Here is a 41,399-nt window from a genome sequence, read left to right on the forward strand (position 1 = left end):
GTCTGCGATAGACGCAGTCACGCCCTCAGAGGCAAGAAACTACTTCGCTGCCGCAGGATATGAGCCGGAGTAAGCGGGAAACGCTCTAGATGTGAAGCATCGGGCGATTAGTCTGCCCCATTTGATGTTGGGAAGCAGGCCATTCGGCAAGGCGCGTCGCGCAGCGCTGCAGACAGGTTCCTTTCCATCACCCGAAGCGCTGGTCTCCTTTGCCTGCTGACATCATTGGATCGCACTTGGGGCGGGAGCCACCACGGCACGCAATCCGCCGCCTCAGCAGACAAAGCAGGTCCGGTCAAATCGTGCAGACTTATCGCCCGAGGCTTCAGGTTTCCCAGTCCTAGCATAAGCCGTCAGTTTGAACCTTTGGAGGGGGCGGACTGGTATGTACCAAATCCAGCCGGACACATATCAGGTGCTCCGAAGCGCGGAGGTCAAGCGGCGCAGACGCCGGACAAGCGGCCAGAGCGTTCCGGAGTTGCGCACGGCCGTTTTGGCCTTCAGGCGCAGCATGCCCATCTGTTTCCTGGCGTGTCCTTTGAAAGACAGGGCCAGAAGGCTGTCTTTCAGCGGTACAGGGGCCGCCCAGGCGGTCTTGTAGCGCTCTTCTCCAAGGCCGAGGTCCATCTGCGTCAGCTCCGGCGCGGCACAGGCCGCTTCGATAATCTCCTTGATCAGCACAAGGCCGGGACTGTTGGGCAGGAAGTCGTCATGGGCGACACTGTTGCTAAAGGCATAAAGCGTGCCACTATGTTCGGCGCACAGATAGGTGGCCCGGATTTTTCCGTCCACTTCAAGCGTCCACAGATCCAGCACGGCCGGACCGGTGCCGTCGCCGGCAAGACCGAGCAGGTGCTTCAGAAACTGCCGGGCAGAAGAGGACGAAAACACGTTCGGGATGCCGGCTTCCTTGGCGCGCAGGGCGCGCTGCTCCAAGAAGGCGTCGAGCCCACGGGCAATTTCGACGTGCTCCGCTGCCCTTGCGGCCCGGTAGCCGCCGGCGGCCTGCAGATGCCGCTGCTTGCGAAGAAGGTTCTTGCGCGAAGACTTGCTGTGAGTGTCCTGAAACAGACGCTCGAACTCAAGGGGCAGGGCACGGGCAAAGTCCGGGCTGGGGCTCGGGGCGGCGCCTTCCAGGATCAGCGGATGCGGCCGCCCGTGCCAGGTTTCGGGCACATTGTGAAGAACAAGCATGTCGGCCTTCACATGCGCGCAAACATCCTTCAGGCAGTGTGTGATCTGGTCCGTGTCAACGGCTGCATAAAAATCCGGGGCCCAGAGGCCCGTGTTCTGGTTGCCGTTCTGGTGCCCGAGGAAGGACAGGCTGGTGCCGGCCGGCGTCTTTTGCAGACCGAATGGCAGGCAGAAGACAGCCTGTCCGCGCATCCGTCCCACGGCAAGAACGGGTGAAACCGCAAGGGCAGTGCCCAAGGTGGCGGACCAGGCCGAGAGCCAGGCCGGGGTCTGGTAAGGCGTGCCGAGAGCGCCAGGCGCAAGGGCCGCCCAGTCACGGTCCAGATCCTCAAATCTTGAAAAGATCTCGATCTCTATCGGTGCCTTGCTGGCGGGCATGGGACGGGCCTTCATTCAAAAAAGTTGAATGGTATTAACGAATTGGTAAGGATGACGAGACCCTGTGCTGGCTCTTCGGAACAACCCTCGATACATCTAGCAATAATTATTAAAGAATACGTGCCTACTCTGTGACTATGGCAGCGGCCGCACCAGAGGAGCGGGCCGGTTCGGATTTGATTGATAAGCGTTGCAGCTGCATGGGGATTCGTCAAAAACTTGTCTCGCGGACGTTCCGGCTTCTGAAAAGAACAGGACTCGGGCGCCTAATGGCACCGCTGACGCAGGGCTGTGGCGCGGTCTTCATGATGCATCATGTCCGCCCGGCGCGGGCAGAGGTGTTTCAGCCCAACAGGCACCTGGAAATCACCCCGGACTTTCTGCGTCTTGCCGTCGAGCGGATCCGGGCAAATGGCTATGAGATCATCTCTCTCGACGAAGCGGTGGATCTTCTGAAGACCGGCTATGGCCGTCAGCGCTATGCTGTGCTGACCTTTGACGACGGCTACAAGGACAATCTGGACACCGCCTATCCCGTGCTGAAGGAGCTGAATGCGCCGTTCACGGTTTTTGTCGCAACAGGCCTGATTGAGCGGAGCACGGAGCTCTGGTGGCTCGCCCTGGAGCGGATCATTGCTGAGAATGACACAGTGACGTTCACCCAGGCCGGGGCCGAGAACGGGGTGTCCTGCCGCACGGCGGTAGAAAAAGAAGCCTGTTTCAGGCGCTTGGCCGACTATCTGACCCTGGATGTCGGCGAATTGGATCAGCGCCGGATCATCCGGGCGCTGGCGGAAAAATACGGCCTGGATCTGGCGGCGCTGGCTGACAGGGAAATGATGAGCTGGGACGAGGTGCGACAGCTGGCTGGCGACCCGCTTGTTACGATCGGCGCCCATACGCACGATCACTTTGCTCTGGCGCGTCTGGACTGTGCCGCCGCCCGGGCCGACATTCTAACCGGCGTACACAAGCTTGAAGAGGAACTTGGGCGGCGGCCTAAGCATTTCGCCTATCCCTATGGCAAATCCCATGCGGTCAGCCTGCGCGATGCGGACCTTTTGCGCGAGACCGGCTTCGCCTCCTCGGTCACGACTTTGCCGGGTGTGCTGCAATCGGCCAATGCGCGCGATCCGATGATGCTGCCGAGAGTATCGCTGAATGGCAGGTTCCAGGACCCGGCCATCGTGGACCAGTATCTGACCGGAGCCCCGTTTGCGCTTCACAAAGCCGCCCGCTGGGCCACGTCCGGCTTCGGCATCAGGTCCGGTTCTTCCCGCTCTTTTCCATCCACCAGATGATCGCCCCGGCCGGGACGACCCACACCAGCCCGGCAATTGCGAAATAGATGAAGCGCACCAGATTGGACGACTTTTGCAAGGTCATGTCGCCGATCACCATGGCGGTGAAGGCGTAGACGACAACGAAGCTGACCAGCAGCACCATTCCAATGAATTTGCGAAATGAGGGCACCATGCTCCGCCGTCCGGTTGATTGGTTTTAAAGCCGGTCCGGCACGGCAAAATGTCTCACATCGCTTGCCGGACTGCCCTTGCACCTATATCTCCGCTGGACAAAGGTCAAATCCACGGCGGGACAATCCGGATCACACCCATGAATGCAGTTGCAGACAATGCCCTGGACGGGCAGGCGAAACCCTTGCCGGCGAAACTGGAGCGGATCAAGCGGAGCCGGGCGATGATCCGCTGGTGGCTCTATACTATCTGCGCGATGATCCTTGTGATGGTCGTTGTCGGCGGAGCGACACGATTGACCGAATCCGGTCTGTCGATCACCGAATGGAAACCGATCCATGGGGTGATCCCGCCGCTTAGCGTTCCGGAATGGGAGCAGGAACTGGAAAAATACCGCCAGATACCCGAATACCAGCTGATCAACAAGGGTATGAGCCTGGAGGAATTCAAGTTTATCTTCTGGTGGGAATGGGGGCACAGGCTGCTGGGCCGTCTCATTGGCGTGGCGTTTTTTGTGCCCATGGCCGGGTTCTGGTTGGCCGGGCGGATCGAACCCTGGCTTAAACCACGGCTTTTGCTCGGTCTGGGGCTTGGCGGGCTGCAGGGAGCCGTCGGCTGGTGGATGGTGAGCTCCGGGCTGGTGGACCGGGTGGATGTCAGCCAATACCGGCTGGCTATTCATCTGACGCTGGCTCTGGTCATTTTCGCCTATCTTTTTTGGCTCGCGCGCAGACTGTCGCCTCTGGACTCTCCGGTTCGCGACGAGGAAAGCCGTCTGTCTTTTCCGGGAAAATGTGTTCTGGGACTTGTGTTCGTGCAGATCTTCCTGGGTGGGCTGGTGGCCGGGCTCAATGCGGGGCTGACCTTCAACACCTGGCCGCTGATGGATGGAAAGATCATTCCGGGCAGCCTGCTGGTAATGGAGCCTGTCTGGCTGAATGTCTTTGAAAATGTCCAGACGGTTCAGTTTCAGCACCGCATGACGGCCTATCTGCTGGTCCTGTGCGGACTTGGGCTGATGGCGTTGACCTTTCACGTCAGCAAGCGAGGGCCTTTACGCCGCGCAGGTGCCCATGTAGGCGGATTTCTTCTGCTGCAGGCTGTGTTTGGCGTTTTAACCCTGATCTGGCACGTGCCCCTGTCTATCGCCTTGGTGCACCAGGGCTTTGCGGTATGTGTGCTGGCGGCGGCTGTCGACTATCTGGCAGTTTTGAAAGGGTCATTCCCGTTACGGGGGTAGGCAATAGATTTTGCAGCTTTTCGATGATCGTTCGAGTTTCCCTCGCTGGAAGACTTGATCGCCGTCCGTCTTGTCCGGTTCCTCTTCACAAAACTGGTATCAATCTGAAGGTGTTGTTTGCCGAAACGGCTCCCTTCAACGGTCTCCTGGCGTGGATCTGCACCCGTGAGGGACGGGGCATGTCCAGAAAACGCAAAATTTTACCGAACAAAATATCTATTGAATCCAGAAGTTTACAGCAATATCTCGTTAGTAGTGACATGGTGTAATTCAATAAATTGCACGCATTTATAAATTTTTGATTCATGAATTTCATTATCTTAGTAGATAACCTTGCGTAATTGGGAGATTTTTTCTGATGATGAAGAACTGGCCGATCAGCCGAAAATTATGGGCCGGATTCGGGTCAATCCTCCTGGTTCTGATCGCGATGGCAACCTTCAGCGTTTTTACAACGCAAGAGTCGTTCAGCCGGTTCGCGGAGTACAGGCAGGCCGCGCACGCAAGTGTTGCGTTTGAAGAGATCGCTCAGAAAATCACGGTACTGCGCCTGGAGACAATGAAGTTCCGGGCAAGTGGCAATCCGCAGGCGCTTGCCAATGTCCGGCAAAGGGTCTCCGATGTTGAAAAGCAAATCACCAGCATTCGGCCTCAGGTCAGGGACGAAGAGCTGGCGCAGCTGGACGCGCTCAAGCGTGATCTGGAAAGCTATCGCAACGGGTTCGAACAGGCTTGGGCGCTTCAGGAGCAGCGCAACGAGCTTGTCAACAAATCCTTCCTCCCGCTTGGCGTTGCTGCCCGGAAGAAACTTTCACAGGTGATGGAAAGTGCTTACAAGGATAAGGATGCAATTGCGGCTTTTTATGCTGGCCGCACACAGCAGCGTGTCCTTCTGGCCCGCTACTATGCGCAGCAATTTCTGCTCGTAAATGCGGAAGAGGCGCTGGCCCGTTTCCAGAAAGAAATGAAAAAAGCCAATGTGCAGACAAAGATCCTGCTGAGTGTTCTGGAGGATCCGACCCGGCGGGATTTGACCAAACAAGTTCAGGACGATCTGAAGGCCATGAAAACCATTTTCGGCCAGATTTTTGAGGCGGTTCAGTCCCGTAACAGCATCTATGCCGAGACGCTTGATGTGGCCGGTCCACGCGCCACAAGCCAATCCGAGGCAATGGTTGCTGCATACGTTTCCAGGCAGAACACCATCGGACCGGACATCAGCGCTGCCTTTGAACGCCAGGAACTGATTGTCGCCCTTGCCGGTGTTGTTGCCTTTGGCTTTGGACTGTTTGTTGCGATTTCCCTCTCGCGCAGCCTGTCCAGCTCCATTTCTTCCATGACCGTCGCCATGCGCAGTCTTGCTGAAAACGATCTGGGGGTTGGCGTACCCTGCCTCGACCGGGGAGATGAAATCGGCGACATGGCCCAGGCGGTCGAGGTGTTCAAGGAAAATGCCATCGCCCGGGAGCGGCTGGAAGCGGAGAACAAGCAGCAGGAGGAGGCCCGTCATGCGACCCACAAAATTACGGAAGAAGCGATCGAGAAATTCAAGGAATCTGCCGATGCGATCATGAAGATTCTGATGCAGGACAGTAAATCCATGCAGCAGTCGGCAAGCGACCTTGGCACTTTGTCGGAACAGGCAAAAGGCAAGGCAAGTGGCGCCGACCAGGCAGCGCATAGCACAAACACGAACATGCAAACTGTTGCCGCTGCCACGGAAGAACTGGCCAGTTCGGTTCAGGAGATTGCCCGCCAGGTGACGACCGCGACCGATGTTGTGCAGCAGACGAGTGAAAAGACCCGGTCTTCCGTTGAGGAAATGAGCAGCCTGGCAGCAGCGGGCGAGAAGGTCGGGGCGGTTGTCAACCTGATCCGGGACATTGCGGAGCAAACCAACCTGCTGGCTCTGAATGCCACCATTGAAGCGGCACGGGCCGGTGAGGCGGGACGAGGGTTTGCCGTCGTGGCCGCCGAGGTCAAGGAACTGGCCGATCAGACTTCCAAAGCCACCGGAGAGATTTCTGATCAGATCTCGGGCATTCAGGGGGCAACCCACCGTGCCGTGGAGAGCATTCGCGACATTGAAAAGATGGGGCAGCAACTGGATGCCGTGACCTCCACAATCGCGGCTGCGGTTGAAGAGCAAGGTGCCTCAACCCGGGAGATCTCACAGACCACGGGCGTGGCGTCCGAAGCGATGCAAACGCTTGCTTCAAATGTCACCGATGTCAGCGATACGATCAATGTGGCCAGCGAAACGGCCAGCACCGTACAGACGGCGTCTGAGCGCTTGTCTCAACAGGCAAGTGCCATGGAAAATGCAGTCAAGGAATTCTACATCGCGCTGCGCACCGGGCCTTTTGACCGCCGGGATCCTGACAGCCCGAGCTATACCGGTGTCGAACGCCGCCAGAACAGCCATCTCAGCCAGACCGCAGCCTGATTAGGGCTGCGCATGTCGCGCACACGCCGTCGCATTGAGTGGCCTGAAAAAAACGCCCTCCGGATCAAGCTCCGGCGGGCGTTTTGTTCTTTGAAGGGCTGGCGCGGCAGCCGTGATCTGCAGCTGGAGAGGGCCGTAGCCTTGTCAGCCGGCCAGAGCCTGGTTCAGGTCGGCGATGATGTCGTCCACATCTTCCAGGCCAATGGAAATACGCACCACATCCGGGCCAGCGCCTGCCGCCACTTTCTGTTCGTCGTTCAACTGGCGGTGGGTGGTCGACGCAGGGTGGATGATCAGGCTGCGCGTGTCGCCGATATTGGCCAGATGCGAGAACAGCTCGACCTTGGAGACCAGCGACACCCCAGCGTCATAGCCGCCCTCAACCCCGAAGGTGAACACGGCGCCTGCGCCGTTGGGCATGTATTTCTGCTGCAGCGCGTGGTGCTTGTCCTCCGGCAGGGCGGCATAGGACACCCAGCTGACCTTGTCATGGCCGGACAGGTGCAAGGCAACTTTTTTGGCGTTGTCAGCATGGCGCTGCATACGCAGGGGCAGGGTCTCGATGCCTGTCAGAATCATGAACGCGTTGAAGGGGGAAATGGCCGGTCCAAGATCGCGCAGCCCAAGCACCCGGCAGGCAATGGCAAAGGCGAAATTGCCGAAGGTCTCGTGCAGCACAACGCCCTGATATTCCGGGCGCGGTTCTGACAGAAGCGGATATTTGCCACCGGCCGACCAGTCGAAGCTGCCGCCATCCACGATGATGCCGCCCATGGAATTGCCGTGACCGCCCATGAATTTTGTCAGTGAGTGCAGAACGATATCCGCGCCATGCTCAATCGGGCGGCACAGATAGGGCGTTGCCATGGTGTTGTCGACCACGAGCGGGATGCCCTTGGCCTTGGCGATCCGCGAAATGGCTTCAATATCAACGACAATGCCGCCGGGATTGGCGAGGCTCTCGATAAAGATCGCCTTTGTATTGGCGTCAATGGCCGCTTCAAACGTGCCGATATTGGCCGGATCTGCCCATTTCACATCCCAGCCGAAACTCTTGAACGAGTGGTTCAGCTGGTTGATGGACCCGCCATAAAGCTTGTTGGCCGCGACAATATTGTCGCCCGGCTGCATTAAAGTGTGGAAACAAAGGAGTTGGGCGGAGTGACCGGACGCAGTCGCCAGGGCCGCCGTACCCCCTTCAAGGGCCGCGACCCGCTCTTCCAGCACCGCAGTCGTTGGGTTGGTGATCCGGGTATAGATGTTACCGAAAGCCTGCAGGCCGAACAGGGACGCAGCATGGTCGACATCGTCAAAGACAAAAGACGTGGTCTGGTAGATGGGGGTTGCGCGCGCGCCGGTGGACGGGTCGGGGGACGCGCCCGCATGGATGGCCAGCGTGGAAAATCCTGGAATAGTGTCGCTCATGAAGAACCTCCCTGTTGAATCTGGCGGCCAGTCTGGCCGAAGGCGGAGGGCCGGTCAAAGCAGGATTTTTCCATTTGAGCGGCCCTATTGGAATATTGATTTCAAGGCAGTGCCGGGAACGGCCTCAAGGGGCGGTCCGGTCTCAGTCAGTCTTGCGGCTGACAAGGCCCCGGTGCTGAAAGCCTGATTTCAAGGCCGGGCGTTTGGAGGACAGGGTTTTGGAATTGACCCCGGCCCAGCCGATCTCGCCGGACAGGCGGCCATACTCGATTTTCGGACAGCGGTTCATGACCACCTTGATCCCGGCCGCTTCTGCCCGCTCCGCCGCGTTCTCATGGCGGACGGTGAGCTGCATCCAGATCACCTTGGGCAGTTTTCCGCTGGCCAGAACCGCATCCACAATGCCTCCGGCCGCCTCCGAATTGCGGAAGATATCGATCATGTCCGGGGTGCCGGGCAGGTCGTCCAGCCCCGCATAGACCTTCTGGCCCAGGATCTCCTTGCCCGCCTGGCCCGGATTGACCGGCCAGACCTCGTAGCCCTTGGCGAGCATGTATTTCAGCACGAAATAGGACGGGCGCACATTGTTGGCGCTGGCGCCGATCATGGCGACGGTCTTCACCTCGTCCAGAATGCCCTTGATATAGGCGTCGGAGTAGCTGTCATGGTTCATGAAGGCAAGATCCCTGGCTGTGCGGCGCTATCCAAGGCGAAATGAAAACCCGTGGCAAGGCCCCAAAACGCGGTTCCCGTTCTTTCTGCCGGAGCCGTCAGCTGTCCGTCCAGTCTGGAGACCGTTTCTGCAGGAAGGCGGAAATCCCTTCTTCCGCGTCCCTTGCCATCATATTCTCGACCATGGTCTGCGCGGCGAAGTCATAGGCCTGCGCAAGGGGCATTTCCAGCTGCCGGTAAAAGGCTTCCTTGCCGATCTGAAGGGTCTTGGAAGACTTTGAGGCGATCACGGCGGCGTATTTCTGGACGACCTGCTCCAGATAGTCGCCAGGCACGATCCGGTTGATCAGGCCGAATTCCTTGGCGGTGGACGCATCGATGCTTTCCCCGGTCAAGAGCATCTCCATGGCCTGTTTCGGCGCCACATTGCGGGAGAGAGCCACCATGGGCGTGGAACAGAACAGGCCGATATTGACGCCCGGAGTGCAGAAGGTGGCCGTATCGGTGGCAATTGCCAGGTCGCAGGAGGCGACCAGCTGACACCCGGCGGCCGTTGCAACACCGGTCACGACCGCAATCACCGGCTTGGGCAGGCGCACGATCTGCTGCATCAGATCGGAGCACTGGCGCATGATACGCTCATAGGCGGCCTTGCCGCCATCCGCATCCGCGCGGGCCGCCGTCAGTTCCTTCAGATCATGTCCGGCGCAGAAGACCTTGCCCTCCGCCCCAAGCAGCACAACCCGCACCGCCGGATCGCCGGCCGCCCTGGTGAGTTCTTCGGACAGTGCGGCCATCATCTGCGTGGAGAGCGCATTCATGCGCTCGGGCCGTTGCATCACGATCCGGTAAACGCCCTCATGCAGAAGCGTGGACAGCATCGGTTTTTCACTCTGGTCGTTGGCGGCGGTGTCGGACATGGTCGCTCCCTGAGATGTGCGGTTTTTCTGCTCTTATAGCGGACCGGACAGGGCGCGCGATAGGAATTGTCGCGGCAAGCCCTGGGACCGTTCACCGAGGGGTGAAGAGAGAAGGGGCTGAAAGCGCTTTAGCGCGGCGGATTTTCAGCTATCCTTTGCCCATGTGGAGGCGTTTCTTTCAGTCTTTGTGTTCTTGCGTTGTGACGATGGTCTGCCTCGCGGCCCTGGCTCTGAGTGCCCGGGCGCAGGAAACGGTGGATGTTGCCCTCGTGCTGGCCGTTGACGTGTCCAGATCCATGTCTCCGGAAGAATTGCAGATCCAGCGGCGCGGTTATGCGGCGGCCATTTCCAGCCCCCAGGTGATGCGCGCAATTGAGCAGGGCGCTCATGGGAGGATTGCCCTGATCATGTTCGAATGGGCCAACGACACCCATGCCCGGGTTATTGCTGATTGGACCCTGATCGAAAAAACCGAAGATGCGCAAGGCTTTGCTGACCGGATCCTGCTCAAGGAGGCCTATAGCCAGCGCCGGACCTCGATCTCCGGCGCGATTGCAACGGCGGCCGGGATGTTGGAGGCAGTGCCGTTCCTTGCCGACCGGCGGGTCATCGACATTTCCGGAGACGGCCCCAACAACCACGGCGCCCCGGTTACCCTGGCCCGGGATGCGGCCGTTGAGCGGGGCATTACCATCAACGGGTTGCCCCTGATGACGACAGGCGGTCCGGGCGCGCAGTTCAACATTGCGGATCTGGATGTCTATTATCGCCACTGTGTGACCGGCGGTCCGGCCAGCTTTGTCCTGCCGGTCACCGACTGGGCCCAGTTTCCCGAGGCGGTCCGGCGCAAGCTCATCCTGGAAATCGGCGGCCGCCAGCCGGCGCCGCCACAGGTGATCCGCGCCCAATTTTCTGAACGGCAGCGTTATGACTGTCTGGTGGGCGAAAAGATCTGGCAGCGCCTGAGGGACCAGTTTTTCTGGGATCAGTAGTTGCGTTTGCATTTGTGGTGGCAAGCCGGGCTGATCCAGCCTGATCCAGCGCTTGATGGAGCTCTGCTTTTGCTGTGAGTGCCAGGGGAAGTCTGGTTCCGGCCCCGGCACGCGGAGAACGCCTGCGGAATGTGCCGACTATCCGCGTCTGCGCCGCCTGCGCCTGCCGCTGCCGGTAGCTTCAGACGGGGCTGAGGTCTTGCGCTCCGGCAGTTGAACAGCCTCCCGCAAATGGGGGAAGGGATCGGTCTTGTTCGGAAGGGCCATGGCGTTGACGAAATGCTCCTGAAACTTCGCCTCCAGAGCCGTTTCGATCTTTTCGATCTCCCGGACCGCCTGTTCGATCTCGCGCCTGTATCCCCGGTTGATCAGGGCCATGCGTGCGCCGGTTCCAGCCGCATTGCCGACACCGGACACCCCGTCCAGAGGACAGTCGGGGAGGAGGCCGAGGATCATGGCGTATTTCGGGTCGATATAGCTGCCGAACGCCCCGGCGAGGCGGATTGAGTCGATCCGGGTGGTGCCGAGCTTGTCCTGGAGCAGCTTGATGCCCGCGTAAAGTGCGCCTTTGGCCAGCTGGATCGCCCGGATATCCGTCTGGCGGATGGAGATTTCAACCCCGTCTTTGGCCACCAGATAGGAAAAGGTGCGCCCATCTGCTTTCAGGCGCGGCGTGCGGGCGGCCAGGGAACCGTCTATGACCCCGTCTTCGGTGATCAGGCCTGCCAGATACATCTCTGCAACCGCCTCGATGATGCCGGACCCGCACAGGCCGGTGACGCCGACGGCCTCAACCTTTTCCGCAAAGCCGTCCTCATCGGACCATTCCTCCACGCCGATGACCTTGAAGCGGGGCTCCAGCGTCTCCTTGTCGATGCGGATGCGCTCAATAGCGCCGGGGGCAGCCCGCTGGCCGGAGGAAATCTCGGCCCCTTCAAAGGCCGGGCCGGTGGGGGAGGAGGCGGCCAGAAGCCGCTCCCGGTTGCCCAGAACAATCTCCGCATTGGTGCCCACATCCACCAGAAGTGTGATCCCGTCCTGCCGGTGCGGGCCTTCGGCAAGGGTCGCTGCCGCAGCATCGGCGCCCACATGGCCTGCGATGCAGGGCAGCATATAGGCCCGCGCGCCCGGATGAAGCTCCAGATCCAGATCCCGGGCCTGAAGCACCATGGCGTCGGAAGCTGCAAGGGCAAAGGGCGCGCCGCCCAGTTCCACCGGGTCGATGCCGAGGAAAAGATGATGCATCACCGGGTTGCCGACAAAGGCGGCGTCAAGGATGTCGCCGCGTTCCGCACCGACGATCCGCACCAGCTTGCCGGTGAGCGCATTCACCGCCTCGCGCACGGATCTGGTGAGATCGGGCAGTCTGGACGGGTTCATCTGCACATAGGAGACCCGGGACATTAGGTCTTCGCCGAAGCGGATCTGCGGGTTGGATGTGCCTGCGGACGACACGGTGCGCCCGGTGCGAAGATCACATAAATGGGCGGCGATGGTGGTGGAGCCGATATCCACCGCAAGCCCGTAAAGGGTCGTTTTTTTACCCGGCCAAAGCGCGGTGACTGCGGGCGGCACGTGACCATCGGCATAAAGGGCGGCGGTCACCGTCCAGTTGCCTGCGCGCAAGGTCTTCTGGACGCCGGGCAGCAAGGCCGGATCGATGGTGAGGGAGGCAAACCCGGTTTTTTTCGCCAAGGCCTCACGCAGACGGTCCACATCGCCGCGCGGGGTCTCCATATCCGGTTCCTCCAGGGTGAGCGTGACCAGCGTGACTGCGCTGTCCGGGGTTATATGCCGGGCCTCGGCCCGTTTGCGCACGATCTGCCGGTTGGTCTGGGCATCGGCCGGGATATCGACCACCAGATCCCCCAGGATCCTGGCCTGGCAGGACAGGCGCCGGCCGCTTTCCAGGCCGCGCAGGCCCGCATATCGGGTCTCGGCGTCTGTGGCAGCGTCCAGATGACCGGCTTCGCTGACCAGGTTTTCCTTGGCAAAAACACCTTCTGACACGGAGACCTGGCAGCGCCCGCAAATGCCCCGTCCGCCACAAACAGATTCCACATAGACCCCAAGCGAGCGGGCTGCATCCAGCAGCGGCGTTCCCACCTCGAAGGTGCCGCGTTTGCCGCTTGGTTGGAAAACGACTTTGGCAATGGACGGAGTGTCGCTCATTCTTGTGGGGTCTGATCCGGTTTGGCTGATCTCTTGGGTGGCGGCGTTACCCGGCCGAACGCCGGGCCGCGCGTCCGCCTCTGCGGCGGGGGCCGGAGGGCGCACCACCTTCTGCAGGGGTGGCGGACGGAACGGCGCCGGGACCGGAAGTGGCCGGACGGTGATCCCGGTAGGTCATGATCCAGCTCTGGCAATTCGGATCCGTGCCGTTCAGAACATTCGCGGCCCGAACCGCTTCCATTTCCTGGGGACGGCAGGGATTCATGATGGCCGATGTCATGCCCGCGCCGATCACCATGGGAATAAAGCCCGCATTGATGCCGTGGCGGTGGGGCAGGCCGAAGGAAATGTTGGAAAGGCCGCAGGTGGTGTTGACCTTCAACTCATCCCGCAAACGCCGGACCAGCTTGAACACCTGCTGTCCGGCCGTGCCCATGGCGCCGATTGGCATGACCAGCGGGTCCACGACAATATCGTGCGCGGGGATTCCGTAATCCGCCGCGCGTTCCACGATCTTCCGGGCCACCTCAAAACGCACATCCGGGTCTTCGGAAATGCCGCTTTCGTCATTGGAAATGGCAACCACCGGCACATCATATTTCTTGATGAGCGGCAGGATCGCTTCCAGTTTTTCCTCTTCGCCCGTCACGGAGTTGACCAGCGGACGGCCCTTGGCCACGTCTAGTCCGGCCTTGATAGCCTCTGTGACGGAGGAGTCGATCGACAGGGGCACATCGGTTAGCTCCTGGACGATTTCCAGTGTCCTGACGAGAAGCGGCGGCTCGGTCTCATTCGGATTGACGGCGGTCACACCTGCGTTCACATCCAGCATGGTGGCACCGGCAGCGACCTGGGCGAGGACGTCGGCCTTGACCGTTTCGAAATTGCCCTCGATCATTTCAGCGGCCAGCTTTTTGCGGCCGGTCGGATTGATCCGTTCCCCAATCACGCAAAAGGGTTGATCGAAGCCGATGACGGCTTCCCGGGTGGCGGAGGCGACAAGGGTACGGGTCATTCAGGCGCTCTCATTCGCAGTCATGGACGGAACAGGGGGGAAGGACCAGCTCCCGCGGGCGTGGAGCCAGTCGGCGGTTTTCTGGACGCCGCCAAACGGATAGACATGGATCTGGTCAAGCTGGCTGCCGCGTTCCAGGGCAACCCGGGATTCCAGCGGCTCGACCATGCTTTCCGGGTCATAGCCCGACAGCATGGAGACCACCGCGCCGCCGCGCTTTTTCAAAAACGCGAGGGAATTCTCGACCCCGGCAAAGGCGGCATATTTCAAGAGCGTGGTCATCTTCGCGGGCCCTGCGACCCCCAGATGCACCGGGAAACGGTTGCCCCAGCTTTCCAGCTCGTCCAGCCAGAGGCTGACCCGGTGGGGATCAAAGCCGAATTGCGTCACGATCCGGAACGCCGCATCGCTGTCTGCGGCCAGCTCGTGTTTGCGCATCAAAAAGCGGCGCAGCACCTCGGGCGGAATGCCTGGGGCGCCTTCCGGGTGCCCGGCAACGGCGATCCCGGTGATGCCCAGCTTGTCGAACAAGCCGGTTTCCAGAAGCGCGACAGAGGAGAGCAGCGGGCCAGGCGCGTCGGTTTCGCCGGCAATGGCCAGCACCTCGCGGGCCCCGCCTTCCTGGGTCAGGCGGAGGATGCGGCGCTCGAAGGCCGCCAGAGAGGGATAGCGCCGTGCGGCCATGTGGGGCACGGCGACCAGGCTATGGTCGCTCAGGCAGCGGGTGGCCGCAACGATCAGATCCTCAGGGGCGTTGCCCAAATCGGTGACATAGACCCGTGTTCCGGCTGGAATGGACGCCAGCAAGCCGGTCTTTTCGACCACTTGCCTGGGGGACATTTCCGTCGAGGCAGGCAGGCGCCCGTGCGCCATGCGCGGCTGGTCACCCATGCTCGGAGCCTCCTTTGGCAAGCAGCTCTTTCAGCCGGTCTTTCGGATAGGCTGTGACAAGGGCCCTCAAGGCCGTGTCGGCTTCCGCCTCCAGATCATCGGAGACGTCGACCGGGTCGGTCCGGCGCCATTCGGTCATATAGGCCTCGCTGTCTTTGGCACCGATGCGCATGGCGCAGGCATCAATCGCCTCCATGAACATGGCCGGAAGTTCCCGGCGCGCGGCTTTGCGCCCTTTCCGGATCAGGATCTGGGCCGGAATATCACGCCAGAACACGATGATCTTCTGTGCCATGCGGTGCCTTTCCTTTCCGCTCATGATCGCCACAAGGGGCAGAAACCGGCCGCCTGATAGCGGCATTGGACCGTGGAAATCCGACCTGACCCAGGGGCTTTTGCCGATGGGTCAGCTCTTGAGGAAGCCGGTTAGCAGGCCATAGCCGGTATGGTGATGCTCGTAGCGCAGGCTTAGCCGGGCGGCAGCGGCGCGGGCAGCTTCTTCCAATGCCGGATCCTCGGTCTGGGACAGATAGACCAGCCGCGTGTAGTGCGCGAAATACATGTCCTTCAAATGGGGGTGCCAGTCGAGGCCGAGCGGCTCAATCACCATGGTCTGGAAATGGCGGGCCAGGAAGTCGGTCAGATAGAAGGTGCCGGGCTCTTCCTCTGCTATCCGGTCAAAGCCGGACAGGCCTGTCAAAAAAGCATAACAATGGGCGCCGTCCAGGCGGCGGCTGCCGGTGTCTGCCAAAACCTTGTCGAGGCGGCCGCCGGTGCCGCAATCGCCATAGCCCACAAGAATGTCGTCATAGGCCTCCTTGTTCTCAAGGATGGCGCGGCGGACTTCACCCGGGATCTTCTCAGGGGTGTTGTGAAGCTGGGCGGGCAGGCAGGTCAGATCGATATGATCCAGTCCGTTGAGATCGCGCACGGCCATGATTTCCCGCGCCAGTGCGCCGCAGGCAATGACCAGCACGCGCCCGGTCTTTTGGGGCGCATCTTTATCGTGCGCGCTCTTGTCGCTCTCAATGGGAAAAAGAGGCTCGCCGTTTTGCATGCCGGGCGCCTCTTCAAACATGGCAGGGTCAGCCCTGGGATGCGAGCTGGTTGTGGCGGCGGGCAATCAGATCCTTGGCCATCTCAACGGCCACGGCCGCATCCCGGCAATAGCCGTCCGCGCCAACGGCTTCGCCGAATTCTTCGTTCAGCGGAGCGCCGCCGACAAGCACGATATAATCGTCCCGGATGCCCTTGGCCTTCATCTCGTCAATGACGACTTTCATATAGGGCATGGTGGTGGTCAAAAGCGCCGACATGCCGAGGATTTCCGGTTGATGCTCTTCCAGCGCAGCCAGATAGTTCTCGACCGGATTGTTGATGCCGATATCGATCACTTCAAAGCCAGCGCCTTCCATCATCATGGACACAAGGTTCTTGCCGATGTCGTGAATGTCGCCCTTGACGGTGCCGATCACCATCTTGCCGACCTTGGGAGCTCCGGTTTCCGCCAGCAGCGGGCGCAGAATGCCCATGCCCGCCTTCATGGCATTGGCCGACAGCAGCACTTCGGGCACAAACAGGATGCCATCACGGAAGTCGATCCCGACGATCCGCATGCCTTCCACAAGTGCCTTGGTCAGGATGTCATATGGGGCCCAGCCCCGCTCCAGCAGAATGTTGACCGCCTCGGCGATTTCATCCTGAAGTCCGTCATAAAGATCATCATGCATCTGCTCGACCAGCTCGTCATCGGACAGGGCGGCGAGATCGATGTCTTCTTCCTCGGACATGGGCAGCTCCAGCAAGGCAAAAGCGCAGAAACGCGATGAAAAAGCTTAAGCTGCAAGCCGGAAATACCGGTATCTTCAAAACGACACGGCCAGTCGTTTACGCGACAGAAGCAGGGGCGGGTGATGGAGATCCGGATGGCAAAAAAGCGGATCAGGACCCGCTCTTTCGCATGCTGGGTCTGGCGCGCCTCAGAACAGGCCTTCGATCTGGCCATTGTCGTCCAGCTTGATGTGGTTGGCTGAAGGCAGGCGCGGCAATCCCGGCATGGTCATGATTTCCCCGCAGATCACCACGATGAAACCGGCCCCTGCCGACAGACGCACTTCGCGGACAGGCAGGCTGTGGCCGGTCGGGGCTCCACGAAGCTGCGGGTCGGTCGTGAAGGAATACTGGGTCTTGGCCATGCAGACGGGCAGATGACCGAAACCGTCGGTTTCCCAGCGCTTGAGCTGATCGCGCACGGATTTGTCCGCCAGGACCTCGTCAGCTCGGTAGATCCGCTTGGCAATGGTCTCGATTTTTTCGAAGAGCGGCAGGCTGTCGTCATAGAGCGGCGCGAACTGAGAGGCTCCGCTTTCGGCAAGGGCCACAACCCGTTCCGCCAGCTCCCGGGTGCCGTTCGAGCCATTGGCCCAGTGGGTGGCCAGGACGGCGTCGGCGCCAAGTTCTGCGCAGTAATCCTTCACGGCCTGCACTTCCGCTTCCGTATCCGCCGTGAAGTGATTGATGGCGACAACAGCCGGAACGCCGAACTGTTTCACATTTTCGATATGGCGGCCGAGGTTGACGCACCCCTTGGCAACGGCGTCAACATTTTCCGTGCCCAGATCTTCCCTGGCAATGCCCCCATTCATTTTGAGGGCCTTGATGGTTGCCACGATCACCACCGCATCAGGGGAGATCCCGGCCTTGCGGCATTTGATGTCGAAGAATTTTTCAGCGCCCAGATCTGCCCCGAACCCGGCTTCAGTCACCACATAGTCCGCCAGTTTGAGCGCGGTACGGGTGGCAACAACCGAATTGCAGCCATGGGCGATGTTGGCAAAGGGCCCTCCGTGAACGAAAGCCGGGTTGTTTTCCAGGGTCTGAACGAGATTTGGCTGCAAGGCCTCTTTCAAAAGAACGGTCATGGCCCCGTCGGCCTCAAGTTCCCGCGCCCGCACAGGTGTTCGGTCATGCCGGTAAGCGACAATGATGTCGCCCAGACGCGTCTGCAGATCGTCAAGATCTGTTGCGAGGCAGAGAATGGCCATGATTTCAGATGCGACCGTGATATCGAAGCCGCCCTCGCGCGGATAGCCGTTGGACACCCCGCCCAACGAACAGACGATGGAGCGCAGGGCCCGGTCATTCATGTCCATGACCCGGCGCCAGGTCACCCGGCGCGGATCGATGCCAAGCGCATTGCCCCAATGGATGTGATTGTCGATCAGGGCAGACAGGAGATTGTGCGCGGACGTGATCGCGTGGAAGTCGCCGGTGAAATGCAGGTTGATATCTTCCATGGGCACGACCTGGGCGTGGCCCCCTCCGGCCGCACCGCCCTTCATGCCGAAGCAGGGGCCGAGAGAGGGTTCCCGCAGGCAGATCATTGCGTTCTTGCCGATCCGGTTCAGCCCGTCTCCCAGACCAACGGTGGTGGTGGTTTTGCCTTCCCCGGCCGGGGTCGGGTTGATTGCGGTGACCAGGATCAGTTTACCGGACCGGCGTCCCTCAAGGCCTTTGATGAACTCCGCCGAAACCTTGGCCTTGGTGCGTCCATAGGGCAACAGCGCCTCTTCGGGAATTTCCAGCCGGGCACCGATCTCCGCAACCGGTTTCATCTTTGCGGCGCGGGCAATTTCGATGTCGCTGGCCATACTGGTCTCCCCGGGCGCTTCCATCCAATCCGGCACCGGGCTTTCCTCAAAGCCTCGGGTATCCGTGCCGAAACGCTAAGGGAGGGCGCACCGCAGCAAATGTTCCAATTGCGACTTCAATGAGGTGAATTGCGACCGCGTCCTGTTGCAACGGGAGGGAGGATGCGGCGCTTGCGGAAGGAAAATTGTTTGAGTTGTTTGTTATTGACCTAAAGTAACTTTTGGTAAAGGCTGTATTGATTGAAATTTATACGATTATTTTTTAGGAGTGAAAAGATGGTCAAGCAGATTGACATATTGTGCATTCACGGTCTTGGAAATCACACAGACGGCACTTGGGAGGGGCGCTGGGAGGCCGCGATCAGAGATGCGTTTCCGCTGCCACCGAATGCGAGGCTGAAATTCAAGTTCGTGAATTACGATCCGATTTTTGAAGAGACAAAACTGTCCTTCCTGGAGACGATGAAAGCGCTGGTCAAACTGGGCTGGAGCGGTATTTCCTCCGGGTTCAGGCGCCGGGGCGGTCTGCTGTCCGGGGTTACGGACAGGATTCGCTGGACGGCTGGCTATGTGGTGGCCTGGTGCGCGGATGATGACTTCAAGACCAAAACCCGCGCCTTCATCCTCTCGGAGGTGGCCAAGCACAAGCCCGACATCATTCTGGCGCATAGCTTGGGGTCGCTGTTGTCCTATGACGCTTTTGCCCATGAGGATGCGCAGGCGGCGGCTGTGAAAAAGGCGCTCAAGGGCGCTGTCTATGTGACGTTCGGGTCCCAGCTCAACAACCCGTTTGTCCTGAAAAACCTGACCAACGGACGGATCGGGGCGCTGGGCGTTGAATTCTGGCACCACCTTTACAACGAGCATGATGATGTCTTCACCCGGCCGATCGTGAATATTGATGCCAGCAACTTCCGCCAAACCCTGACACCGTTCGATATTGACGGCATCGCGGACCATGCGGCTACGGAATATCTGAGCCATGAGCAGACCGTTGCCGATGTCTGGATGCCTTATGTCACGCTGCTGGGCCAGACCAAGACCCTGGTCAAATCCATGCGCGGCATGAAGACATCGCGGGCCAAGGAGCAAAAGGCGCTGCTTGTGGGCATCAACGACTATCCGAGTGCGTCGGATGCGCTGGAAGGCTGCGTCAATGACGTGTTCACAATGAGCGAAGTGCTGCAGCGTGGCGGCATGCCGGCCTCGTCCATCCGCACCTGTCTGGACGGGCGCGCGACCGCAAAGGGGATTCTGGAGCGGCTCGACTGGCTGCTGGATGATCCGAAACCGGGCGATGAACTGGTATTCTATTACAGCGGCCACGGTGCGCGCTATCCGGAATACAATGCTGAAGGGGAGCCGGATCATTTTGTCGAAACCCTGGTGCCGTGGGACTTCGACTGGAGCGCGGAAACCTCCATTGCCGATCGGCAGATCTTCGAGCTCTACAGCCAGCTGCCCTATGACTGCCGGCTGGTGATGATCTTTGACTGCTGCAATTCCGGCGGCTTGCACAAGAATGGCGGCGCCAGGATCCGTGGGGTTTCGCCACCGGATGATATCCGCCACCGGGAATTGAAATGGGATTTGAAAACCGACACCTGGGTTCCACGCGGCTTTCAGCATCTGAACGCTGCCTTCACCGATGACAAACAAGTGGCGGCGGAGTTCTTTGGGCCGGAAGGAGCGACAGAACGGATCGGCCGGGCCTCCATGTTGCGCGGCCTGACAGCCAAACAATATGAGGCGATGAAAAAGAAGGATCCGGACAAGGCCAAGGGGGCCTATCTACCGGTGATCATCGAAGCGTGCCGGGCTGAGCAATTTTCCTATGAATACCGCCACGGGGTGACAAGCCACGGCGCGTTCACGTTCAACATGGCCAAGATCCTGAGAGCGAGGAAGCGGATTTCTTTCGAAGAGCTTGTCCACGACACCCGGGACGAGTTGGCACTTTTGAAGTTTGATCAGGAGCCCTGCATTCTGGGGCCGGGCGACATTCTCAAGAGCCATGTGCCCTGGGCCAGTTGAAGGCTGATTTCTTAAGGACACAACTGCGGTCGAGAGACTGACACGGCTCTGGGCCGGATCTGTCTGTTGCCCGGATTGAAGGCTCCGGTGCGACACGGACCGCAAGAGGGGATCAGAGGCCGGTGCAGGCCTCTCCGGTTTCAGGCAGGACGGGGTCCGGCTCGTGGACATGGCACAGGCCTGCGTGCCTGTGTTATGCGTTCCGTTATGACAGATTCCGAAATCCTTGCCCGTCTTCCGGACCGATTGAAAAAAGCCCGCCGTGCTCAAGGCCTGTCTCTGGAGGCGGTTGAAAAACTGTCCGGCGTCTCCCGGTCGATGGTCAGCCAGATCGAGCGGGGTGAATCGAACCCGACCGTTGCAACGCTTTTGAACCTGACCCGGGCGCTGAATGTGGACTTCGCGGGCCTGCTCGGCGAGGAAGCTGCCGAGGACAGGGTCGAAATCCTCCATGAACATCAGACCCCGGCTCTCGACCGGGCCGGGGATGGCTGCAAGATCCGGATCCTGTCGCCGCCTCAGGACGCGGGCAAGCTGGAAGTCTATGAGCTGATTTTCACCAAAGGCGGCAAGCTGGACAGCAAGCCTCATGAGCGGGGCACCCGTGAACAGCTGATTGCTGGCGCAGGGCGGCTGGAAGTCACCTCCGGTGTTGCCAAAGGGGTGATCAACGAAGGCGATACCGCCCGCTATGCCGCCGATGTGCCCCATTGCATCGAGGCCATTGGCGGCCCGGCCCGGGCCATTCTGATGGTGGTGAAACTATAAAAAGAAAAGATGCGTCAGGCAGGAGGCGCTTTTTGAGAGACGGTGTGCCTTCTCAGGGGGCAGGGTCTATTTCCGTCATATTGGATTTGCTCTCTTTTGCAGCTGCTTAAATTCCGGTATAATGGAAAAAATATCCAGTTTGCCGGAGTGATGGCCGTGTCCCATGCCTTTCTGTCCCAAATTACTGCAACGCTCCAAGAGATTGAGGCCGAGGGCCTTTTCAAGCAGGAGCGGCTGATCACCTCGCCCCAGGGCGGGTGGATCAAGGTTGGCGGGCGCGAGCTCATCAATCTGTGCGCCAACAATTATCTCGGCCTTGCCGATGATCCCGCTCTTGAAGAGGCGGCAAGAAGTGCCCTGTCCCCCAAAGGTTTCGGTATGGCGTCCGTGCGCTTTATCTGCGGCACCCAGGACATTCACCGCCAGCTGGAACAGCGTCTTGCTGGCTTTCTCGGTAAGGATGATGCCATTCTGTTTGCAGCCTGTTTTGATGCCAATGGCGGCCTGTTCGAGCCGCTTTTGGGTCCGGAGGACGCGATCATATCGGACGAGCTCAATCACGCCTCGATCATTGACGGCATCCGCCTGTGCAAGGCCAAGCGGTACCGTTATGCCAATTCCGATATGGCAGATCTGGAGGCCAAGCTGAAAGAGGCGCGGGCGGCTGGCACCCGGCATATCATGATTGCGACAGATGGCGTTTTTTCCATGGATGGCTACCTGGCGAAGCTTCCGGAGATTACCGCCCTGGCCAAAACCTATGACGCGGTTGTGATGGTGGATGACTGCCATGCCACCGGTTTCATGGGACCAAAGGGGGAGGGCACGCCTGCCCATTTCGGCGTTGATGTGGATATTCTCACCGGTACGCTGGGCAAGGCGCTGGGTGGCGGCATTGGCGGTTACATTGCAGGCCCTCAGCCGGTTGTCGATCTGCTGCGCCAGCGGGCGCGGCCCTATCTCTTTTCCAACTCTCTGCCGCCCGCCATTGTCATGAGCGGTCTTGAGGCCATCCGGCTGGTGGAAGAAGGCGATGGGCTGCGACAGCGCCTGTTTGACAATTCCCGCTATTGGCGGGCCGGACTGGAAGCGCTCGGCTTCAGCCTTCTCCCGGGGGAACACCCGATCATCCCCGTCATGCTGGGGGAGGCAAAACTGGCCCAGGCGATGGCAGCAGCCTTGTTTGAAGAGGGGGTCTATGTCTCCGGTTTCTTCTTTCCCGTTGTGCCACGCGGCCAGGCCCGCATCCGCACTCAGATGAATGCAGCATTGAGCCAGGCGGATCTGGACCGGGCGCTCTCCGCTTTTGAAAAAGCAGGCAAGAACACGGGGGTTCTGTCATGAGCAGCAATCAGATGAAGGCCCTTAGCAAGCTGGAGCCCAGGGAGGGCCTTTGGATCACCCGGGCCCCGGTGCCGGAGATCGGGCCGGATGATGTTCTGATCAAGATCCACAAGACCGGCATTTGCGGTACGGATATCCATATCTGGAACTGGGACGAGTGGGCCGCCAGAACGGTTCCGGTGCCGCTGATCACCGGCCATGAATTCGCCGGCGAGATTGTAGAACTTGGCCGCAATGTGAGCGAATTCGCCATCGGCCAACGCTGCTCTGGCGAAGGGCATCTGATTGGCAAACAGTCCCGCCAGTCCCGGGCGGGCAAGTTTCACCTGGACCCGGAAACACGGGGCATTGGCGTGAACGAGCCGGGCGCTTTTGCCGAATATCTGCGCCTGCCCGCCTTCAATGTGGTGCCGCTGCCCGATGACATAGATGACGAAATCGGGACCATTCTCGATCCGCTCGGCAATGCGGTGCACACGGCGCTGAGTTTTGATCTGGTTGGCGAGGATGTGTTGATCACGGGCGCCGGGCCGATTGGAATCATGGCGGCGGCGGTCGCCCGGCATGCTGGGGCCCGCAACGTGGTCATCACCGATATCAACCAGGCCCGCCTGGATTTGGCAACCCGGGTTACCGATGTGGTCCCTGTCAATGTGGCCGAGGCGGATCTGAAAAGCGTTGAGCACAGCCTTGGCATGCGAGAAGGATTTGATGTTGGCCTTGAAATGTCGGGCAATCAGGCCGCGCTGGATCAGATGGTGGAACATCTTGTCATGGGCGGCCGGATCGCACTTCTGGGCATCCCGCCGGGCAAATCGCCCGTCGACTGGTCCCAGATCGTCTTCAAGGCGATCACCTTGAAAGGGGTCTATGGCCGGGAGATTTTCGAAACCTGGTACAAGATGATCGCCATGCTGCAGAACGGTCTCAATGTGCGCAGCGTGATCACCCACCGGTTTGATGTGGAGGATTTCGAGAGCGGGTTTGCCGCGATGAAGTCGGGCGAGGCGGGCAAGGTGGTGCTGACCTGGTCTGGCTGACCGGCAGGGCCGTCTTGTCAGCTAAAGGCAAGCTGGCGGAAGAAATTGCCTTTCGAACTGGCGCGCAGCTCGTGAAAAAACTGTTCAATCACCGGTTCTGAAACCTTGATTGGTGAGGGGCCGTAATCCTTGTATTTGTCTGACAGGGCCTTGTTGACCGCATTTGAGAAATTCACGAAATCAATATGCTCAGTCGGAAACCCGTCCGCTGCCGATTTCACGCGGGTGCGAATTTCCGCATCATTGGCAATCGTCATGGCCGTGATAGCCGTGCCATGCTCCCTGGCCAGCCTGCGATAGGCTTTGGAGAGGTCCTCAATGAAACTGGCGGAGACCGTATCGCAGACATATTTTGTGAGAACCTGCAAAAACTCGATTTCCCAGTCGGAATCCGCACGCTTGATCTGGGGCGCGCAGGTTTTGCGCAGGACATCGAAACACAGGAACCGCAGCACGGACATGGCAAAGAAGTCCTTGTTCGCGCCGACAAAGGGTTGTCTGCGGTGGATCTGGCCGCAGGCTTCATAATTCGAGCGGTAAATGTCGAAGAGATCCTGGGAGACGGCCAGAAAGTCGAACACCGCGGCGATGTCCGTTTGCGTGAGACTGCCGCCCTTCAGCTCCGCCGCATTCAAAAGCCCCTTTCGGGCAAGCTCCATCGCCCGCTGTCCGGCAGCCATGCAAATATGCGGTCCGCTCAGTTTGGGCCAGGACTTCAGAGCAGTAGACGCCATTGGGTTCCTCCAAAAGGGAAGAATAGCCGCATTTGGCGGGCCTGGATTTGATCAAACGCAATATGTCAGTGCAGAAATGTGCGCCCTGGATGACCGGCGGCCTAAGCTTCAGGCGGGACGGATGCCGTCCGGTTCTCCCAAGCTCGCTTGAGATTGCTATGGGCCCGCTGGACGTTGAGGTTCCCGCAGCCAGCCATTTTCAAAGTCAAGGTCTGTGCAGCCGCTGAACCGGGCCACCCGGTCCAGCTCGGCCTGCAGGCGGGCAAGGCGTCCCTTGCCCGGCCGCACCCCTGGTTCGGGCCAGAAGGCGCGCACCTGCAGCCGGTCTGCGCTCCGTTCTGCCTTCATGTCGATGCGCCCGATCAGCCGTTCTCCCTCCAGAATGGGAAAAACGTAATAGCCATATTGCCGCTTGGGTTCGGGCACGAAAACCTCGATCCGGTAGAAAAATCCAAACAGGCGTTCAGCACGCTTGCGGTCGCGCAGGGCCGGATCGAAGGGAGACAAGACCCGCACTCGGGATGTGGCTTCCGGGAGGCTGTCAAGCGCGTCGAGCGTATGCGGATCGCAAAGCACCTTTCGCAGCGCGCCGTTGCTGCATTCAATCTCCGCTTCAATCAGTTCTCTGCTGCGCAGCGCCTGCTGGCACCAGGTCTTGGCCTCCTGCGGGGCAATCAGATCCCAAAAGGCTGCCAGTTCGCCTGACGTGGCAAAGCCGAGCCGGCCGAGAGCGGACCTGGCGGCCCAGTCAATGGTCTCTTGCAGATCGTGCTGCCGTGTGCGGTGCTCGGCCGGAATGACACGCTCGGTCAGGTCATACACCTTGTGAAAGCCATTGCGCCGGCAAACGGACAACGCACCGGTCCGCCACAGATATTCCAGGGCGGTTTTGGACGGATGCCAGTCCCACCAGCCGCCGGAGCTGCGCTTTTCCTCTTTCCCCACCGTGGCAGAGGTTACGGGGCCATGATCACTGACCTGTTGCAGAACCTCATCGAGTTTTTGTTCAAATTCATTCCGGCGCCATTTGCGCCACCGGCCAAGCAGTTTGGCGCGGTCCCGCTCAAACCGCAGGTGCCAGTGGGGAAAGAACCGCGTTGGGATCACGGCCGCATCATGGGTCCAGTGCTCAAACAGCAGCCGGTCCCGCTCCAGTAGGGGTTTCAGGTTCTTCTCCCGGTAGGCCGGGCGCCGGGCGGACAGGATCATGTGATGCGCCCGCGAGACGGTGTTGATGCTGTCAACCTGCACGAAGCCGAGCCGGTCGACAAGGTCTGCAAGATCGGCGCCTTTGCCGCTGCCTTTTGGCGCAGCGCAAAGCCCGTGTCTGTGAAGAAAGAGGCGCCGCGCCAGTGCATTCGACACCCTGGGGGGGGAGGCAGTCATGCGACCACCTTATACCAACCTGAATAGATAGAAACCCATCTGATGGCGCTGGTCCGGATTGGCCGGCAAGGAGCGTTGTGCAGGACGGCCTGGTTGGCCGTTCAAGCGGCGCAACGCAGTCCGGCGGGCCGGAGCAGGCCACCGAGGCCGTGTTTGAGGACTGTTCAGCTGCGTCCCAGGTTTTGAACGATAAACCATATCGCCCTGCAACCTGCTCCTTGCCGAACAGTCCCCAAACACGGTCAGATCGGTTCCTAGCTATTGAGGTTGGTATTAAGGGATTTCCAAGGCTTGTGAAAAGATTGATTGCCCCAGAGGCAAGGGGGGCGCCACGATGATACCCGTTAAAAGAGAGAGTTCCGGCGCTTGCATTCACGATAAGTGAAAAAGACGAAAGTTTAATTGTTTAGCCACAACTTAAACGAAAATCAGATGGATGCACGAATGAAAATCAAGTAAATTATTTGTTGAAAATAATTTTTAATTGTAAAAAATGCCAGTCTTTCACAGAGTTGGCAGAAAAGGTGAAAAACGAACTGGTGCGAAGATGCGTAAGGAAAGCAAAATCTATCTTATCAGGCTGAAATGCATAGCAATTTTTCTTCTCTTCGCGCTGGGAGGTGCCTCTCATGCCGAGGTGAAAGAATGCACCGATGCAACGGTGAATGGGTCGAGCCTCTGGTTTCCTGTCTCCATGCGCGACGGATCTTCAGAGAGCCTGATGGGGGTGTTTCCGGATCTTGCCAGATCCATTTTTCAGGAACTGGATGTTGCCGTGACGGTTGGGCGCAGTGTGCCCTGGAAACGGCTTTTTGTTCTGTTGGACCAGGGGGACATTGACGTGGTGGCAGGAGCCTACCGGACCCGGGAGCGGCTGGAAAAATATGAGCTGTCTTATCCGGTCATGGCGGAAGATGTCGCGGTCTTTGTGCGCGCCAGCCTGGCGCGTGAGCCGTCAGGTCTCAAGGATCTGGAGGGGCTGCATGGCATGGCCCCCTTCGGAGCCTCCTTCGGGGAGGGCTTTGAGCAATATCTGTCAGAGAATCTGACTATCCGGCGGGTGCCATTTGAAGACTTCCTGACCAACATGCGTCTGGTAGCTGAAGACAAGATTGACTATCTGATTGTGGCGCGCCGCGAAGGGCAGCGGATGATCGAGCAGCTTGGGGTGGAAGGTCAGGTTGTCGAAATGCCCTGGGCCGCGACCGTGAACACCTTGCATTTCATGTTCTCCAAAGCCTCACCCTGTGTGGATCTTCTGGACCGGTTCAACGCGGTCCTGAAACAGCGGGTTGAATCTGGTGAGATCCGTGACCTTCTGGAAGCCTATCGCGCCGGCGAAGTCAAAATGGACTGATCCTCAGACATGGCGGCTGCCAGACTCTACTCTTCATGATCAGTCCTTTACCCCGGGCTCTGCCTTTTGCCCTCTGCCATCGGGGCGTCCAGCTGACCACTCAAGCCTTAGGGGTCAGCTTTTATTTCGCAATGAGCCGCATCGGCGAGGCCGGGCTGTGGCCGGTGCCGGATTTGGCATTGGCCCACTGATAGGATTGCCGTTCTTCCGTCGGGGTGCACAGGAACCGCTCCCGGTAGCATTTGGTGAAATGGGAGGTGGAGGCAAAGCCGCAGGCAAGCGCCACATCCAGCACCGGGCGGCTGGTCCGGCGCAACAGGTCGCGTGCGGTTTCCAGGCGCAGGCGCAGATAATATTGCCCCGGTGTGCAGTTGAAATGGCGTCGGAAAAGCCGCTCCAGCTGGCGCGGCGACAGGCTCACTGTCATGGCAAGCTGCTGGCAGCTGAGCGGGTCTTCGATATGCAGGTCCATGATCCGGATCGCGTCAAGGATCTTGGCGTTGGAAATGCCGGTGCGGGCTTCAATATCGTGCCGCTGGGCGGATTCGCCGGAGCGCATATTCTGATAAAGCGCGACTTCCGCCACCTCATGGGCCAGATAGGCACCGTGCTGAATGGCGATCAGGCGCAGCATCATGTCGAGGGATGCCAGCCCGCCTGCGCAGGTGATGCAGTTGCGGTCAATGGCAAAGAGGTCGGAGGTCACGTCCACATTCGGAAATTCCTCGCGCAAGGAGCGCAGGTTCTCCCAATGGATCGTGCAGCGGCGGCCATCAAGCAGGTTGTAGCGCGCCAGAAGATAGGCCCCGGTGCAGATGGCGCCGAAGGTGCGGCCCATCGCATTCAGGCGGCGCAGCTTGTTGCCGAGATCTGCGTCGAGGGGCAGTCTTTCCACGTCGATTCCGGAACACAATAGAGTAATATCGGCGTCATTAAAGTCTTTGATAGATTTATTGACGGACACCGCGCAGCCGTTGCTCGCGGTAACCGAATTTCCATCGAGGGAAAAAGTTGTCCATGTGTAATAGTCGCGGCCAAGCAACCGGTTTGCTAGGCGCAGAGGTTCGATCACGCTCGCAAATGCATTCATGGAAAACCGGTCCATGAGCACAAATGCTATGGATTGGCCTGTTTCTTCGTGTGCGCGTCCGGACATTTACTTTGCCTCATTGGAAGGAAATATTGCACAAATTTTTCTTATTGCAGTAATTGTTCCCGTTTTTATTTGGCTGTCAAATAGAAAACGAGACTAGTACAGATAATTTCCAAAAGTGTCATAAATAGGCAGATGCACGGTCTTTCACCAGTGTGCCAGAATGGGATGTCCGGCCCTGCGGTCTCTCCGCAGACCTGCGGAAGGGCTGTTGTCATCTTGTTGTTTTTAAAAGGCTATTTTGTCTAAGTTTGCAAAATATATTTGGCGATCATTGGCGTGTGGGGCGGTTTGATCCCGAACCCGGAGCGCGCCAGGGATTTGCTCGCCAAGGCCCTTGGGTGCGGGCTGTCTTTGGGGTGATCTCCCAAGGCAGGTCAGGTTCTTTGCCGGTGCAGGGAAATTTGGGATGTTTTTTTGCAAATTCGCGGATTTGTGGGTCTGCGTTGCTTCACCTCAAAGCGCTTGTGGAGTACATCAGGTACTCTTGATCCAAGATTTTAGACCTACGGACCCTGACTGAGATGAACGTTCTTGCCAAACCCGCCGATCTGGAAGCCGCCGCACCGGCTGGCGCTTTCGTGGAAGAAGTGACGGCTGTTCAGCACTATACCGACCGGCTGTTCCGCTTCCGGATGACGCGCCCGGCAAGCTTCCGCTTCCGCTCCGGCGAATTTGTCATGATTGGCCTGATGATTGATGGCAAACCGCTCTACAGGGCCTATTCTATCGCCAGCCCGTCCTGGGACGAGGAACTGGAATTCTTCTCCATCAAGGTGCCGGACGGCCCGTTGACCTCGCATCTGCAGAAGATCCAGCCGGGGGATGCGGTTCTGATGAAGAAAAAGCCGACCGGCACCCTGGTCAATGATGCGCTTATTCCGGGCAAGCGGGTCTATATGTTCTCCACCGGCACGGGCATTGCGCCTTTTGCCAGCCTGATCCGCGATCCGGACACGTATGAGAAATTCGATCAGGTGATTCTGACCCATACCTGCCGGGAAGTGGCTGAACTGAAATATGGTGAGGATCTGGTCGAGGAAACTCTGAATGACCCGCTGATCGGGGAGTTGGCCAGGGACAAGCTGGTCCACTACACATCCGTTACCCGCGAGGACTTTCCGCGCATCGGCCGGATCACGGACCTGATCCAGTCCGGCAAGTTGTTCGAAGACCTGGGCGTCCCGCCACTCGACCCGGCTGTCGACCGAGGCATGATCTGCGGGTCCATGGACATGATCAAGGACACCAAGACCCTGCTGGAACAGGCAGGCTTGAGCGAAGGGGCCAACAACAAGCCTGCAGAATTCGTTGTTGAACGGGCCTTTGTCGGCTGACGGCCCACGCGGGCCCTTCCGTCAATTTCGGTGGGCAGCTTCCGGCGCCCCATAGCGTGTCACGTCTTCAGGGATCCAAACCATTTTGCCTTTGCATCGACATTTTTGATGTGAGGCAGAGGCAGGCAAATCCGATGAAACGCGATGTGCGTCAGTTGCTGCTCAGACATGTGAGCGACAGGATCATGGCCTTCTGGCCAAGCGCATTATAGTCTGCCATGTCGAAGCCTGGATCTGCCTGAATGGCAGTTTGCGCCTTTTTGTCTTTGAGGAGATAGGCGATGGCCAATTCCATCTGCTGTTCGTTCATAACGGCTGCGTTGCCTTTGTAAAAACACTTGCACACCCTTGCTTTTTTCGTTTGCAGGCAGAAATTCATAAATCTCTGCTTCTGCTCATGCGTCGGGGCATCTGCCCAAGACGGGCCGGTGAAGGCCGCAGACACCAGCAGAGCAAGGACGACGGGCGCGAGAGTCCTGAAGTTCATCATTGTTTCCGGTTGTTTTCCAGAGAAGTGGCAGTGCGGATCCTTTCTATGCCATCCGCGTGCAGAACCTGCAATCTGAAATCATGGGTTTGGGGAGCTGCTTCCGGTTTTCCAAATGACCGGCTAAGCCGCTTTGACGGCGGACGGGGAGGGCTCTCGCCCAGCAAACTGTCCTCCAGTGTGGTAATCCACATTTGTTGTGCTGCATTTCTTCTTTTGTCTGGAGAATTTCTTTAAACTGCAGGACTGACAAATGCGGCGCTGAAGGAAAACAAGGGCATGAGATTTGAACGCCCGACCGGATTGATGTTTCACCATTTCCATGGGGGCGGTCATCCTGTGGCGCAAGGAAGCATCAGTGCCGCAGAATTCGGAGATCTGCTCGATTTTATCCAGACCGGCCACGAGATTCTGAATGCAAAAGCATGGTTGGAGCGGGCGCAGCAGCGAACATTGACCCCCCATGAGGTCTGCATCACCTTCGATGATGCGCTGGCCTGTCAATATGACATTGCCTTGCCGGTTCTTCGGGACAGAGGGCTTACTGCATTCTGGTTTGTCTACACGTCGATTTTGAGCGGCGGTGTTGAGCCTCTGGAAATCTACCGGCTGTTCCGTACAACGGGGTTCCCGGATATCAGTGCGTTTTATGAAGCATTCTTCAGCCGCGCCGCCGATGAATTTGCCGGTGCTTATCAAAGCGCCCAGGCGGTTTTCGATGCTTCTGACTATCTCAAGCAGGCAAGCTTCTACACCCGCGAGGACCGATGGTTTCGTTTTCTGCGCGATCAGGTCCTTCGGGATGCCGACTATCAGAGGCTCATGGAGGGGTTGATGGAAGAGGCGGCTTTTTCCGTTGAAGAGGCTGCACGGCACTTGTGGCTGACCCCGGCACAGGTCAATGAGCTGGACGCTGATGGCCACATCATCGGGCTTCACTCCCACACTCATCCAACCACCATGGCCAAACTTCCAGTCGCACATCAGCGCCGCGAATACGAGGCAAATGCGGCAGGGTTGGAGAGACTGCTGGGACGCAAGGTGGACACTGTTTCCCATCCCTGCAATTCTTACGGTCCCGAAACCTTGGGTATCTTGAAGGGCCTTGGGGTGAAAGTTGGCTTCCGGGCCGATATTGTGGCTGTTGAAAGCCGGTCTATGCTGGAATTTGACCGCGAAGACCATGCCAATATTATGAAAGAGATGACCGCTGCTTCGGGAGCAAAGATCGCAAGCGAAGCAGGCTAGTCATTGATAGGGTGCGATGGGGCGGAGTGTTCCTGTCTCTTTCGGAAGGTTTCTCACTGAAAAGATGACCGATTCCGGGCCACAGACTTTCAGAGGCCTGTAAAATCACGTTTAGTTCCAACAGAGACAAAGATCAGCGAATCGCGCTCAGGAGCGGGTCAGGCTTTCAAGCGGGCGGCGCGAAGCTTCGGGGCGCGGGGCCATCTGCTTGACGTCGAACAGGGCCATAAAATGATGGATGAGGTTTTGGACATTCCGCCATTTTCGATGGCCCGGGCCGAAAAAGCGGCCTTGATGTGTGAGACCCTCAACGCCCTGACGCAGCACCACTACGCCCATTGCAGCCGATACAAGCAGATTGTGGACGCGCTCTTTGGCGGCCCTCGGCTGGTTACGGCTCTCGAAGATGTGCCGTTTTTGCCCGTAAGTGCCTTCAAGCGCTTTCGGCTGCAAAGCATTCCGGAGGATCAGGCGTTCAAAACCATGCGCTCCTCCGGCACGAGTGGCCAGGCGCCATCTCAGATCGTTCTCGACAAACAGACGGCCAATCTCCAGACAAAAGGCCTGACACGCACTTTGCAGCCGGTTCTGGGGGGGCGCCGTTTGCCGATGCTGGTGATCGACACACGCTCAGCGCTTGGTGCAAGCGGGGCGTTTTCGGCGCGCGGTGCGGCGATCCGGGGATTTTCCATGTTCGGGCGCAATCCGGTTTTCGCTCTGGACGACGATTTGCAGCCCGATGCGGAGACAATCGCCGCCTTCTTTGAGACCCATCGGCACAAGCCCGTTCTTGTCTTCGGTTTCACCTTCCTGATCTGGTCCAGCCTCTGCGAGGCTCTGGCGGCCGAGGGGCGGACAATCGACATGTCCAATGCGATTGTTCTTCACGGAGGTGGCTGGAAAAAGCTAATGAAAATAGCTGTTTCAGCAAAAGACTTCAAGCAACGCTTGAAGGAGCAGTTCGGGGTTGCCCGGGTTTACGACTATTATGGGATGGTCGAACAGACCGGGTCGATCTATGTGGAGTGTGAAGAAGGGCACCTGCATAGCAGCGTTTTCAATGATGTCCTGATCAGGGATCCGGTGACCCTTGAAACCCTGGGCCCCGGCGCGGAGGGTCTGATCCAGACCCTGTCCGTTTTCCCGCATTCCTATCCGGGACATTCTCTTTTGACAGAGGACAGGGGTGTGCTCCTCGGCGAGGATGATTGTCCTTGCGGGCGGAAAGGCAAATATCTGAAGGTTCTGGGCCGCGTGGCAGCGGCCGAGGTCAGGGGGTGCAGTGACACACTTTGATCCAGGTATGACGTTGCACAGGCGGGCGGGCGCCGCTTGCCCGGAGGCCGTCCTTCAGGCCGGTCCGTTGCCGGTGTTCGATGACGCGGTTCTGGCCATGCTGGCGGATCTGTCACGGCAGCTGATGGCGCCCGATATGCGGGCCTTTCCTGCCGTTGTCAGTCTCGGGTTTTTCTGCCGCCCGGGCCATTTGAACCGTCTGGCAACTGAAGCGCGCGCGCAGGATGTCTACCGTCTGGGGCGCGGCGTGTCCCTGCACTATGCGCCGTCAAATGTGCCGCTCAATTTCTGCTATTCCCTGATTGCGGGGCTGTTGTCGGGAAACAGCTGCCTCATCCGGCTGTCGGACAAAGCCTCGGTTGAGGCGGACAAGGTGCTGGACGCTTTGGACCGGGTGCTGTCGGCTCAGGAACATCACCCGATCCGGGACCGGTTGTTTCTGTTCCAGGCCCCCCATGGGGAGGGGCTGAACAAGGCTTTGGCGGGGGTCTGTGATGTCCGGGTCATCTGGGGCGGTGATGCGACCGTCACGACCATCCGCAAGGCGCCGCTGAAACCGCAAGCGTTTGATGTCACCTTCGCCGACCGTTATTCGATCTGTCTTGTTGCCAGCCAGGCCTATCTGGAGGAGAGCGAGGCCGGGCGCGTGGCGGCCGCGTTTTTCAACGATACGTTTGTGTTCGACCAGAATGCCTGTTCCTCGCCGAAAGCGGTGTTCTGGGTGGGCCCGAAAGACGTGACGCTAAAGGCCAAGACCAGGTTCTGGACGGTTTTGCATGATCTGATGGCAGAGCGGGAATACCGGTGCCCTGAAGGGGCTGCGGCAACGAAGCTGATGACAGTTGCCAGCCTTGCCGTTGACGGTCATCAGCCGGAGCTTGAGATCTGCCGCAAGACAGGAAACTTTGTGGTTCAGGCCGCGCCGGAGCAATTGTGCGATCCAACCTATGTCACCGGCAGCGGGTTTTTCCTGCAGGCGGATGTGGACCAGCTCAGCGATCTGCCGGACATGCGGCATCCGAAATTGCAGACGGTCACCTATTTCGGTTTCGACGGTGCGGAGCTTGCGCCGCTTCTGGTGCAACCCTCCCTGAAAATCAGGGCCGACCGCGTGGTTAAAATGGGCACCGCAACGGCCTTCGAGCTTGTGTGGGATGGCTATGACCTGATCAGCCACATGTCCCGCCGGGTGGCCATACACTAACACTGCGCCGAGGCATTCAGCGCTTTAATACAGGACTTAACATGTCAGAGAATATCGAAAAATACATCAAGTGCTTTCAGGACGCCTTTCCTGTGGCCAAGGAGGATCTGGATGGGCTGAAATATCAGGACATTCCCGAGTGGGACAGCATTGGCCACATGAATCTGGTGGCCGCTCTGGAAGAAGAATTCGGGATTGAAATGGATATTGACGATATCACGGATATTTCCGACTTCCAGAAGGGCAAGGAAGTGCTGTCACGATACGAAATCACGGTTTGAGCAGCGCTGATGGCCTTGAGTTTTGATATTTCAGGGATCAAGGAATGCCAGCAAAACCGGCATCCGATCCTGTTTCTGGACAAGGTGGTGGATGTGGAACCGGGCGCTTGCGCGACCGGGATCAAGGCCTTCAGCTACAATGAATGGTTCTTTCCCGCCCACTACGAAGACGAGCCGTCCGTTCCGGGGTTCATCATGATTGAAACCATGGTGCAGACCTTCATCATGACGTTTTTGACCTTGCCCGAACACAAGGGCAGCAAGACCAATTTCCTCAACCTGAACAATGCCAGTTTCCGGCGCCAGCTGGTCCCGGGCGACACGCTTGTGGTGCGCGCCACGCTTGAGAGCCTGAAGCGGGGCATCGCGCGGGGCCGGGCAGAGGCGCATGTGGGCGAGGAATTCGCCTGTTGCGCCGATTTTGTCGTGTCGATCCGCTCGGCGACGGACGCCATCTTCAAGAAAATGCGGGAGAAGCATTCTTGATCCGGGTCGCTGACTATGTGTTCGACTTTCTGGCCGCGCAGGGCGCCCGCCACATCTTTCTGGTGACCGGGCGGGGGGCTCTGTTTCTCTCTGATGCGGTGGCAAAGAACGAAGCGCTTGTTCCCATCTGTCCCCATCACGAACAGGCGGCGGCTTTTGCAGCGGTTGCCTATGCGGCAGCTTCGGGCCGTCCCGGTGTCTGCCTGACCTCCACCGGATGTGCCTCGACCAATGCGCTGACCGGAGTGTTGACGGCCTGGCAGGACGGGATCCCGTGCTTTTTCATCTCCGGCCAGAACACGCTTGCGGAGACCACGCGCCACACGGGAGAGCCGATCCGGACTTATGGCCAGCAGGAAGCCGATATTGTTGAGATCGTCTCACCGGTGACCAAACACGCGGCCTTCATCAGCGATCCCGGCCGGATCCGCTACGAACTGGAAAAGACGGCCGCTCTGGCACAGCAAGGCCGTCCGGGGCCGGTCTGGATCGACATTCCCCTTGATGTTCAAAACATGCGGATCGATCCTGAGGACCTGGAGGGATACCGGTCTGAAACAGCCAGATCGGCCCATCCAGACGCCGGAGATATGGCGTTTTTGAAGCAGAAGCTGGAGGCGGCCGAACGCCCTGTGCTCCTGATTGGCGGGGGCGCGAAACTCGACGGCGGTGCCGAGATCGTCAAGCGGTTGGCTGAAGCGGCCGATATTCCGGTGACCTACACATCTGCTGCTGTGGATGCCTATGGGGCCGGCCACAGCCACTCCATCGGCTCGGTTGGCGTCATGGGATGTTCGCGGGCCGGGGCCTTCGCGGTCCAGAATGCGGATTTCCTGCTGGTGCTCGGCTCCCGCCTGCCGTCGTCGGTTCTGGGCGCGGATGTTGAAAAATTCGCGCGGGCTGCGGAAATCGTGGCCGTTGACGAAACCACGGCGGAATATGAGCGGCACAAGGATCTGTTTGCCAGGGTGATCCCCCAAAGACCGGCGCCGGTGCTGGAACAGCTTGTGACGCTGGAACTGGAGCCCAAGACGCAATGGCTGTCCAAATGCCAGCACTGGAAGGCGTTCTTTGAGGGCCTCGATCAATGGCAGGATGACGGGGCCGCCATTGATCTGCACAATCTGGCAAATGTACTGTCGGCGGTGCTGCCGGAAGAGGCCAATTTCATCTGTGATTCCGGGTTCATTGATGTCATTCTGCCCACGAATATCCGTTTCTCACAGGGCCAGAACTGTCTTCACCCGGTTTATCAGGGGGCCATGGGATTTGCCTTGCCCGCGGCGGTGGGGGCATTTGCTGCAACAGAAAAACCGACAGTTGCCGTGATCGGGGACGGGTCTGTGATGATGAATTTGCAGGAGCTGCAAACCATCGCCCATCACGGATTTCCGGTGAAGCTCATTGTGGTGAATAATAATGGCTATGCCATCATCAAGCGCCGCCAGAACGAGTTGTTCCGCAAACGCACCATCGGCACCGATCTGTCGAACGGTGTCAGCGTTCCGGATTTTGGGAAAGTTGCTGCCGGGTTCGGCATTGAGCATGTTCTCCTGCAGGACTTGTCAACGCTTGAGACCCGGCTGCACAGCCTGCTGCGGGCGCCCGGGCCCATGCTGATTGAGATCGGTGGACTGGCTGATCAGGTTTATCTTGAGGTGGCGTTTGCCAAGAACCAGGACCGGAAATTTGTCCGCCGGCCCCTGGAGGATCAGTTTCCCTTTCTGGAACGCGAGACATTCTTGCGGGAAATGATTGTTCCTGTGATCGACCAGTAAACAGAGAGAGGCACAAGCTCTTGACCCAGACCCATGTGCCGGCCCCGGCGAGCGGGACCGCGCCCTATATCGTGGCCGAACTGAACACCAGCCATTTCGGCAAGACCGATCTCGCCCGGGACATGATCACGTCCTGCAAGAACATGGGCGTGGACTGCGTCAAGTTTCAGTCCTGGACGGAAGACAGCCTTTATGCATCGTCCTATTTCAAGCAGAACCCGATCGCCAAACGGTTCTTTAAGAAATATTCCATGGGTCCGGACGAGCTGAAGGAACTGGCAACATTCTGCCACGGGATTGGGATCGGGTTTGCCTCCACACCCTATTCAACAGATGAGGTGGATTTTCTCGTCGAGGAATGCGGGGCGGCCTTTGTCAAAATCGCGTCGATGGATCTGAACAACCTTCCATATCTGGAGTATATCGCGCGCAAGAATGTCTACACGATCCTGTCGACCGGCATGGGCAGTTTGGAGGAAATCGAACAGGCGGTGGGCGTGTTTGAGGCACAGCAGACATCCGGTGGCCTGTGTCTGCTGCATTGCGTGTCCCTTTACCCGTGCCCGCCGGAGGCTTGCAATCTGAACAACATTTCCTTGTTCAATGAGCGGTTTCCCGGGATCGATATCGGCTATTCCGATCACACCAAGGGCCCGGAAGCGGCCATTGCCGCCGTCGCGCTGGGGGCGCAGGTGATCGAAAAACACTTCACGCTCGACAGCAGCCAGATTGGTATGGACAACCAGATGGCCACAGAGCCGGATGCGTTTGCCCAGATGGTGACCTTCTGCCGGAGCGCGGCCCAGGCACTGGGCAGCCGGGACAGGGTGCTGACGGAAGACGAAATTGCACAGCGGCAGGTGATGCGGCGCAGCGCCGTCGCGCTCAGGGATCTTGCGGAAGGCGAGGTGGTGAGCGCGGACGATATCGTCTTCAAACGTCCCGGGACCGGACTGGCACCGGACCGGATCGCGTCTTTCCTCGGCAAGCCGCTCCTGACCGCCCTTGGCGAAGGGGAGGTTCTGACCGAGGCGCATGTCCAGCCTGTGGAAGGGAAATCGTGACACGGCGGGCAAGACCGGGCGCCTTTGCGCCCGAATTCCGCTCGATATAAGGGACTTTGGCCGGAATGTTTGATCTTCAAAGATTTGCCGGACGGGTCGCGCTGCACACAGAAACCGGCCAGACGATCCGCTATGAGGAGCTGATTGCGTCCGGCGAAGCCCTGTCCGCGCATTTGGAGACGTCCGGCGCACAGCTCGTGATCTGTCTGTGCGACACCAGCGCCGGTTGCCTTGCCGGCTATCTGGCCTTTCTGGAGACAGGCACCGTGCCGGTGATGTTGAGCGCCACAATTGAGCCTCCGGTTCTCAAAGGCTATGTGGATGCGTACCGCCCGCGTCATATCTGGTGTCCGGCCTCCTATGCGGCCGGGCTTGAGGGCTATCTTCCGGCCTTTGAAAGCGAAGGCTATCGGCTGTTGACACGGCGCGGCGGCGACAGCGTGGCCTGTCATCCGGATCTGGCGCTTCTGGCCACAACGTCAGGGTCCACGGGAAGCCGGAAGCTGGTCCGCCAAAGCCGCCAGAACCTTTTGGAAAACACCGCCGCCATCATCGAAAGCCTTCACCTTGAAGCTGATCTGTCAGCTGTCACGACCCTGCCGATGAATTACACATTCGGCCTCTCGGTCCTGCACACCCATCTTGCCGTTGGATCGACCCTTCATCTCACCAACCACGCGGTCGTCCAGCGGCCCTTCTGGGACCTCGTGAAAGACCGGTCTGTGAGATGCCTTTACGGTGTGCCGTTCACCTTCGATTTGCTGAAGAAGTTCAAGATCAGCCGGCAGGACCTGCCGGATCTGAGGCTTCTGGCCCAGGCAGGGGGAAAATTGCAGCCGGATACGAGCGCCTATTTTCTGGATTGGTGCCAGACCACCGGGAAACGGTTCTTCATCATGTATGGCCAGGCGGAGGCGACAACCCGCATCAGCTGTTTTTGCGTGAATGACTTTCCGCACAAGATCGCCAGTGCAGGCAAGGCCTTGCAAGGGGGCAGGCTTCAGGTGGACGCCGGGCGCGGACCGGAAATGAGGGCGGAGACAGAAGCAGAGCCGAGGCCGGACATGAGCGCGGTGGCCAGCCCTTCCGGAGAGATCCTCTATCAGGGCCCCAATGTCGCCATGGGCTATGCTCTTGGCGCCGAAGATCTTGCCCGGGACGACGACTGGCAGGGCACGCTCCGGACAGGGGATCTGGGCTATCTGGACGCGGACGGATTTCTGTTCATCACGGGCCGCAAGAAACGCTTTGCGAAACTCTATGGCCACAGTCTTTCCCTGGATGACATTGAAACGATCCTGACCCGTGAATTGGCCTTTCCGGCGGCTTGTATCTGTGTGGAGGACCGCCTGATTGTCTTTCATGAACCGGCGGATCAGGCACAAGCGGTGAGGGGCCAACTGGCCGCAAGGCTAAAGCTTCAGACACGGGACCTTGTCTTCAAGGAGATTGCCATGCTCCCCAGAACGGACAGCGGCAAGGTGGCCTATGGTGAGCTGCAAAGTCTTGAGGAGGGGGGGCGAGGGTGAAGGCCCGTAGAACCAGGAGCCTGACGGCATTGAAACGACTAATCACTTGCCAAGACCGCTTGATATGGTCGCCCAAGCGGGGCTGAAAGTGCCGATCTGTTGAGATGCAGCAAGCTTGATGGGCTTTGGAGACTTTGTATAACCGGTTTTGAAGAGGCTTAAATGTTGGAAAGTGGATTCTCGTCATTGCAAGCTAGGGATAAAAGGCTGATATTTTTGAGATCCTAGAATTCGATCATTCCGAACAGAAAAGCAATCCGCATGAGTGAGGCAACCAGACAAGAGCACTGGGACCAGTCGTACCTACGCAAAGAGAACCACTATTTCTATCCTCATGAAGAGATAGTTCGCCTTTTCTCACATCGCGTGGCGCGCAGGGTCGGACCAAACGAAACGACATATCTCGATGGGTTTACCGCCGGAATGCGGGCATTCGATTTTGGATGCGGCATGGGGCGTTATGTGAAGATGTTCCATGAATTTGGCTTTGAAGGCTATGGAATAGATCACTCATCAGAGGCAATCGAGGCGGGAAGAAAATGGCTCGGGTCGGCTGGCATTTCGGATGTTGAAAAGAAGTTGAAACAGGCGGATGGGAGAAAGTTGCCTTTTGATGACAATTTTTTCGACCTGGCATTTTCAACGGGCGTGCTGGATTCAATGAAATTTGAGATTGCTCAGGAGTGTATGCCCGAAATTCACCGGGTGGTGAAACCAGGAGCTATGGTTTTTCTTGACTTGATCAGCAACGAGGATAGTGATCTAGATCCAGGATTTTGCGGCGAAGTGACAGTTAGTAAAAAGACCGAATTTGGAACCATACAAAACTACTATGATCGTATAAAAATAGAAAAACTTTTAGAAGGAAGAGTTAAAATTCTCGAAATGGTGCATGTAAGGCGCGATATTATCTTGACGAAAACTTATGCGAGCCGATACTATCTTGTAGGTGTTTTTAATTGATGGGTCATGCGCAAGAAGCCAGCTTCAATCTATCCGAAGAGAATAGAGCTGCTATCGAGCGCATTGCTGCTTCAAACCGAGGCTGGAGAGCCCTCTAACTTGTTTCTTTGATGCAATTCCAGATACAAATAGGTGCCTATATTGCTGGAATTGTTCTCGTTAGCCTCTCCGGCAGCTGCCTGCCAGAGAAGTGGTGGTCCGGAAATGGTGTCAAAACCTCAAGTATCTCGAAGAGTTCTTAGACTTGATGAGCTGGATCTCTTTCGTGATTTTGTTGCGGAAAACTATTCGGTAGACCATAGCTATGTGAGAAGTCCCGAACTTTTACGCCACTTCTTTGAAGATGAGAGTGGTCTTAATATTTACGGCGCATTCTTGCAAGATGAGCTTGTTGGAGTGTGGCCCTTTCTTTATTATAATATAGGGCGCAAACATGCAGCTGGATGCTTATTTTTGTTTAAGCCCGTTGAGGGCGTTCCTTTTTTAGGTCAAGCTTCAATGAAGTTATTTTTGGAAGATCTTAAGGTAGAGGCTTTTTTTACAGCAGGAATAATTGAGAGGCTGTTGCCGTTTTATAGACGGGTCGGTCATGTATGTTCTCAGTATAAACAATTCTATTGGCGACCTGAATATTGGGAGAGCGACGAAAGAATTGGCGCTGGTGGACAAATAAAGAAGATTGACCCGAATGATGAAACGTTTCTCAACGATTTGAAGCAAGCTTTCCCGCAATCAGACTTCTTGCCTGAGAAAGATTTTTGGTACTTTAAAAAAACATATATCGAAAATTTATCTCAAAAATTCGAGACGTTTAGTGGTTTAACATTGGGAAGGCGAATTTTGTTCGCAACCGCGATCTACTCTACGCCTATCGGAAAAATTCTTAGGCTTTATGATTATTTTGGTAACCTTATCGATTTCCCTATTGTTCTTTCGTTTTTAAAAAACAAAGCGATGGTTGAGGAATGCCGTCACGTGGATGTGATGGTTTCTGGGATGGATGATGAAGTCTTCCTTCACGCCGGTTTCCGCTTCCTGGATCCAGATCAGTCTGAAGCCATAGTTCCCAACAATTTTTTTCCTTTTGAGGAAAAAAACTCCAAGGTATTTTGCGGTGTTCGGATGAATGTTTCTGGCTCCGAAGAAAAGCCTGTCGTCCTTTTTAAAGGAGCTGGAGATCAGATTGTTCCCCGGCATATCCATGGATGGGCACTAGAGAATCGGGCGGGATAAGGGAACCCCTCACGATTCTCTTATCTCGCCCGATGCTCAAGCCGAAAGTTGCAGCTGGAATCTTTGCCTTCAGTAAACCGAATAGTCTTTTTAACTGATTGCAAACAGCAACAAATTGTGAGCGTCCGTTGAACCCGACCTGCCGCTTTTCGATTTGGTGCGTTAAGTGTCCGCTTAATTAAATGGACATTTAAGGGCCCTTAATGA

At 58.2% G+C, this 41,399-nt stretch carries 36 protein-coding genes; 20 read left to right on the forward strand and 16 right to left on the reverse strand.

Annotation, left to right across the window (positions count from 1 at the left end; all coding sequences use genetic code 11):
- Positions 1 to 411: 411 nt before the first annotated feature.
- Positions 412 to 1,572 carry a GNAT family N-acetyltransferase gene (locus ACXAIC_RS22025; RefSeq protein WP_475185667.1) on the reverse strand — a complete coding sequence of 387 codons (1,161 nt, stop codon included), beginning with the start codon at positions 1,570 to 1,572 and terminating at the stop codon, positions 412 to 414.
- A gap of 269 nt (positions 1,573 to 1,841) precedes the next feature.
- Here ACXAIC_RS22025 and ACXAIC_RS22030 point away from each other — a divergent pair, with 269 nt between their 5' ends.
- Positions 1,842 to 2,873, forward strand: a complete 1,032-nt coding sequence (locus tag ACXAIC_RS22030) for a polysaccharide deacetylase family protein (RefSeq protein WP_475185672.1) — start codon at positions 1,842 to 1,844, stop codon at positions 2,871 to 2,873.
- Here the strand turns inward: ACXAIC_RS22030 and ACXAIC_RS22035 are convergent.
- Positions 2,833 to 3,048, reverse strand: coding sequence for a DUF2842 domain-containing protein (locus ACXAIC_RS22035; RefSeq protein WP_475185674.1), 216 nt, complete (start codon positions 3,046 to 3,048; stop codon positions 2,833 to 2,835). The two genes, ACXAIC_RS22030 and ACXAIC_RS22035, sit on opposite strands and share 41 nt — an antisense overlap.
- A gap of 138 nt (positions 3,049 to 3,186) precedes the next feature.
- On the opposite strand from ACXAIC_RS22035, the gene ACXAIC_RS22040 reads away from it, so the two are divergent.
- Entirely contained in the window at positions 3,187 to 4,287 is a 1,101-nt protein-coding gene (locus tag ACXAIC_RS22040; protein ID WP_475185677.1) for a COX15/CtaA family protein, read from the forward strand.
- Positions 4,288 to 4,645: 358 nt separating this feature from the next.
- The gene (locus tag ACXAIC_RS22045) at positions 4,646 to 6,733 is read left to right on the forward strand and encodes a methyl-accepting chemotaxis protein (RefSeq protein ID WP_475185681.1); all 2,088 of its coding nucleotides are present in this window, start codon (positions 4,646 to 4,648) and stop codon (positions 6,731 to 6,733) included.
- A 144-nt stretch (positions 6,734 to 6,877) separates the two neighbouring features.
- On the opposite strand, the gene ACXAIC_RS22050 is transcribed toward ACXAIC_RS22045, so the two are convergent.
- From ACXAIC_RS22050 to ACXAIC_RS22060, 3 genes are all read right to left on the reverse strand, one after another.
- Complete coding sequence (locus tag ACXAIC_RS22050; protein WP_475185686.1) at positions 6,878 to 8,158, reverse strand: O-acetylhomoserine aminocarboxypropyltransferase; 1,281 nt, start codon at positions 8,156 to 8,158, stop codon at positions 6,878 to 6,880.
- 142 nt (positions 8,159 to 8,300) lie between these two features.
- Complete coding sequence (locus ACXAIC_RS22055) at positions 8,301 to 8,831, reverse strand: CoA-binding protein (protein ID WP_475185689.1); 531 nt, start codon at positions 8,829 to 8,831, stop codon at positions 8,301 to 8,303.
- 97 nt (positions 8,832 to 8,928) lie between these two features.
- Positions 8,929 to 9,750 carry an enoyl-CoA hydratase gene (locus tag ACXAIC_RS22060; RefSeq protein ID WP_475185693.1) on the reverse strand — a complete coding sequence of 274 codons (822 nt, stop codon included), beginning with the start codon at positions 9,748 to 9,750 and terminating at the stop codon, positions 8,929 to 8,931.
- A 206-nt stretch (positions 9,751 to 9,956) separates the two neighbouring features.
- Here ACXAIC_RS22060 and ACXAIC_RS22065 point away from each other — a divergent pair, with 206 nt between their 5' ends.
- Positions 9,957 to 10,742, forward strand: coding sequence for a DUF1194 domain-containing protein (locus tag ACXAIC_RS22065; protein ID WP_475185695.1), 786 nt, complete (start codon positions 9,957 to 9,959; stop codon positions 10,740 to 10,742).
- Positions 10,743 to 10,880: 138 nt separating this feature from the next.
- On the opposite strand, the gene ACXAIC_RS22070 is transcribed toward ACXAIC_RS22065, so the two are convergent.
- The 7 genes from ACXAIC_RS22070 to ACXAIC_RS22100 form a co-directional block, all read right to left on the reverse strand.
- On the reverse strand, positions 10,881 to 12,914 hold the full coding sequence (locus tag ACXAIC_RS22070) for an ASKHA domain-containing protein (protein WP_475185701.1): 2,034 nt from the start codon (positions 12,912 to 12,914) through the stop codon (positions 10,881 to 10,883).
- Between the two features lie 46 nt (positions 12,915 to 12,960).
- Positions 12,961 to 13,929, reverse strand: coding sequence for a methyltetrahydrofolate cobalamin methyltransferase (locus tag ACXAIC_RS22075; RefSeq protein WP_475185704.1), 969 nt, complete (start codon positions 13,927 to 13,929; stop codon positions 12,961 to 12,963).
- Positions 13,930 to 14,820, reverse strand: a complete 891-nt coding sequence (locus ACXAIC_RS22080; RefSeq protein ID WP_475185710.1) for a methylenetetrahydrofolate reductase — start codon at positions 14,818 to 14,820, stop codon at positions 13,930 to 13,932.
- Positions 14,813 to 15,115 (reverse strand): virulence factor, encoded by a 303-nt coding sequence (locus ACXAIC_RS22085; RefSeq protein ID WP_475185714.1) that lies wholly within the window; start codon positions 15,113 to 15,115, stop codon positions 14,813 to 14,815. The genes ACXAIC_RS22080 and ACXAIC_RS22085 overlap by 8 nt, the downstream gene beginning before the upstream one ends.
- 111 nt (positions 15,116 to 15,226) lie before the next feature.
- Positions 15,227 to 15,898: a DUF1638 domain-containing protein gene (locus tag ACXAIC_RS22090; RefSeq protein ID WP_475185719.1), complete on the reverse strand. Its 672-nt coding sequence runs from the start codon at positions 15,896 to 15,898 to the stop codon at positions 15,227 to 15,229.
- A 7-nt stretch (positions 15,899 to 15,905) separates the two neighbouring features.
- A complete protein-coding gene (locus ACXAIC_RS22095; protein ID WP_475185723.1) occupies positions 15,906 to 16,610 on the reverse strand; it encodes a corrinoid protein in 705 nt (234 codons plus the stop codon).
- A gap of 189 nt (positions 16,611 to 16,799) precedes the next feature.
- Positions 16,800 to 18,470 carry a formate--tetrahydrofolate ligase gene (locus ACXAIC_RS22100; RefSeq protein ID WP_475185728.1) on the reverse strand — a complete coding sequence of 557 codons (1,671 nt, stop codon included), beginning with the start codon at positions 18,468 to 18,470 and terminating at the stop codon, positions 16,800 to 16,802.
- Positions 18,471 to 18,746: 276 nt separating this feature from the next.
- On the opposite strand from ACXAIC_RS22100, the gene ACXAIC_RS22105 reads away from it, so the two are divergent.
- From ACXAIC_RS22105 to tdh, 4 genes are all read left to right on the forward strand, one after another.
- Complete coding sequence (locus ACXAIC_RS22105) at positions 18,747 to 20,504, forward strand: caspase family protein (protein ID WP_475185731.1); 1,758 nt, start codon at positions 18,747 to 18,749, stop codon at positions 20,502 to 20,504.
- Positions 20,505 to 20,711: 207 nt separating this feature from the next.
- On the forward strand, positions 20,712 to 21,272 hold the full coding sequence (locus tag ACXAIC_RS22110) for a helix-turn-helix domain-containing protein (RefSeq protein ID WP_475185734.1): 561 nt from the start codon (positions 20,712 to 20,714) through the stop codon (positions 21,270 to 21,272).
- Positions 21,273 to 21,428: 156 nt separating this feature from the next.
- Positions 21,429 to 22,616, forward strand: a complete 1,188-nt coding sequence (locus tag ACXAIC_RS22115) for a glycine C-acetyltransferase (RefSeq protein ID WP_475185737.1) — start codon at positions 21,429 to 21,431, stop codon at positions 22,614 to 22,616.
- Entirely contained in the window at positions 22,613 to 23,656 is a 1,044-nt protein-coding gene (gene tdh / locus ACXAIC_RS22120; protein WP_475185740.1) for an L-threonine 3-dehydrogenase, read from the forward strand. Before ACXAIC_RS22115 ends, tdh begins: the two co-directional genes overlap by 4 nt.
- Positions 23,657 to 23,673: 17 nt before the next feature.
- Here the strand turns inward: tdh and ACXAIC_RS22125 are convergent, their stop codons facing one another.
- Positions 23,674 to 24,390: a hypothetical protein gene (locus ACXAIC_RS22125; RefSeq protein ID WP_475185744.1), complete on the reverse strand. Its 717-nt coding sequence runs from the start codon at positions 24,388 to 24,390 to the stop codon at positions 23,674 to 23,676.
- A 156-nt stretch (positions 24,391 to 24,546) separates the two neighbouring features.
- On the reverse strand, positions 24,547 to 25,776 hold the full coding sequence (locus ACXAIC_RS22130; RefSeq protein WP_475185749.1) for a winged helix-turn-helix domain-containing protein: 1,230 nt from the start codon (positions 25,774 to 25,776) through the stop codon (positions 24,547 to 24,549).
- Between the two features lie 547 nt (positions 25,777 to 26,323).
- Here ACXAIC_RS22130 and ACXAIC_RS22135 point away from each other — a divergent pair.
- Positions 26,324 to 27,133: a substrate-binding periplasmic protein gene (locus tag ACXAIC_RS22135; RefSeq protein ID WP_475185753.1), complete on the forward strand. Its 810-nt coding sequence runs from the start codon at positions 26,324 to 26,326 to the stop codon at positions 27,131 to 27,133.
- Between the two features lie 121 nt (positions 27,134 to 27,254).
- Here ACXAIC_RS22135 and ACXAIC_RS22140 read toward each other — a convergent pair whose 3' ends face one another.
- Entirely contained in the window at positions 27,255 to 28,289 is a 1,035-nt protein-coding gene (locus tag ACXAIC_RS22140) for a GlxA family transcriptional regulator (RefSeq protein WP_475185756.1), read from the reverse strand.
- A 521-nt stretch (positions 28,290 to 28,810) separates the two neighbouring features.
- On the opposite strand from ACXAIC_RS22140, the gene ACXAIC_RS22145 reads away from it, so the two are divergent.
- The gene (locus ACXAIC_RS22145; RefSeq protein ID WP_475185759.1) at positions 28,811 to 29,623 is read left to right on the forward strand and encodes a ferredoxin--NADP reductase; all 813 of its coding nucleotides are present in this window, start codon (positions 28,811 to 28,813) and stop codon (positions 29,621 to 29,623) included.
- A gap of 151 nt (positions 29,624 to 29,774) precedes the next feature.
- Here the strand turns inward: ACXAIC_RS22145 and ACXAIC_RS22150 are convergent, their stop codons facing one another.
- Positions 29,775 to 29,933 (reverse strand): hypothetical protein, encoded by a 159-nt coding sequence (locus ACXAIC_RS22150; protein ID WP_475185763.1) that lies wholly within the window; start codon positions 29,931 to 29,933, stop codon positions 29,775 to 29,777.
- A 456-nt stretch (positions 29,934 to 30,389) separates the two neighbouring features.
- Between ACXAIC_RS22150 and ACXAIC_RS22155 the strand changes: the two genes are divergently transcribed.
- The 10 genes from ACXAIC_RS22155 to ACXAIC_RS22200 all read left to right on the forward strand — a co-directional run bounded on the left by ACXAIC_RS22155 (position 30,390) and on the right by ACXAIC_RS22200 (position 41,192).
- Positions 30,390 to 31,358, forward strand: a complete 969-nt coding sequence (locus ACXAIC_RS22155; RefSeq protein ID WP_475185767.1) for a polysaccharide deacetylase family protein — start codon at positions 30,390 to 30,392, stop codon at positions 31,356 to 31,358.
- A gap of 231 nt (positions 31,359 to 31,589) precedes the next feature.
- Entirely contained in the window at positions 31,590 to 32,654 is a 1,065-nt protein-coding gene (locus ACXAIC_RS22160; RefSeq protein WP_475185773.1) for a LuxE/PaaK family acyltransferase, read from the forward strand.
- A 7-nt stretch (positions 32,655 to 32,661) separates the two neighbouring features.
- Entirely contained in the window at positions 32,662 to 33,858 is a 1,197-nt protein-coding gene (locus ACXAIC_RS22165; protein ID WP_475185777.1) for an acyl-CoA reductase, read from the forward strand.
- A gap of 41 nt (positions 33,859 to 33,899) precedes the next feature.
- Positions 33,900 to 34,139 carry a phosphopantetheine-binding protein gene (locus ACXAIC_RS22170; protein WP_475185782.1) on the forward strand — a complete coding sequence of 80 codons (240 nt, stop codon included), beginning with the start codon at positions 33,900 to 33,902 and terminating at the stop codon, positions 34,137 to 34,139.
- A gap of 9 nt (positions 34,140 to 34,148) precedes the next feature.
- Entirely contained in the window at positions 34,149 to 34,625 is a 477-nt protein-coding gene (locus ACXAIC_RS22175) for a 3-hydroxyacyl-ACP dehydratase FabZ family protein (protein WP_475185786.1), read from the forward strand.
- The gene (locus tag ACXAIC_RS22180; protein ID WP_475185790.1) at positions 34,622 to 36,403 is read left to right on the forward strand and encodes a thiamine pyrophosphate-binding protein; all 1,782 of its coding nucleotides are present in this window, start codon (positions 34,622 to 34,624) and stop codon (positions 36,401 to 36,403) included. Before ACXAIC_RS22175 ends, ACXAIC_RS22180 begins: the two co-directional genes overlap by 4 nt.
- A gap of 20 nt (positions 36,404 to 36,423) precedes the next feature.
- On the forward strand, positions 36,424 to 37,467 hold the full coding sequence (locus tag ACXAIC_RS22185; protein WP_475185795.1) for an N-acetylneuraminate synthase family protein: 1,044 nt from the start codon (positions 36,424 to 36,426) through the stop codon (positions 37,465 to 37,467).
- 65 nt (positions 37,468 to 37,532) lie between these two features.
- Positions 37,533 to 38,996 carry an AMP-binding protein gene (locus tag ACXAIC_RS22190; RefSeq protein ID WP_475185797.1) on the forward strand — a complete coding sequence of 488 codons (1,464 nt, stop codon included), beginning with the start codon at positions 37,533 to 37,535 and terminating at the stop codon, positions 38,994 to 38,996.
- A 261-nt stretch (positions 38,997 to 39,257) separates the two neighbouring features.
- Positions 39,258 to 39,959, forward strand: coding sequence for a class I SAM-dependent methyltransferase (locus tag ACXAIC_RS22195; protein WP_475185801.1), 702 nt, complete (start codon positions 39,258 to 39,260; stop codon positions 39,957 to 39,959).
- 141 nt (positions 39,960 to 40,100) lie between these two features.
- The gene (locus ACXAIC_RS22200) at positions 40,101 to 41,192 is read left to right on the forward strand and encodes a hypothetical protein (protein WP_475185806.1); all 1,092 of its coding nucleotides are present in this window, start codon (positions 40,101 to 40,103) and stop codon (positions 41,190 to 41,192) included.
- Positions 41,193 to 41,399 lie beyond the last annotated feature (207 nt).

Source organism: Roseibium sp. AWQ4_254 (assembly GCF_056161025.1).

What these genes read in the sequence shown, in the direction of transcription:
- ACXAIC_RS22025 (WP_475185667.1), bottom strand. Translation starts at nt 1,572, where the DNA reads ATGCCCGCCAGCAAGGCACCGATAGAGATCGAGATCTTTTCAAGATTT.
- ACXAIC_RS22030 (WP_475185672.1), top strand. Translation starts at nt 1,842, where the DNA reads ATGGCACCGCTGACGCAGGGCTGTGGCGCGGTCTTCATGATGCATCAT.
- ACXAIC_RS22035 (WP_475185674.1), bottom strand. Translation starts at nt 3,048, where the DNA reads ATGGTGCCCTCATTTCGCAAATTCATTGGAATGGTGCTGCTGGTCAGC.
- ACXAIC_RS22040 (WP_475185677.1), top strand. Translation starts at nt 3,187, where the DNA reads ATGAATGCAGTTGCAGACAATGCCCTGGACGGGCAGGCGAAACCCTTG.
- ACXAIC_RS22045 (WP_475185681.1), top strand. Translation starts at nt 4,646, where the DNA reads ATGATGAAGAACTGGCCGATCAGCCGAAAATTATGGGCCGGATTCGGG.
- ACXAIC_RS22050 (WP_475185686.1), bottom strand. Translation starts at nt 8,158, where the DNA reads ATGAGCGACACTATTCCAGGATTTTCCACGCTGGCCATCCATGCGGGC.
- ACXAIC_RS22055 (WP_475185689.1), bottom strand. Translation starts at nt 8,831, where the DNA reads ATGAACCATGACAGCTACTCCGACGCCTATATCAAGGGCATTCTGGAC.
- ACXAIC_RS22060 (WP_475185693.1), bottom strand. Translation starts at nt 9,750, where the DNA reads ATGTCCGACACCGCCGCCAACGACCAGAGTGAAAAACCGATGCTGTCC.
- ACXAIC_RS22065 (WP_475185695.1), top strand. Translation starts at nt 9,957, where the DNA reads ATGGTCTGCCTCGCGGCCCTGGCTCTGAGTGCCCGGGCGCAGGAAACG.
- ACXAIC_RS22070 (WP_475185701.1), bottom strand. Translation starts at nt 12,914, where the DNA reads ATGAGCGACACTCCGTCCATTGCCAAAGTCGTTTTCCAACCAAGCGGC.
- ACXAIC_RS22075 (WP_475185704.1), bottom strand. Translation starts at nt 13,929, where the DNA reads ATGACCCGTACCCTTGTCGCCTCCGCCACCCGGGAAGCCGTCATCGGC.
- ACXAIC_RS22080 (WP_475185710.1), bottom strand. Translation starts at nt 14,820, where the DNA reads ATGGGTGACCAGCCGCGCATGGCGCACGGGCGCCTGCCTGCCTCGACG.
- ACXAIC_RS22085 (WP_475185714.1), bottom strand. Translation starts at nt 15,115, where the DNA reads ATGGCACAGAAGATCATCGTGTTCTGGCGTGATATTCCGGCCCAGATC.
- ACXAIC_RS22090 (WP_475185719.1), bottom strand. Translation starts at nt 15,898, where the DNA reads ATGTTTGAAGAGGCGCCCGGCATGCAAAACGGCGAGCCTCTTTTTCCC.
- ACXAIC_RS22095 (WP_475185723.1), bottom strand. Translation starts at nt 16,610, where the DNA reads ATGTCCGAGGAAGAAGACATCGATCTCGCCGCCCTGTCCGATGACGAG.
- ACXAIC_RS22100 (WP_475185728.1), bottom strand. Translation starts at nt 18,470, where the DNA reads ATGGCCAGCGACATCGAAATTGCCCGCGCCGCAAAGATGAAACCGGTT.
- ACXAIC_RS22105 (WP_475185731.1), top strand. Translation starts at nt 18,747, where the DNA reads ATGGTCAAGCAGATTGACATATTGTGCATTCACGGTCTTGGAAATCAC.
- ACXAIC_RS22110 (WP_475185734.1), top strand. Translation starts at nt 20,712, where the DNA reads ATGACAGATTCCGAAATCCTTGCCCGTCTTCCGGACCGATTGAAAAAA.
- tdh (WP_475185740.1), top strand. Translation starts at nt 22,613, where the DNA reads ATGAGCAGCAATCAGATGAAGGCCCTTAGCAAGCTGGAGCCCAGGGAG.
- ACXAIC_RS22125 (WP_475185744.1), bottom strand. Translation starts at nt 24,390, where the DNA reads ATGGCGTCTACTGCTCTGAAGTCCTGGCCCAAACTGAGCGGACCGCAT.
- ACXAIC_RS22130 (WP_475185749.1), bottom strand. Translation starts at nt 25,776, where the DNA reads ATGACTGCCTCCCCCCCCAGGGTGTCGAATGCACTGGCGCGGCGCCTC.
- ACXAIC_RS22135 (WP_475185753.1), top strand. Translation starts at nt 26,324, where the DNA reads ATGCGTAAGGAAAGCAAAATCTATCTTATCAGGCTGAAATGCATAGCA.
- ACXAIC_RS22140 (WP_475185756.1), bottom strand. Translation starts at nt 28,289, where the DNA reads ATGTCCGGACGCGCACACGAAGAAACAGGCCAATCCATAGCATTTGTG.
- ACXAIC_RS22145 (WP_475185759.1), top strand. Translation starts at nt 28,811, where the DNA reads ATGAACGTTCTTGCCAAACCCGCCGATCTGGAAGCCGCCGCACCGGCT.
- ACXAIC_RS22150 (WP_475185763.1), bottom strand. Translation starts at nt 29,933, where the DNA reads ATGAACGAACAGCAGATGGAATTGGCCATCGCCTATCTCCTCAAAGAC.
- ACXAIC_RS22155 (WP_475185767.1), top strand. Translation starts at nt 30,390, where the DNA reads ATGAGATTTGAACGCCCGACCGGATTGATGTTTCACCATTTCCATGGG.
- ACXAIC_RS22160 (WP_475185773.1), top strand. Translation starts at nt 31,590, where the DNA reads ATGATGGATGAGGTTTTGGACATTCCGCCATTTTCGATGGCCCGGGCC.
- ACXAIC_RS22165 (WP_475185777.1), top strand. Translation starts at nt 32,662, where the DNA reads ATGACGTTGCACAGGCGGGCGGGCGCCGCTTGCCCGGAGGCCGTCCTT.
- ACXAIC_RS22170 (WP_475185782.1), top strand. Translation starts at nt 33,900, where the DNA reads ATGTCAGAGAATATCGAAAAATACATCAAGTGCTTTCAGGACGCCTTT.
- ACXAIC_RS22175 (WP_475185786.1), top strand. Translation starts at nt 34,149, where the DNA reads ATGGCCTTGAGTTTTGATATTTCAGGGATCAAGGAATGCCAGCAAAAC.
- ACXAIC_RS22190 (WP_475185797.1), top strand. Translation starts at nt 37,533, where the DNA reads ATGTTTGATCTTCAAAGATTTGCCGGACGGGTCGCGCTGCACACAGAA.
- ACXAIC_RS22195 (WP_475185801.1), top strand. Translation starts at nt 39,258, where the DNA reads ATGAGTGAGGCAACCAGACAAGAGCACTGGGACCAGTCGTACCTACGC.